This window comes from Serratia sp. CY44782, from assembly GCF_052168715.1.
GTDB classification, from domain to species: domain Bacteria; phylum Pseudomonadota; class Gammaproteobacteria; order Enterobacterales; family Enterobacteriaceae; genus Serratia; species Serratia nevei.
The window spans coordinates 456293-510945 of the sequence record NZ_JBJNME010000002.1 but is presented as its reverse complement, the minus strand read 5'-3'; the positions used below and the strand labels follow the sequence as shown (position 1 = coordinate 510945).

Genomic DNA, 54653 nt, shown 5'->3' with positions numbered 1-54653 from the left:
TCAGCAGTTGGATGGATTTCTATGCATGCAAGTGGCCCGATAATTGGGATTTACGGCACGCGACGGATTTTTTCCTTGATAAAAACATCCCGCGACTCAATACGAAAAATGATGTTATCATTTCTTTTTCGCATTTCTTGCCGTCTGCAAAACTGTTGCCAAATTTTGTTCCCGAGGCGTTTAAATATCTCTTCCCGGTGTTAGGTTCTGAAAAACTGTCGGAGCAGATTTCTATTCTTCAGCCAGATATGCATGTTTATGGCCATAGTCATATCGCCAGAAGTCTCAGAGTCGATGATATCGACTATGTAAATAACGCATTGGGATATCCAAGAGAAAGGGGTCTTGGAGGTAATGGACTGTATTGCCTATATAATTCTACGGAGATTGACCGTAAGGAGGCCGGTTGATATCGGGGGAATGATTTGAAAAGGACAGTGAGGTTGCATGCTCTTGTGGTAGTGTTACGAGCAGATTTGTATTCTGCGCGAGTCTTCCTGATCAAGCATGACAATATAATATTGTTAATGAAAGAGTCACTGATAAGAAAGAAGGAAATAGAGTATGTTAGGAAGTAATAAAGACGTTGAGGGAGCTTGGTTTGCCGATCCGGCGCAAGGGAGAATTCCGGTTCAACTTTCTGATATAATAAACGATGTGTTATTGCCTGCCGGAATCCGCATATCGGAACCTCAACGAGAAGCTGAGAGCGGCGAGTATGGCGCCTGTCAGCTTGACGTGGAAGGCAAGCGAGCATTATTCCGCGTCGCCAACACGACTCCAACTAAACTCGGCCAGTTTGTGACTATATGGAAAAGACCGCATGTGCAGGATGAGATTATGCCCATCGATTTTGACGATGGCATCGAGTTCGTATTGGTGAGCGTTTTTGACCATACTCATAGAGGATTCTTTATATTCAACAGACATGTGCTGGCGAAAAAAGGGGTCATGTCAGTTAAGGGCAAAGAAGGGAAAAGGGCCATTCGTGTTTATGCTCCTTGGGTTAAGCCCATTGTGAAGCAAGCTATTACAACGCAGAAATGGCAGTTGCAGCACTTCGTTTCAGCAACGTGCGGTGACGTGAATGCCAACAAACTCAAGGCGCTGCTGACCATCGATAGCCTTTTCTAAAAAGACATGCGTATTTTGGCTGTTGAAAGCAGCCACATGTCGCGCAAGGGAAATTATCGGCGCCGCGTTGAACAGCGCTTCAGCGTTGGCCTGCAGGGTGAGGCCTTTGGCCGAATAATCGAACGCAGTTCGATGAAGAGTCCTGTCCCTGAAAAGCAAAAAACCACTTTTTGGGGAGCTCTGAATAGGGCGACCGGACTCGGACAACCGGCGCCTGCGCCGCGTTGAACAGCGCTTCAGCGCTGGCCCGCAGGGTGAGGCCTTAAGGCCGAATAATCGAACGTAGTTCGATGGAGAATCCGTACCCCGGAAAGCGAAAAACCCGCCATAGGCGGGTTCTTCTGAATATGGTGCCCGGACTCGGAATCGAACCAAGGACACGGGGATTTTCAATCCCCTGCTCTACCGACTGAGCTATCCGGGCAACGGGCAGCATTAAACCGTATTGGCCGATGGCCGTCAACGGCTTTATGCATGAAAGGCGTTAAAACGCGTCCGGTTGCTGGCTTTTCAGGCAAAGGGCGCAAAAATTGCGCCTGTTCAGGCTATCACCTTGGGCTGGCGGCGCCGTAAGCGCGGCTCGCTCAGCTCAGCGCCCCGTTGCGGCGGCACTGCGCCACCTGCAAGATGTCTTCCGCCAGCCGTTTGGCGACCGATACGTCCTGGAGCTGGCGTTTTACCAGCAGTTTGCTCAGGCAGCCTTCCTGAATCAATTCCATTTGCTGCGCCACCATGTCGGCGTCGTCGGCGTCCATGTCGCGCAGCAGTTCGCGGGTCAGCTCCAGCGAGGTTAGCTTTTGCTGCTCCGCCAGCTGGTGGATCGGGTGATCCGTTTCCGGGAAGAAGCTGCAGGCGGCGATAAACAGGCAGCCGGGGTAGCGGTCTTGCTGCACGTATTCCGCCAGCACATCATAGCGCGCCAGCAGCTTTTGCTGCGGGCTCAGGTTTTCGTCCAGCAACAGCTGACGGCGCCAGGTGTCGATCTGTTGGCCGTGGTAGCGCAGGCAGTCGTACAGCAGCGCTTCGCGATCCGGCCAGAACCGTTTGAGATCGCCGGGCTGAACGTCGAGTTTTTCCGCCAGCATCTCTAATGTGGCGGTCGCCAGGCCCTGTTGTTCCAACAGGCCCAGCGCGGTATCAAGGACGTGTTCACGTTGCACTTGTGCTTCCTCCTCTTCGGTTCAGAACCTCAGTGTTATTTATCGCATCACTTTCTGCAAATGCGCGTTGAAGGCTTCTGCCTTCATGAAACCGGTGACCCGCTGGACCGTCAGCTCCTGGCCCGCCGGATCGAAGAACAGGATCGTGGGTAACCCCAGTACCTGCAAATGCTTCAGCAGCGCCGCCTGTTCCGCGCCGTTGGCGGTGACGTCCGCCTGCAGCAGCACCGCGTTGGCCAGGCTCGCCTGCACCGCCGCATCGCTGAAGGTGTATTTCTCGAACTCTTTACAGGCCACGCACCAGTCGGCGTACAGATCCAGCATCACCGGCTTGCCGCGCGCCTGTTGCAGCGCGAGATCGAGCTGTTCGACGTTGTTGATGCGGGTAAAAGTCAGGTGCGGCTGAGCCGCCTGCTGCGCCTGATCGGCGCCGAAGGCCCAGTCCTGCAGCGGCCGCGCGGCGATCACCGCCGCCGCGAGCAACAGCAGTTGCAGGGCGCGCGCGCAGCCGCGCGCGCTTCTCAGGCTCAGGGCGAAGGCCCAGCCGAAGAACGCCAGGCCGAGCAGGCTCCACAGGCGCAGGCCCCACAGATCGCCGATCACCCGCTCCAGCAGGAACACCGGCAGCGCCAGAATGACGAAGCCGAAGGCCTCTTTCACGTACTGCATCCACGGGCCGCTGCGCGGCAGCAGGCGGTTGCCGAACAGGGTGACGATCACCAGCGGAATGCCCATCCCCAGCGCGTACAGGTACAGCGTGCCGCCGCCGGCCCACAGGTTACCGCTCTGGGCGATATACAGCAGGATGGCGCTGAGCGGCGCGGTGGTGCAGGGCGAGCAAATCAGCCCGGCCAGGGCGCCCATCAGGAACACGCCGGCCAGCGAGCCGCCGCGTTGGGTGTTGCTCCAGCTCGCCAGCCGGGTTTGCAGCGCCGAGGGCAGCTGCAGGGAATAGAGGCCGAACATCGACAGCGCCAGCGCGATGAACAACACCGACAGGCCGATCAGCACGTAAGGGTGCTGCAGCGCCGCCTGGAACTGCAGGCCGGCGGCGGCCACCACCAGCCCCAGCAGGGTGTAGGTGAGCGCCATGCCCTGCACGTAAACCACCGCCAGCGCCAGAATGCGGCCGCTGCTTTGTGGCCGGTCGCGGCCGAGGATGATGCCGGAGATCAGCGGGTACATCGGCAGCACGCACGGCGTGAAGGCGATGCCGATGCCGATCAGCAGCGCCCACAGCGGCGAGAACGGCAGGCTGGCCGGCGTAGCGGGCTGTTCGGTTGGTGCGGTGTCAACCGCCGGGAGCGGGGCGGCCGCGCCGGCGCTGACGGCATCCAGCGGGATGGTTCGGGTTTCCGGCGGGTAGCAGAAGCCGGCTTCGGCGCAGCCCTGATAGGTGACGCTGAGGCTGGCGTTGGCCGCCGCCTGTTGCAGCGGCACCTGCAGATTCAGCTGCTGTTTGAAAATCGCCACTTCGCCGAAGAACTCGTCCTTGTGGCTCAACCCTTCGGGCAGGGTAAAGGCGCCGAGCGTTGCCTGCTGCGGCACCAGTTTGATCTGCTGGCGATACAGGTAGTAGCCGGGGCGGATCTGCCAATTCAGCGTTACCTGGCTGCCTTGCTGTTTGAAATCGAAGGCGAAGGCCTGATCGACAGGCACGAACTGGCTGCCGCCCTTCGGCGTGAACAGCGAAGCCTGCGCCGCCTGCGGCAGGAAGAACAGGCTGCAGAGCAGCAAAATCAGTTTAATGAAGCGTTGATCCATAACAGGTAGTCTTTATCTCCGGCCATCACCGGTAGCACCAGCAGCTCGGGCGTCTGGTAAGGGTGATGTTGTTTCAGGGTGTCGAGCAGGGCCTGCTGACGGCGGCGATCGCTTTTGAACAGCATCTGCACTTCGTATTCCTGTTCCAGTTTCCCTTCCCAGTAATACAGCGAGGTAGCGCCGGGCAGCAGCGTGGCGCAGGCCGCCAGCTTATCGCCCAAAACTCGCGCCGCCAGTTCCTGGGCGCTGGCTTCATCGGGTGCGGTACAGAGTATGACGACAGCTTCGCAATCAGACATCTTCAGCCCTCTCATCGGTTCGAATGGGCACTATACCCTGAAGGCGGATTGGCTAGAAGGCGAGTTTATCGCCAGAAGGAAAACCGGGGCCGCAGCCCCGGTTGGAGCGTTACAGCATGATGCTGCCGAGCAGGAAGCCGAATACCACGGCGAAGATCACGCCCATGGTGCCGGGAATGAAGAACGGATGGTTGAACACGAAGCGGCCGATGCGCGTGGTGCCGGTATCGTCCATCTGCACCGCAGCGACCAGCGTCGGGTAGGTCGGCAGGATGAACAGGCCGGAGACGGCGGCGAAGGAGGCGACGGCGGTCAGCGGCGATACGTTCAGCGCCAGCGCCATTGGCATCAGCGCCTTGGCGGTAGCGGCCTGCGAGTACAGCAGCGCCGAGCAGAAGAAGAAGATCACCGCCAGCAGCCACGGGTGCGCCTGAATGACGCTGCCGGCCGTCTCTTTGATCCAGTCGATGTTGGCCTGCACGAAGGTATCGCCCAGCCAGGCGACGCCGAGGATACAAATACAGGCGCTCATGCCGGCCTTGAAGGTGCTGGAGTTCAGCACCATGTCGGTGTCGACGCGGCACAGCAGGGTGGTCAGCGTGGCGACGCTCAGCATGATGATCAGGATGGCGTTGGTGGTGTTCATCAGCGGCTTGGCCACCAGGCCCAGGCCCGGGCTGTTGATGATGGCGTAAGCCACTACGCACAGCACGCCCAGCAGGAACAGCAGCACCGAGGCTTTGGCGCGCGGTTTGATCTCCAGCGCGTTGTTGCCACGCAGGGTGATCAGGCCTTCTTCCAGGCGTTTCAGGTACACCGGATCGTTAGACAGTTTGGAGTCGAACAGCCAGGTCACCAGCAGCGACATCACCAGCACGGCGCAGAAGGTGGACGGGATCACCACCATCAGCAGGTGCAGGTAGCTGACGCCGTGGCCTTCCATCACCGAAGACATGTACACCACCGCGGCGGAGATCGGCGAGGCGGTGATGGCGATCTGGGCGGACACCACGGCGGTGGACAGCGGCCGGCAAGGCTTGATGCCCTGTTCTTTCGCCACTTCGGCGATCACCGGCAGCGCCGAGAGCGAGATGTTGCCGGTGCCGGCGAAGATGGTCAGGAAGTAGGTGACGATAGGGGCGAGAATGGTGATGTGCTTGGGGTTCTTGCGCAGCAGCTTTTCGGTCTGCTGCACCAGATAGTCCATCCCCCCGGCGACCTGCATCGCGGAGATCGCCGCGATCACCGCCATGATGATGGAAATCACGTCGAAGGGAATGCTGCCCGGCTTGACGCCGATCAGCGCCAGGACCAGAACGCCCAATCCCCCCGCGAACCCGATACCGATACCGCCCAACCTGGCCCCTAAAAAGATGGCCAGCAGAACGATAACCAATTCCAAGGCTAGCATAGTGTTTACTCCTTAAAATGAGAGAAATTGAAAATCAAACGTTAAAATTTTGTGGGCGCCGGAAAGTAAAAAGGCACGCTATCCAGAGGATTTAGCGTGCCTTTCAGGGCTACCGGGTAGGTCTGTTATTGTTCATTTTCATCCGTATAGCGTTTGGCTTTATAGGCCGGGTGCATCAGGTTCTCCACGGAGAAGATGTCATCCAGCTCGGCTTCGGTCAGCAGGCCGCGTTCCAGCACCACTTCACGCACGCTCTTGCCGGTTTCGGCGCAGATCTTCCCGACGATGTCACCGTTATGGTGGCCGATGAACGGGTTCAGATAGGTGACGATACCGATCGAGTTGAAGACGTAGTGTTCGCAGACCTCTTTATTCGCGGTGATGCCGTTAATGCATTTTTCCAGCAGGTTGTAGCAGGCGTTGGTCAGGATGTGGATCGACTCGAACATCGCCTGGCCGATCACCGGCTCCATCACGTTCAGCTGCAGCTGGCCCGCTTCGGCCGCCATGGTAACGCAAGTGTCGTTGCCAATCACCTTGAAACACACCTGATTGACCACTTCCGGCACCACCGGGTTCACTTTGGCCGGCATGATGGACGATCCCGCCTGCAGCTCAGGCAGGTTGATTTCGTTCAGGCCGGCGCGCGGGCCGGAGGAGAGCAGGCGCAGGTCGTTGCAGATTTTGGACAGTTTCACCGCCAGGCGCTTCAGCGCGCTGTGCACCATCACGTAGGCGCCGCAGTCGGAGGTGGCCTCGATCAGGTCTTCCGCCGGCACCACTGGCAGGCCGCTGACTTCCGCCAGTTTTTGCACCGCCAGCGGCTGATAGCCTTCCGGGGTGTTGAGCGCGGTGCCGATGGCGGTGGCGCCCAGGTTCACTTCCAGCAGCAGCTCCGCGGTGCGGTGCAGGTTGCGGGTCTCTTCGTTCAGCAGCACGCTGAAGGCGTGGAATTCCTGGCCGAGGGTCATCGGTACTGCGTCCTGCAGCTGGGTGCGGCCCATTTTCAGGATGGTTTCGAACTCTTTCGCCTTGCGGTCGAAGCCTTCGCGCAGCTGGTTGATGGCGTCGATCAGTTTCTGGTTGGAGGCGTACACCGCGATGCGGAACCCGGTCGGATAGGCGTCGTTGGTGGACTGGCACTTATTGAGGTGATCGTTCGGGTTCAGGTACTGGTATTCGCCTTTTTGATGGCCCATCAGCTCCAGGCCGATGTTCGCCAGCACTTCGTTGGTGTTCATGTTCAGCGAGGTGCCTGCGCCGCCCTGGAACACGTCCACCGGGAACTGATCCATGCATTTGCCTTTATCCAGCACCTCGTCGCAGGCCTGGATGATCACGTCGGCGATTTTGCGCGGGATGGTTTTGAGTTCTTTGTTGGCCATCGCCGCGGCCTTTTTCACCATCACCATGCCGCGAACGAACTCGGGGACATCGCTGATTTTGCTGTTGCTGATGTAGAAGTTTTCAATCGCACGCAGAGTGTGAACTCCGTAGTAAGCGTCTGCGGGGACTTCACGTGTTCCTAACAGGTCTTCTTCGATACGAATGTTGTTTGACATGAGAACCTTCTCTATGTGTTGCTGCCGAATTAATAATTTGTCAGGTCAAGGCTAGTAAGGGCACAGCCTAAATTAATATTGCCGAAGGCTTGGGGCGTGAAACGATTAACCAAATCGCCCGTTGCTGCCCAGATCATATGCTGGTTGGTAAGAAATGACTGAACCCAGATCACCTTATGGTGTTTAAGGATATGCCCTTTTCCGGTTCTGTGACTTCTTTCACGTTTGTGAACTTTAGCAATAAAAACCGGCTCTCGGTTGAAATGGTGGGGTGATGCCCTCATTGTAATGGTGTCGGCCGTTTACGGCCTCTTTTTTCGCGCCGTCGCCCCGTGGCGGCCGCGCTTTATCTACCGATAGGAGAACCAGGTGCGCTGGTTACCGCTACTGCTGATATTTCTGCTGGCTTACATAGAAATATCCATCTTTATCAAAGTCGCCGCTGTGCTCGGCGTGGCTGTCACCCTGCTGCTGGTGGTGTTCAGCTCCTGCGTCGGCATTTCGCTGGTGCGCAATCAGGGCATGAAAACCTTCGTGCAGATGCAGCAAAAACTGGCGGCCGGCGAAAGCCCGGCGGCGGAAATGGTGAAAAGCGTTTCGTTGGTGCTGGCGGGCTTCCTGCTGCTGATCCCGGGCTTCTTCACCGACTTCCTCGGCCTGTTGCTGCTGCTGCCGCCGGTGCAAAAATCGTTAACGCTGAAGCTGATGCCGCATCTGTCGGTTTATCGCCCCGGCGGTTGGACGGGGGGCGACGCCGCCAACGGCAACACCTTCGACGGCGAATTCCAGCGCAAGGACGACGAACGCCCGGTGCTGGAACACCGCCCGGACGAGGAGCGCAAGCCTCACGATCGTTAAGCAAACGCGGCTCAGGCCGCGTTTTTCATCTCTGCAGCATCCGCCCGACCAAAAATGCGAAATTTTTTTCGTTAGCCCCCTTGAAGGGGGCTGGAACGCCCCCATCTCAAATGCCACGAGGCCGGTAATAACAACCATCCGGTGTACAACCCTAAATCTGATAGAGACCTTCTTACAGGAGAGCGTTCAATGAGTATTCGTCCATTGCATGACCGCGTTATCGTCAAGCGCAAAGAAGTTGAATCAAAATCTGCTGGCGGCATCGTCCTGACTGGCTCTGCGGCGGGTAAATCCACTCGCGGTGAAGTGGTTGCAGTGGGTAAAGGGCGTGTGCTGGAAAGCGGCAACATCCAACCGCTGGATGTGAAAGTTGGCGATATCGTGATTTTCAACGACGGCTACGGCGTGAAAGCAGAGAAGATCGACAATGAAGAAGTGTTGATCATGTCCGAAAGCGACATTCTGGCAATTGTTGAAGCGTAATTGCGCTTTATCTTCTGAACTGAACGAGTTGAAGGGAAATACCAATGGCAGCTAAAGACGTAAAATTCGGCAATGACGCTCGCGTGAAAATGCTCCGCGGCGTGAATGTTCTCGCTGATGCAGTAAAAGTGACCCTGGGCCCGAAAGGCCGTAACGTAGTGCTGGATAAATCTTTCGGCGCACCGACCATCACCAAAGACGGCGTTTCCGTTGCGCGTGAAATCGAACTGGAAGACAAGTTCGAGAACATGGGCGCACAGATGGTGAAAGAAGTGGCCTCTAAAGCGAACGACGCGGCGGGCGACGGCACCACCACGGCAACCGTACTGGCTCAATCCATCATCACCGAAGGTCTGAAAGCGGTTGCTGCAGGCATGAACCCGATGGATCTGAAGCGCGGCATCGACAAAGCGGTTGTCGCTGCAGTTGAAGAACTGAAAAAACTGTCCGTACCTTGCTCCGATTCCAAAGCTATCGCTCAGGTAGGCACCATCTCCGCCAACTCCGACGAAACCGTGGGTAAACTGATCGCGGAAGCGATGGAGAAAGTGGGCAAAGAAGGCGTTATCACCGTTGAAGAAGGCACCGGCCTGCAAGACGAGCTGGACGTGGTTGAAGGTATGCAGTTCGACCGCGGTTACCTGTCCCCATACTTCATCAACAAGCCGGAAACCGGTTCTGTTGAGCTGGAAAGCCCGTTCATCCTGCTGGCTGACAAAAAGATCTCCAACATCCGCGAAATGCTGCCGGTGCTGGAAGCCGTTGCCAAAGCAGGCAAACCGCTGCTGATCATCGCTGAAGACGTAGAAGGCGAAGCGCTGGCGACCCTGGTGGTCAACACCATGCGCGGCATCGTGAAAGTGGCTGCCGTTAAGGCGCCTGGCTTCGGCGACCGCCGTAAAGCCATGCTGCAGGACATCGCGACCCTGACTGCCGGTACCGTTATCTCTGAAGAGATCGGTCTGGAGCTGGAAAAAGCCACCCTGGAAGACCTGGGCCAGGCAAAACGCGTTGTGATCAACAAAGACACCACCATCATCATCGATGGCGTGGGCGACGAAGCGACCATCCAGGGCCGCGTTGCTCAAATTCGTCAGCAGATCGAAGAAGCGACCTCTGACTACGATCGTGAAAAACTGCAGGAGCGCGTAGCGAAACTGGCCGGCGGCGTTGCCGTTATTAAGGTTGGCGCAGCCACTGAAGTTGAAATGAAAGAGAAGAAAGCCCGCGTTGAAGACGCCCTGCACGCGACCCGCGCCGCAGTGGAAGAAGGCGTGGTGGCTGGCGGTGGCGTAGCGCTGATCCGCGTTGCAGGCAAAATCGCCGCGCTGAAAGGCGACAACGAAGACCAGAACGTGGGTATCAAAGTTGCGCTGCGCGCAATGGAAGCCCCTCTGCGTCAGATCGTGGTCAACGCCGGTGAAGAAGCTTCCGTTATCGCCAACCAGGTGAAAGCGGGCGAAGGCAGCTACGGTTACAACGCTTACTCTGAAGAATACGGCGACATGATCGCGATGGGTATCCTGGATCCAACCAAAGTGACCCGTTCTGCTCTGCAGTACGCGGCTTCTGTGGCTGGCCTGATGATCACCACCGAATGCATGGTCACCGACCTGCCGAAAGCTGACGCACCGGATCTGGGCGCAGCAGGCGGCATGGGTGGCATGGGCGGCATGGGCGGCATGATGTAATCATCCCCCACACGCTTGTGTGCTGAGAACCCCGGTCAAACGACCGGGGTTTTTTTATGCCTGAGCGCCGCCGCACTGTATTTGATGATATTTTTGCCGCCCGGGGCGATTTAGCTGGTAAACTGGTAAGTCATCAGCTGTCGCTCAAGACGTTGGCCCGCTCGCGTGGCAACGGATGCTTAAGAGATGGCATCGCTTTCTGATAAGCTTTTGCGTAATTCTCAACATCGAATGGGGAACAAGATGCGGATTAAAGCCTTACTGGGTCTCTCGGCAGCGATGCTGCTGGCGGGTTGCAGCACCACTCATGAACTGACCGCTGCGGGTCAGCAGATCAAGTTCACCGACAGCAAGCCGGCGGCGGAATGCCAGCTGCTGGGGGAAGTGACCGGCACCCAGAGCAACTGGCTGTCCGGCAACGGCGGTGAAGGCAGCTCCATGCGCGGTGCGGCCAACGATCTGCGCAACAAGGCAGCGGCCATGGGCGGCAACGTGATCTACGGCGCCAACAGCCCGAGCCAGAATCTGCTCTCCAGCTTCGCACCGCTGGACAGCAAAATGGTCGGCCAGGTTTACAAGTGCCCGTAAGGCGCTGAGGCCGCAGCCGCAAAGAGATAAAAAAAGAGGAATGCCATGGCATTCCTCTTTTCGTTGGGGGGGGCGCGCTACTCCTGCATCAGGCGCAGGTCGATCGGCGTTTTGCTCGGTTCGCCGCCTACTTCGCGCGTCAGGCGCGGCACCAGATAACCGGACACCTTGCTCAGCAGCGCCTGCATGATGGCGCGCGCTTCATCGTCGCTGACCATGAAGTGCGCCGCGCCCTGCACCTTGTCCAGCACGTGGATGTAGTAAGGCAGGATACCGGCGTCGAACAGCGCGTTGCTGAGCGCCGCCAGCGTGTCGGCATCGTCGTTGACGTCGCGCAGCAGCACGCTCTGGTTGAGCAGCGTGACGCCGGCGAGGCGCAGCTGCGCCATGGCGCTTTGCAGATCGCGGTCAATTTCGTTGGCGTGGTTGATGTGCGTGACCATCAGCACCTGCAGGCGCGAGGCCGACAGCAGGCGGCACAGCGCCGGCGTGATGCGCGCCGGGATCACCACCGGCAAACGGGTGTGGATGCGCAGGCGTTTCAGGTGCGGGATGGCCTCCAGTTCGCCAACCAGCCATTCCAGCTCGCTGTCTTTGGCCATCAGCGGATCGCCGCCGGAAAAAATGATCTCGTCCAGTTCCGGGTGTTGGCGGATATAATCCAGTGCCTGCCGCCAGTTGTTCTTATTGCCCTGATTATCCTGATAGGGGAAGTGGCGGCGGAAGCAGTAACGGCAGTTGACCGCACAGCCGCCCTTGACCAGCAGCAGTGCGCGATTGCGGTATTTGTGCAGCAGGCCCGGCACCACGCTGCGCTGCTCATCGAGCGGATCGGTGGTGAACCCTGGGGCGTTGATGAACTCCTCTCTGGCGGTCAGCACCTGGCGCAGCAGCGGGTCGTTGGCATCACCGGGGCGCATGCGTGCGGCGAAGGCGCGCGGCACGCGCAGGGCGAACAGCCGGCGGGCATCGCGCCCCTGCGGCAGTTCCGGGTGCGTATTCAGTGACAAAAGCTGCAGTAATTCATCAGGATCGGTAATAACATCGGCGAGTTGATGCAACCAATCTTCTCTATGTGCCGTACTTTGGGTTATAATGTGTGCCATTTTTTTGGCTAAGCTACCAGTTCAAATATTCAGAGGGCCATCATGGCGACTTATTCTAGCAACGATTTCCGTCCGGGTCTTAAAATCATGTTCGAGGGCGAACCTTACGCCGTCGAAGCCAGTGAGTTCGTTAAGCCGGGCAAAGGCCAGGCGTTTGCACGCGTGAAAATGCGTCGTCTGCTGACCGGCACCCGCGTGGAAAAAACCTTCAAGTCTACCGATTCTTGCGAAGGCGCAGACGTGATGGACACCAACATGAACTACCTGTACAGCGACGGTGAGTTCTACCACTTCATGCACCCTGAGTCTTTCGAACAGCATCAGGTTGACGGCAAAACCGTAGGCGATGCGGCCAAATGGCTGCAGGACAACGCAGAGTGCATCATCACCCTGTGGGATGGCCGTCCAATCGCCGTTCAGCCGCCGAACTTCATTGAAGCGGAAATCACCGATACCGATCCGGGCCTGAAAGGCGATACCGCAGGGACTGGCGGCAAGCCGGCTACCCTGAGCACCGGCGCCGTGGTTAAAGTGCCGTTGTTCGTCCAGATCGGCGAAGTGATCAAAGTTGACACTCGCTCTGGCGAATACGTCTCTCGCGTTAAATAAGTTTCAAAGCAGAGGAACCCCCGTGGTTCCTCTGTTTTATCCCATCCTCGTTCGTTGGCAGAAAACCCGCATGTTCAAGAAAACGTTGTTGGCCGTGCTCTCCCTGTTGTTCCTTTTCTCCCTTAGCGGTTGCAATACGTTTCGCGGTTTCGGCGAAGACGTTCAGCATCTCGGCGGCGCCATCTCCCGCACGGCCGGCTGATCCCGTCCTTTAACCCGATGTATTTGCGCCACAAAGCCGGTGGCGATCCCACTCTCTGCGCCAATTTTGACTAAGCTTAGAAAGCCGTACTTTTTCATCAACGACAAATAAGGACTTTCTTATGCTGAAGAAAAGTATTATCGCGATCTTCTCTTTGATGATTTTGACCTCGTTGACCGCCTGTAACACCACCCGCGGCGTGGGTGAGGACATTCAGGCCGGCGGCAAGGCCATTCAGCGCAGCGCGGAATAATCCGTTCTCCACCCGGCGGCGTTCCGCGCGCGGAGGGCCGCCGCATTTCCTCCTCTTGCCTGAGCGTTAACGCTGCTGCTATCCTGCCGCAGTGCAGGTGAGGTTACCCGCCGTTCATCACCCCGCTGAACGGGACGACCCGTTTACGCGTCATTATATCGGGGACGACCCCAGTGGTAGGGAGGCCGTCTCATGGCCTGGATTATTCTGCTTATCGCCGGTTTGCTCGAAGTGGTTTGGGCTATCGGTCTGAAATACACCCACGGTTTTACCCGGCTGACGCCGAGCATCATCACCATCGCCGCGATGGTGGTCAGCATGTTGCTGTTGGCCAATGCCATGAAAACGCTGCCCGCCGGCACCGCCTATGCGGTGTGGACCGGCATCGGCGCGGTGGGCGCGGCCATCATGGGCATGGTGCTGTTGGGCGAGTCGACCAATATCGCGCGTATCATCAGCCTGTGCCTGATCGTGGTCGGCATTCTCGGGCTGAAGTTCAGCAGTCACTGATCGGCGGACTGTTGCACCCAGATCAGTGCATCGGTGGCGAAACCGTAGCCCTTGGCCGTCTGCAATAAGCTGTCGCGTACGCCGGCGTCAAGCGTCGGGGTGCGCGACAGGATCCACAGATAGTCGCGGTTTGGGCCGCAAACCAGCGCGTAGCGGTAGTCCGGGTCCAGGGCAATCACGTTATAGCCGCCGTAGAAGGGGCCGAAGAACGACACTTTCAGCGCCGCGACCTGCGGTGAGCCGATAAAGTAGGCTTTGCCTTCGCTTTCTTGCCATTGCTGTTTCTGCGGATTGAAGCCGCGATTGATGACTTTCAGTCCGCCGTCGGCGCGTGGGCTGTAGTGGGCGGTCACCTGCTGCAAACCGCGTTCAAAACGATGATCCAGACGCGCGATTTCGTACCAGGTGCCGAGATAGCGCTGACTGTCGAAAGGGGTCACGACCTTGATGTCTTTGGGCGGGGAGACGCTGCAAGCGACGGAGAGTAGGGCGGAAAGCATGACGCTAAGCTTTGACCATAAACGCATCGGTGACTCCTGTTTACCGGGGGCGAGTAGACAGTGTAGCCGATGAGAAAAGGGCGGCCAACGGGCGTTGGCCGCCTGAGCGGTTTACAGGGTGACGACGCCGATAACGGTGACCACGCTGAGGATCGCCGCCAGACCGTAGAACACCCATTTGCCGGCCGGTACGTGGATCTTCAGATCGTGCATCGCATGGTGGATGCGGTGCAGGCCGCACCACAGCGGCAGAATGATCATCAGCAGCAGGAACAGGCGGCCGATCAGGCTCTGGCAGAACGCCAGCACGCGCTCGTAACCCAGTGCTTCACCGGGGAACAGCCCCAATGGCAGCAGAATGCCGACCAGCAGCACGATGGCCGGTGCGACGATCGCGCCCCACATGCCGCCGGCGCCGAACAATCCCCAGAAAACCGGCTCGTCGGAGCGTTTAGGTGCTTGATTTATCATGTTTCCTCCGGATTAGATCAGGGCCACGGCCAGGATGACCACGCTGACGACGACCGTGACGGCCCACAGCCCTTTCACGATGGGGCCCGGCCCCATTTTCTCGCTGTTGACCACGATATTGGCGGCCTTCGGCGCCAGATCGAACCAGGTTTTGGTGTGCAGCGCCGCCGCCAGCAGGGCGACGACGTTGATCAACAGCACCAGCGGGTTCTGCAAGAAGCCGACGAAGCCGGCCCAGCTCTCGGCGCCGCCCTTCAGCGCGAACACGCCGTAGAGCAGCACGATGCTGAACCACACCGCCAGCACTGAGGTGCCTTCGCGCAGCATGTAGAAACGGTAGAAGCCGAGCTTTTGCCACCAGGTGGGCGTCATGGTGCGCACATAGGGCTTACGTTGAGTTGTCATGGCGATTTTTCTCCCTTATTGCGGCTTCAGCATGGCGATCATGAAGTCTTTGGCGCTCTCCACCTTGCCCTGCTGGATGGCGGCGGCGGGATCGACGTGTTTCGGACAGACTTCGGAGCAATAGCCGACGAAGGTGCAGCTCCAGACGCCGTTTTGGCCGTTAAGCTGCGGCATGCGCTGTTTCTTGCCGTGGTCGCGGTTGTCCAGGTTGTAGCGGTGCGCCAGCGTGATCGCCGCCGGGCCGATAAACTCGGGGTTGAGGCCGAACTGCGGGCACGCGGCGTAGCACAGGCCGCAGTTGATGCAGCCGGAGAACTGGTGGTACTTGGCCATCTGCGCCGGGGTTTGCACGTTCGGGCCGTCTTCCGGTTTGCGATCGTTGCCGATGATGTACGGCTTGATCGCCTCCAGGCTTTCGATGAAGTGGGTCATGTCGACCACCAGATCGCGCTCGATCGGGAAGTTGCCCAGCGCTTCGACCTTCATGCCGCCGACGTAATCGCGCAGGAAGGTTTTGCACGCCAGCTTCGGCACGCGGTTGACCATCATGCCGCAAGAGCCGCAGATCGCCATGCGGCAGGACCAGCGGTAGGAGAGATCCGGCGCCAGGTTGTCCTTGATGTAGCCCAGCGCGTCGAGCAGCGAGGTCTGTTCGTCGTAAGGCACGGCGTAGGTGACGAAATGCGGCTCGGCGTCGCTTTCCGGGTTATAGCGCATGACTTCGATCTTCAGGGTTTGCATCTCAGCCATTTGCCTGCTCCTTATTCTTTTTCTCCTGCGCTTCGGCTTCTGCGCCGTAGACGCGTTTGGCCGGCGGCAGCTTGGTGATTTTCACGTCGCTGTATTCGAGGCGTGGTGCACCCTGCGGGTTATGGAACGCCAGCGTATGCTTGAGGAAGTTGACGTCGTCACGCTCGGTGCAGCCTTCGTCCAGGCGCTGGTGAGCGCCGCGCGACTCTTTGCGGTTAAACGCGGAGTGCGCCATGCATTCGGCGACGTCCAGGCCGTAACCCAGCTCGATGGTGTACAGCAGATCGGTGTTGAACACGCTGGAGTTGTCGGTGATGTTGACGCGCTTGAAGCGCTCTTTCAGCTCCGCCAGCTTATCGATGGTTTTTTGCATCAGCTCCGGCGTGCGGTAGATGCCGCAGCCTTCTTCCATCGACAGCCCCATTTCGTCGCGGATCTTCGCCCAGTTTTCGTTGCCTTCCTGCTTCATCAGGTTGCTCAGGCGGGTTTCGACGTCGCGGGTTTGCGCATCCAGCGCGCTGCCGTTGGCCGGCGCGGTTTCCAGCGCGCGGCGGGCCGCTTGCTCACCGGCGACGCGGCCGAACACCACCAGTTCTGCCAGCGAGTTGGAGCCGAGACGGTTGGCGCCGTGCAGGCCGACGGAGGAGCATTCGCCGACTGCGAACAGCCCCTTGATGCGGGTTTCGCAGTTCTGGTCGGTTTCAATGCCGCCCATGGTGTAGTGCGCGGTCGGGCGCACCGGGATCGGATCTTTCACCGGGTCGACGCCGACGTAGGCCTTGGCCAGTTCGCAGATGAACGGCAGCCGCTCCAGCAGCTTTTTCTCGCCCAGGTGGCGCAGATCGAGGTAGACCACGTCGCCGCGCGGGGTGGCGATGGTGCGGCCGGCGCGCCATTCGTGCCAGAAGGCTTGGGACACTTTGTCGCGCGGGCCCAGCTCCATGTATTTGTTCTTCGGCTCGCCCAGCGGGGTTTCCGGGCCCATGCCGTAATCTTGCAGGTAACGGTAGCCGTCCTTGTTCACCAGGATGCCGCCTTCGCCGCGGCAGCCCTCGGTCATCAGGATGCCGGAACCGGGCAGGCCGGTCGGGTGATACTGCACGAACTCCATGTCGCGCAGCGGCACGCCGTGGTGGAACGCCATGCCCATACCGTCGCCGGTAACGATGCCGCCGTTGGTGTTGTAGCGGTAGACGCGCCCGGCGCCGCCGGTGGCCATCACCACCGCGTTGGCGCGGATCTGCACGCGGGTGCCTTCCATCATGTTGAGCGCCACCAGGCCACGCGCCTGGCCGTCATCCACCAGGATATCCAGCACGAAGTGCTCGTCGAAGCGTTGGATCTGCGGGTATTTCAGCGAGGTCTGGAACAGGGTGTGCAGCATGTGGAAGCCGGTCTTGTCGGCGGCGAACCAGGTGCGTTCGATCTTCATGCCGCCGAAGCGCCGCACGTTGACCGAACCGTCCGGTTTGCGGCTCCACGGGCAGCCCCACTGCTCGAGCTGGGTCATCTCGCGCGGGCACTGATGCACGAAGTGATCGACCACGTCCTGTTCGCACAGCCAGTCGCCGCCGGCGACGGTGTCGTGGAAATGGTAGTCGAAGGTATCGTGATCCTGGGTGACGGCGGCGGAGCCCCCCTCGGCGGCGACCGTGTGGCTGCGCATCGGGTAGACCTTAGAAATCAGCGCGATTTTCAGTTGGGGATTGGCTTCCGCTGCGGCTATTGCTGCACGTAAACCAGCGCCCCCGGCCCCAATAATGGCAAGATCGGCGTTAAAGGTTTGCACTGCATTCCTCCAATGTTCTTATTAAGAACGGCAAGTTAAATATCTATGCTTAAAATTTAGCGAACTCTTCGGGTGCTAACTAATTGAACCAATTAATGTTGCTTAAAGGTTAAGGATAGATATCTCCCACCAATAATGGGGAATTAACTATACCTAAAGTTAAGTAGTCGAAATTTGATGTGATCGATTGTTTTGTCGATTAACGCTCGACCAACAGGCTTGCCTGCCTTTTCGCGTGTTCGGCGTGCTTTACCCTTTTTAACGCGCTTTTGCCGCCTATTTATCGGAAATTGGCGTTATGGCCGGTTGTGTATCGTGAAGAATTTGTTTGGCTGCAAGGATGCGAGTAGACTGCATCCCCTGTTTGATTTCGGAGTTAATTACCATGAGCGAAACGGCAAGCTGGCAGCCTAGTGCACCCATCGCCAATTTGTTGAAACGCGCAGCGATTCTGGCTGAGATCCGGCGTTTCTTCGCCGATCGTGGCGTGCTGGAAGTTGAGACGCCCACCATGAGCCAGGCGACGGTCACCGACGTTCACCTGTTCCCGTTCGAGACGCGTTTCGTCGGGCCGGGGGCGGCAGAGGGCCTGACGCTATACATGATGACCAGCCCGGAATATCACATGAAGCGCCTGCTGGCGGCGGGCAGCGGCCCGATCTACCAAATGGGGCGCAGCTTCCGCAATGAAGAAGCCGGGCGGCATCACAACCCGGAATTCACCATGCTGGAGTGGTACCGTCCGCACTACGACATGTACCGCCTGATGAACGAAGTGGACGATCTGCTGCAACAGGTGCTGGACTGCGAGAGCGCGGAGACCCTGTCTTATCAGCAGGCCTTCCTGCGCCATCTGGACATCGATCCGCTGTCGGCGGAGAAGGCGCAGCTGCGCGAAGCGGCGGCCAAACTCGACTTGAGCAACATCGCCGATACCGAAGAAGATCGCGATACGCTGCTGCAGCTGCTGTTCACCGTGGGCGTGGAGCCGCATATCGGCCGTGAAAAGCCGGCGTTCGTTTACCACTTCCCGGCCAGCCAGGCGGCGTTGGCGGAGATCAGCACCGAGGACCACCGCGTGGCGGAGCGTTTTGAGGTGTACTTCAAGGGCATCGAGCTGGCGAACGGTTTCCGCGAGCTGACCGACGGCCGTGAACAGCAGCAGCGCTTCGAGCAGGACAACCGCAAGCGCGCGGAGCGCGGCCTGCCGCAGCAGCCGATCGACTATAACCTGCTGGCGGCGTTGCAGCACGGCATGCCGGAGTGTTCCGGCGTGGCGCTGGGCGTGGATCGCCTGGTGATGCTGGCGCTGGGCGCCGAGAGCCTGAGCGACGTATTGGCCTTCCCGGTCGGGATCGCTTGACGTTTCAGGCGGTAAGAAAAGCAAAAAGGGCCGGCATTTGCCGGCCCTTTTTTATCGCGAGAACCGCTTACAGGCCCCCGGCGTCGCGCTTGGTGTTCGGCGCCGGCGTGGACGGCGGCGTACGGCCGTTGTTGGTCAGCCGCGACAGCGTCTCGGTGCGCACCTGGAACGGTGGGTACGGCAGCGTGATGCCGTGCTCGCGGTAGCCCGCCAGGATCAGCTGGTGGATCTCGTGGCGCAGCGGCATGCGGTGGCCCATCTCGGCGGCGTAAATACGCATCTCGAAGATCTGGATACCTTGCTGCAGATCGACCAGGTAAACCTCCGGCGCCGGGTTATCCAGCACCAGCGCGCAGCGCTCGGCGGCGTTCATCAGGATCTTGGTCACTTCTTCGCTGTTGGCTTCGCCCGGTGCCGGCACGGTCAGCACCACACGGGTCAGGTTATCCGACAGCGACCAGTTGACGAACTGTTCGGTGATGAAGGCTTTGTTCGGCACGATGATCTCTTTGCGGTCCCAGTCCGAAATGGTGGTAGCGCGGGTGTTGATCTTGGTGACGGTACCGGTCAGGTTGCGGATCGTCACGGTATCGCCGATGCGGATCGGTTTCTCGAACAGGATGATCAGGCCAGAGATGAAGTTGGAGAAGATCTCCTGCATGCCGAAGCCCAACCCCAGACTGAGCGCGGTAACCACCCACTGCAGTTTCGACCATTCGATGCCGATCCAGGCGAAGCTGAGCACTGCGCCGAACAGCAGCAGCAGGTACTTGGTGATGGTGGTGATGGCATAGCCGGTGCCCGGCGACAGATCCAGGTGCTGCAGCACCGCCAGCTCCAGCAGCGCCGGCAGGTTGCGCACCAGCTGCATGGTGATGATCAACACCAGAATGGCGATCAGGACCGCGCCAAGGGTGATCGGATGGGCGGTCTCCACGCCGTTGACCGTCGAGGTTACGTCCCAGAGAGAGATGTTTTCCAGGAAGGCGAACGCGGAGTGGATCTCCGACCACAGCACGATCACCGACACCAGTGCGATCAACGTCAGGATCGACCGCACCAGCCGCAGCGACTGGGCGCTGATGGTGTCCAGATCGAAGTCCGAATCGTCCGGATCGATGGATCCTTCGGTGCTGTTCGGGGTGTGCGAAGTTTCGTCTTCGCCGCGGGCGCGCTGGGCCAGGATGTCGGCACGGCGCTGTTTGGCGCGATCGAAGGCGATGCGCCGCCGCTGGATCAGCATCCAGCGGCGGATGATGTGGTAGACAACCAGCAGCAGGAACCAGATCGCCACCGAGGTTTCCAGGCGCGCCAACAGCGCCTGCGCGGTGGTGAGGTAACCGACGGTCGAGGCCAGCGCCGCCAGCAGCGGCGCCGACAGCAGCAGCCCCCAGAAGGCGCTGTTGAGCATGTTGTCGCCGGAGCCGTTTTTATCCAGATACAGCGGGATGCCGGCGCGCTTCAGGCTGTGGGTGACCAGCGCCAGCGCCAGACACAGCAGGATGAAGCACAGCCGCCCCAGGGTGTTGGCGAACTCGCGCTCTTTCAGGCTATCGAAGGTGATCAACGCCATGATCAGCGGCACGATCAGCCAAATCGACATCTTGTAGTAGCGCATGGCGCGCGAAACCTGCTTCGCCGGCCAGCGGAAGTGCACGATGAACAACCCCTGCGGGTGGGCGAAGGCGGCGCAGATCATGCAGATCCATAGGATCGGCAGCGTGGCGGTCACCCCTTTGCCGATCGCCTCCGCTACCGGGTAGTTCCAGGCGCTTTGCAGGCCGTAGCCGAGCGCGGCCCAAAGCACTGGCAGCGGCATCGCCACCAGAATCGACCAGAATACGGTGCGCACCGTCAGGAAGAATTCGTCCTGCGTCACCTTGCCGACGCGGCTGCTGGCGCGCTCGAGGAAGGCATGATAGTGCTTGCGCGAACTGATGCTGAAAATCACCAGCAGCAGGGCGCCGAAGATCGGGATCAGCGTTTCGCGGCTGGTCACCATCATCATGAAGGCGCCGCCGAGCTGCGACAGCGTGTCCAGCGACAGGACGCGCGTCAGATCGTGCGCTACGTTGAGCGGATAAGAGAAGTTGATCGGATTGACGTCCGGCACCCAGAACAGATAACGGTGGGTGGCGTCGCGAATTTCGTTCAACGCTTCGATCAGCTGGGTATTGGCCACCTTCAGCTTGGTCAGCTCGAGGATTTGGGTATCGCAACCGGACAGCAGCGAGTTCAGCAGCTCGCGCTGGGTGCGCAGCTGGGCATCGACGATGCGCTGCTCCTGGTTGGTCAGCGCGCTGCCGTCGTCGCGTTTGAATTCGCGCTGCGACAGTTTTTCCAGCTGGTTTTCAAACTGCAGGCGCTGCACGCGCAGCTGGGCCATGTCGCCGTCCAGCTGTTGCGGCTTGGGCATCTCCGGCAGCGTCGCCACCTGGGCGCGCAGGGTTTCCCCCAGCGCCGACGACGAGCCGAGCCACTGGGCCTGTTCGATGATGGTGCTCAGCGCCTGGCGCACCTGCAGCGTCTGCGCCGCCGCCTGCCGCTGCTGAGACGAAATCAGATCCATGCGCTGCGCCTGGCTGTTCAGCGCGGCGGACAGTTCGCGGTTGATCTGCAGCTGTTGGCTGATGCTTTTTGGCAAGTCGCCGTTCTGCTCGGCCAGCTGCTCGGTTTTTTCCAGCGCCAGTTCCGCTTCGCGTTGGCGCTGGGCGTTGAGGTTGTTGCGCAGCGCCTGCAGCTGAACGTCTATTTTCTCGTGGCGCTTTTTATAGACCTCGGCGCGCATGCGCGCCAGCTCCTGACGATTGTTGGCCGACAGCTGCGCCAGCTCCAGCTCGTCCACTTTGGCTTTGCGCGCCGCGGCTTCGGTCTGCAGCAGGGCCAGGGCGGCCTGCGCGTATGGGGTGGTCGGGTTGGCGGGCTGCGCCTGCAGACGGCGCTGCACTTCGGTCAGCGCGCGGCGGGCGTCGGTCTGCTGCTGCGGCAGCTGGCCGAGCGAATCGCTGATTTCCCGCGTGCGATCCTGCTCTTGTTGCAGCAGGCGCGCCTGTTCCAGCAGCAGGCTGCTTGTTTGCAGGATCTGCTGTTCCAGCTCGGCGGCCGGCAGATCGTCGCCGTTCGGCAGGATCTTGTTGCTTTCCAGCACCAGCTGACGGCGCAGCTCCTGCGTCATCTTCGGGAAATCGTCGATCACCTTCTGATACTGTTCGGAGCGAGTCTGCGACTCTTTACGCTCCGTCAGCCAGTTGAGGGCGCTTTGCAGCGCCTCGGTGGTCTCCGCCTGATTTGGCGCGTTTTTGCTGCTTTCCGCCTGCTTCAGCTCCTGTTTGAGCTGGTTCTCGGTCGGCACGGGGGCGGCCAGCGCCGGTTGCCACAGCAGGCAACCGAGCAAAAGCGTGATGATCAGGCGCACGGCGTCGATTCCTTTAGAGCGGGGTCTGTGGTGTTTCAGCGGCGGCCGGGATTTCGGCGAAGGCCTCACCCATGCGGGTGACGGTGCCGTTATGCAGCTGCGGCGCGAACTGCACGCTGCCTGCGGTAAACAGGTTGATCACCGTGGAGCCGAGTTTGAAGCGGCCCATCTCGGCGCCTTTTTCCAGCGCGATGGCGCCTTCTTCACCGGCGGCCGGGTAGGTCCAGCGTTTGATGATGCCTTCGCGCGGCGGCGTGACGGTGCCGGCCCAGACGGTCTCGATGCTGCCGACGATGGTGGCGCCGACCAGGATTTGCACCATCGGCCCGATGTCGGTGTCGAACACGCAGATCACGCGCTCGTTGCGCGCGAACAGGTTAGGCACGTTGGCGGCGGTGAGCGGGTTGACCGAGAACAGATCGCCCGGCACATAGATCATCTCGCGCAGCACACCGGCGCACGGCATGTGCACGCGGTGGTAGTCGCGCGGCGCCAGATAGGTGGTGGCGAACAGGCCGTTGCGGAACGGCTCGGCCAGCAGGTAGTTGCCGGCCAGCAGCGCTTCCAGGCTGTAGTGGTGGCCTTTGGCCTGGAAGATTTGATCGTCGCGGATCGGGCCGAGCTGGCTGATGGCGCCATCGGCAGGCAGCGCCAGCCAGTTGGCGTCGGCGATGATCGGGCGCGCGCCGTCGCGCAGCGGGCGCACGAAGAAGTCGTTGAAGGTGGCGTAAGACGCCAGGTCCGGATTTTGCGCTTCCTGCATGTCTACGCGGTAGAAGCGGGCGAAGGCCTTGACCACCAGTTGGGTCAGCCAGCCGGCCCGTTTGTCGGCGCCCCAGCCCGCCAGGCGGGTCAGCGCCAGCTTCGGCAGCCAATATTGCAATTTAATCTTGATGCTATCCAGCACGTTAACCTCGTGAATCAGGGTAAAGGGCGCGCATTGTAACGAGGGCTCCGCCGCCGTCAATGCCCGCCCGTCAGTGTCAGTCTGCGGCGTCCGTGAAGTTCTTGCGAACCTTCACCTGCGCCATGCTTTCCAGAATGCGGTGATAGTTGTCGAAACGCTCTTCCGCGATATCGCCTTTCTCCATCGCCGCGCGGATGGCGCAGCCGGGATCGGTATCGTGGCGGCAGTCGCGGAATTTGCAACCGCCTAAATAATCACGGAATTCGACAAATCCGCGGGTGATTTGTTCCGGCTCCAGATGCCACAGGCCAAACTCGCGCACCCCCGGGGAGTCGATCACGTCGCCGCCGTGCTGGAAATGGTACAACCGCGCGGCGGTGGTGGTATGTTGCCCGAGGCCCGATACGTCGGAAACCTGATTTACCAGAATTTGCTCTTCGGACGGCGGCAGCAGCGCATTCAGCAGGCTGGACTTGCCGACCCCCGACTGGCCGGCGAAGATGCTGATGCGCCCCGCCAGCGCCTGTTCGAATTCCGCCATGCCTTCCCGCGTCTGGCTGGAAACTTCCAGCACCCGGTAGCCAATCTTGCGATAGATATCCATCATGCCGTCGACCAGCTTGCGCGCTTCGGCGTCCAGCAGGTCAATTTTGTTGAGCACGATCAGCGGCTCGACTTCGAGCGTTTCGCAGGCCACCAGATAACGGTCGATGATGTTCAGCGACAGCTCGGGCAGGATCGCTGACACGATGACGATCTGATTGATATTGGCGGCGATCGGCTTCACGCCGTCGTAGAAGTCCGGGCGCGTCAGCACCGAGGTGCGCTCGTGCACCGCTTCCACGATGCCTTTTACCCCTTCATGGGTGCCCAGGCCGGGGCGCCACACCACGCGATCGCCGGTGACCAGCGAACGCAGCGTGCGGCGGATGTTGCAGCGGTGCTGAGTGCCATCCGGCGCCTCAACGTCGGCGTGCATGCCGAAACGGCTGATGACGACGCCTTCCTGCGGCTCGCCCAGCTGGGAATCATCCGGTTCCGGTTTGTTATCAGCGCGCTTCAGACGGCGCTGATGGTTCGCCTGCACGCGGCGTTGCTGGCCTTTGGACAGTTTGTTCTTACTCACTGCGCCTCACTTGAATCGGTTTTATACCTTTACGTATACGCACAGCTGCGGCGGGGGACGTGCCCTGGGCGCAGCCTTGAACCCGTCAGGGTATATGTCGCCCAGGGCGACCAAAAAGACTATGATACACGCTATTTTATATTAAATAACCGTTGTTAGCCGCCGGCTGCGGCGCGTCGCCACCGGCGGCGCCCGTCGTCTCGTCCGCACAGCGTTTTTCTCTCGGCTTTTAGGCAGGAAACATCATGACAGGAAACGAAAATAACCTGATTTGGATCGATTTGGAGATGACCGGGCTGGATCCCGAGCGTGACCGCATTATCGAGATCGCCACGCTAGTCACCGACGCCAACCTGAACATCCTGGCGGAAGGGCCGGTGATCGCCGTGCACCAGTCCGACGAGCAGCTGGCCTTGATGGACGAGTGGAACGTGCGCACCCATACCGGCAGCGGGCTGGTGGAGCGGGTGAAAGCCAGCCGCCAGGACGATCGCGCCGCCGAGCTGGAAACGATAGCCTTCCTGCAGCAGTGGGTGCCGGCCGGCAAATCGCCGATCTGCGGCAACAGCGTGGGCCAGGATCGCCGTTTCCTGTTCCGCTACATGCCGGAGCTGGAGGCTTACTTCCATTACCGCTATCTGGACGTCAGCACGCTGAAGGAACTGGCGCGCCGTTGGAAGCCGGAAATTCTCGCTGGCTTTAAGAAGCAGGGCACCCATCAGGCGCTGGACGACATCCGCGAATCGGTGGCCGAATTGGCTTATTACCGCGAACATTTCATTCAGCTTTAAGGCGATGGCGGCCCCTGCGGGGAAAAAACGCCGTTTTTAGCCGCTTAATTCGCCAATCTGGCGCTTTAATCGGCAATCAAACAAAAATCGCGTTTTTTTGCTTTCAGGGGCTTGCGGCAAAAAGGATTTCTCGTATAATGCGCACCCCGTACCGATGAAGAATTTCGTAACGTTCCACCATCGATACGCCGGGCGGGAATAGCTCAGTTGGTAGAGCACGACCTTGCCAAGGTCGGGGTCGCGAGTTCGAGTCTCGTTTCCCGCTCCAAATTCAACAATGTCGCGATGCGGCATGATGAATAAATAAAGCAGTATCAAGCAGTACCTATGCGACGCGGGAATAGCTCAGTTGGTAGAGCGCAACCTTGCCAAGGTTGAGGTCGCGAGTTCGAGCCTCGTTTCCCGCTCCAAAAATTCAAAGGTCACGCCAGTGTTTGGTGACCGGATGCCAAAAGCATCTCAATGCGGGAATAGCTCAGTTGGTAGAGCACGACCTTGCCAAGGTCGGGGTCGCGAGTTCGAGTCTCGTTTCCCGCTCCAATTTTCTCTTCGTTTCAAATTCAAATCCAACGCCTTATCCGGCGCGGGTTTTTGTCCCGTTTTACACGCCTGGTAAAAATGTTGTGAACAGAGTTATCCACAGCCTCTGTACATAAACCCGCCTGCCTGAAAAATCAACGTCATACAAATTAAATATTTATCTATTTGATTTATAAGTTTATTTATTTATCCCAAAACGTTATGCCGATCACTTGCTCTTTTTGTTGCAGTTGAAAGACAACGTGTTTTTATTTTTATGCACAAATCCACAGAGTGAGACATCCGGTGAAATAGCCGCATGGCGCACGCCGTCAGGCATCCCTCGGCAAACCTTTTTCCACAGCCCGTATCAGCCGTTTTTTCTGCGCCGTCTGCACCTCGATGCCCTGTGCCTCGCGGCGGGCAAGCTGCTGCGCCAGCGACCAGTGGATATGTTCGTCCAGCATGGCGTCCTGGCCCAGGCGCGTGCGCAGCGCGAGCACAATGCCGTCCTCGTAGGGCGCATTGCCCAGCGCCACGGCGATATTGCGCAGCCAGCGCAGGTGGCCGATGCGGCGTATTGCCGAGCCTTCGGTGATGCGCAGGAATTTTTCTTCCGTCCAGTTGAACAGATCGATCAGCTGCGGTGCATGCAGCGCGGCGCGTGGGCTGAAATCGTCTTCGTCGGTGAGCTGCGAAAAGCGGTTCCACGGGCAGATCAGCTGGCAGTCGTCGCAGCCGTAGATGCGGTTGCCGAGCAGCGGTCGGAATTCCTCCGGGATCGCGCCTTCCAACTCGATGGTCAGGTAGGAGATGCAGCGCCGGGCGTCTACGGTATAGGGGGCGACGATGGCGCCGGTTGGGCAGGTGGTGATGCAGGCGACGCACCGGCCGCACTGCTCTTCCTGCGGCTTATCCACCGGCAGCGGCAGATCGATCAGCAATTCGCCGAGGAAAAACCACGACCCGGCTTCGCGGTTGAGAATTAGTGAGTGTTTACCAACCCAGCCGATGCCCGCCTTGGCGGCCAGCGCGCGTTCCATCACCGGCGCGGAATCGACAAAGGGGCGGAAATTCAACTCGCCGCAGTATTCCTGGATCTGATCGCCCAGCTTTTTCAGGCGCTGGCGCAACAGTTTGTGATAGTCGCGCCCCAGCGCGTAGCGGCTGACGTAACCCAACTGCGGATTTTGCAAGGTGCTGGCAAACGCCGCCTTGGCCGGCAGGTAGTTCATGCGTACGCTGATCACCCGCAGCGTGCCCGGCAACAGTTCGTGAGGGCGCGCGCGCAGCATGCCGTGGCGCGCCATCCATTCCATCTCGCCGTGGTACTGCTTGTCGAGCCAGGTCTGCAGCTTCGGCTCTTCGAGGCTCAGGTCGGTATCGCAGATGCCAACCTGTTGGAATCCTAGCGATTGCCCCCATTGCTTGATATGTTGGGCGAGTTGATGGAGATCGAGGGGGTGCGTCATGACGGGCCACAGTGAAAAAGCATACGCTGACAGTTTACCACACTCTGTCTGGCCTGCGGATTGGATCCGTCGCTCGGAACCCGCGGCTGCGGCCTCGCTCGGTATTTCTCTTTACGAGTTGATGCAGCGCGCCGGTCAGGCGGCCTACGCATTGGCGCGCAACGCGTACCCCTCCCGCGACCACTGGCTGGTGCTGTGCGGCCACGGCAACAACGGCGGCGACGGCTATGTGGTGGCGCGCCTGGCGAAGGCGGCGGGCCTGCAGGTGACGTTGATCGCCTGCGAAGGCGCACGGCCTTTGCCGCCGGAAGCCGCAGCGGCCCGTCAGGCCTGGCTGGCCGCCGGCGGTGATATTCTGCCGGCGAACAGCCGCTGGCCGGCGTCTGTCTCTCTCATTATCGACGGCCTGTTAGGCACTGGCCTTGGCAGCGCGCCGCGTGCGCCTTACGACGCCCTGATCGAGGCCGCCAACCGCCATTCGGCGCCGGTGGTCGCGCTCGATATCCCGTCCGGCCTGCTGGCGGAAAGCGGCGCGGTGCCGGGCGCGGTCGTGCGTGCCGCGCACACCGTCACGTTCATCGGCCTCAAACCGGGATTGCTGACCGGCCAGGCGCGCGACTGGGTCGGGCAACTTCATCAGAATGCGCTAGGCTTATCGGGTTGGCTGGCGAAGCAACCGGAACAGATTCAGCGGCTTACCGCCGAGGCGTTGCCGCGCTGGCTGCATCCGCGCCGCCCTTGCGCCCATAAGGGCGAGCATGGCCGCCTGCTGTTGGTGGGTGGCGACCGCGGATTCGGCGGCGCCATTCGCATGGCGGCGGAAGCGGCGCTGCGCAGCGGGGCGGGATTGGTGCGAGTGCTTACTCACATTGAGCACGTCGCACCGCTGCTGGCGGCCCGGCCGGAGCTGATGGCGCAGGCGCTGGACGAGGCGACGCTGCGGCAGGCGATGCAATGGGCGGATGTGCTGGTGATTGGCCCGGGGCTGGGCCAGGCTGAATGGGGCAAAAACGCCTTGAACGTGCTGCAAACCAGCGATAAACCGGCCTTGTGGGACGCCGATGCGCTGAACTTGCTGGCATTAAATCCCGAGAAACGGCAGAATCGCGTGATGACTCCGCATCCTGGAGAGGCGGCGCGGCTGTTGAGCTGCAGCACTGCCGACATCGAGAGTGATCGCTTACTTGCCGTGCGCAACCTGGCGGCGCGCTACGGCGGCGTGGCGGTGCTGAAAGGCGCCGGTACGCTGATCGCCGATGAGCAGGGGCAGATGGCGATCGCCGACGTCGGCAACGCCGGCATGGCCTCCGGCGGCATGGGCGATGTGTTGTCGGGCATCATCGGCGGTTTGCTGGCGCAAAAGCTCCCGCTGTATGATGCCGCCTGTGCGGGCTGCGTCGTACATGGCGCGGCCGGCGATCGCGTAGCGGAAAGACAAGGAACAAGAGGCATGTTGGCGACCGATTTACTGCCGGACATCCTTCATTTCGTTAACCCTGAGTGGGCAAAATAGACTTTATCGAATGAAAGAACTCGTTTTACCTCTGCCGGACGAGGCAGCGACTGTCGCTTTGGGCACCACTTTGGCCAAGGCCTGCGATCGCGCCAGCGTCATCTATCTCTACGGCGACCTGGGCGCCGGTAAAACCACCTTCAGCCGTGGTTTCCTGCAGGCGTTAGGGCATCAGGGCAACGTCAAAAGCCCGACCTACACGCTGGTGGAACCCTATGCCTTGCAGCCGCTGGCGGTGTATCACTTCGATCTGTATCGCCTGGCCGATCCTGAAGAGCTTGAATTCATGGGCATTCGCGATTACTTCGCGCAAGACGCCATCTGCCTGGTCGAATGGCCGCAGCAGGGCACCGGCGTGCTGCCGGAGCCGGATCTGGCGCTGCATCTTTGCTATCAGGGCGAGGGGCGAGAGGCGAAGATCGAGGCGATTTCCACTTACGGCAGCCAGCTGTTAGACCGCATTCATGGATCACAGGGATGATGCTGCAATGACGCACGTGTTGAAAAAATTTGCGGTCATCATGCTGATCGCCGTGCTGGGGTCACTCGGCGCGCTGAACGCGCTGGCGGCGTCTTCGCTGTCCGATATCAAAGTGTCCAACGCCCAGCGTGAAGCGACGGTGTCGGTGAGCTTCAATGGCCCGCCGGACTACGCGTTTTTCCCGTTGCACGGCCCGGATCGCGTGGTGCTGGACGTTAACCAGAAGGGCAAGGTCGGCGGCCTGCCGCTCAATTTCAGCGGCCAAAACCTGGTGAAAAGCATTCGCTCCAGCGCGCCGAAAGACGCTCAGAGCGTGCGCCTGGTGTTTGATCTGACCCAGCGCGCCAAGACCCGCGTCTCCACCCGCCAGAACGGCAGCGTGCATACCGTAGTGTTCACCATTACGGCCGAAGGCAGTGCCAATACGGTGGTGCGCAAGGCGCCGGTGCAAACGTCTGCGCCGGTTGCGGTCACCCCACCGCCGCGTCAGGCGCCGGTCGCGGTGCGTGAAGTGCCGGAGCCGCCGCTGCGCAAAGCGCCGACGGGATCGAATCCCTTTACCAATAAACAGAGCGTCGTCGCAGGCACCGCCACAGAAGTCACGCCGCGCAGCAGCCGCGTTTCCGCCGGTTCCGGCGATCGGGTGGTGGTGGCGATCGACGCTGGCCACGGCGGCCAGGATCCGGGCGCCATTGGCCCGAGCGGGCTGAAAGAAAAGAATGTCACCATCGCCATCGCGCGCCGCCTGCAGGCGATGCTGGACGCCGATCCGCAGTTCAAACCGGTGCTGACGCGTAACGGCGATTACTTCATCTCGGTGATGGGGCGCTCCGACGTCGCGCGCAAACAGGGCGCTAACGTGCTGGTCTCTATCCACGCCGACGCCGCGCCAAACCGCAGCGCCAGCGGGGCCTCCGTTTGGGTGCTGTCCAACCGCCGCGCCAACAGCGAAATGGCCGGCTGGCTGGAACAGCATGAGAAGCAGTCCGAGCTGCTCGGCGGCGCCGGCGATCTGCTGGCCAACAGCCAGGCCGACCCTTACCTGAGCCAGGCGGTGCTGGATCTGCAGTTCGGCCACTCGCAGCGCGTCGGGTACGACGTGGCGGTGAAAGTGCTGCAGCAGCTGCAGAGCGTCGGATCGTTGCATAAACGCCGGCCGGAACACGCCAGCTTGGGCGTGCTGCGTTCGCCGGACATTCCATCGCTGCTGGTGGAAACCGGATTTATCAGTAATAGCACGGAGGAGCGGCTGCTGGGCAGTAGCGCGTATCAGGAGAAGATTGCCAAGGCCATTCATAACGGCCTGCGCAGCTACTTCCTGGCGCATCCGCTGCAAGCCGACCCAAAGGTGGAAAACCGACCGCTGGACGTCGCAGCGGCGGTTAACACCTCAACACCAGACGTGCGCCAGCCTGAGCCTATCGTCAGCTCGGCCGGCGCGAGCCGCAGCGTAAGCGGCAAGACCCAGATCCACGTGGTGAAGCGGGCGGAAACGCTGTCCGGCATCGCCGACAGCTACGGCACCACCATGGCGGCGCTGCGGGATCTGAACAAACTGAAGAAAGACGGCGTGTGGGTGGGCCAACGCCTGAAGGTGCCGGCGGGGAAAACTGCCGCCGTCACCACCGTCGCCAAGGCGAAAACGCCGGCCAAGAAGCCGTCTAAACATAAAGTGGCCCGCGGAGATACGCTCTCCTCCATCGCTTCTCGCTACGGGGTCAGCGTCGGCGATCTGAAACGGGTCAATAATCTGAAGTCGGACGTCGCGCCGCTGGATCGGACGCTGACCATTCCGCAGGCCTAGCGCCATCGCTACAGGAGTCAGCATGCCTATCCAGGTGTTACCGCCACAGCTCGCCAACCAGATAGCCGCCGGAGAGGTGGTTGAACGCCCCGCGTCGGTCGTCAAGGAGCTGGTGGAAAACAGCCTGGACGCCGGCGCGACGCGCATCGATATCGACATTGAACGCGGCGGCGCCAAGCTGATCCGCATTCGCGACAACGGTTGCGGCATCGGCAAGGACGATCTGGCACTGGCGCTGGCACGGCACGCCACCAGTAAAATCAGCACGCTCGACGACCTGGAGGCGATCGTCAGCCTCGGTTTTCGCGGCGAAGCCCTGGCCAGTATCAGCTCGGTTTCCCGTTTGACCCTGACGTCGCGCACCGCCGAGCAGAGCGAGGCGTGGCAAGCCTATGCCGAAGGGCGCGAGCAGGCGGTGACGGTCAAACCTGCCGCGCACCCGGTCGGCAGCACGCTGGAAGTGCTGGATCTGTTTTACAACACCCCGGCGCGCCGCAAGTTCATGCGCACCGAGAAAACCGAATTCGGCCATATCGACGAAGTGGTGAGGCGCATCGCGCTGGCGCGTTTCGATGTGGCGATCAACCTCAGCCACAACGGCAAACTGATCCGTCAATACCGGGCAGCGAAAGAAGAGAGCCAGCACGAGCGCCGTTTGGGCAGCATCTGCGGCCCGGCGTTTTTGCAGCATGCGCTGAATATCGACTGGCAACACGGCGATCTGAGCATCCGCGGCTGGGTGGCGGATCCGGCCGGGGCGCGCCAGTTGGGTGAAATGCAGTACTGCTACGTCAACTGCCGCATGATGCGAGATCGCTTGATCAATCACGCCATTCGTCAGGCCTATCAGGATCAGCTGAAGGACGATCAGCAGCCCGCTTACGTGCTGTATCTGGAGGTCGATCCGCACCAGGTGGACGTCAACGTTCATCCCGCCAAGCACGAGGTGCGTTTCCATCAGGCGCGGCTGGTGCACGATTTTATCTACCAGGCGGTAACCACCGTGCTGCAGCAGGCCGGTCAGACGCCGCCGCTGGCGCTGGCGGAAACGCCTGAAGAAGCGCCTGCGCCGGTCTGGCAGCCGGAAAACCGCGTCGCCGCCGGCGGCAACCATTTTTCTCAGCCTGCGCCGCGTCGCGAGACGCCGCCACCGGCCGGCACCGCCCGCGAGCGCGCACCGCAGCCGGGTTGGCAAACGACCGGCGGTTACCAGAAACGCGAATGCGAGCTGTACGGTAAACTGGTGCAGCCCGCCGCCGGGCCGCAGACCGATGCGGCACCGGAAGTTTCGAGCAAGCCGCCGCTGTTCCCGCCGGCGAAAGCCGCAGCGGAAACGCCGTTGGCGGGCGGCCAGCACAGTTTTGGCCGGGTGCTGATGATCCACCCGCCGTGCTACGCGTTGATTGAACAGCGCCAGCAGCCGGCGCTGCTCAATCTGACGGTGGCCGAGCGCTGGCTGCGCCAGGCGCAGCTCAACCCGCCGACGGAAGGGCTGCGGCCGCAGCCACTGCTGATCCCAGTCAAGCTGACGTTGGACAAGCGCGAAGTGGCGGCCATCGCGCGGCATCAGGCGCTGCTGGCGATGATGGGGCTGGATCTGCAGGCGGATCACGGCCGTGTGACGCTGCGCGCAGTGCCTTTACCATTACGCCAACAAAATTTACAAAAACTGATACCCGAACTGTTAGGCTATCTGGCCGAACATCAGGAGATGTCGCCCGCGGTGCTGGCCACCTGGCTCGCTCGCCGCCTTGGCAGCGAACATGAACAGTGGAACACCTCGCAAGCGATACAATTGCTGACCGACGTTGAACGACTTTGCCCGCAGCTGGTCAAATCGCCACCGAGCGGACTTTTACAACCCGTTGATTTACAGGCCGCACTGGCGGCCCTCAAGCATGACTGAAACTGAAATGACACCACGTCCCCCGGCTATTTTCATCATGGGGCCGACCGCCTCGGGCAAGACCGCGCTGGCGATCGCGCTGCGCGAACGCCTGCCGGTGGAACTGATCAGCGTCGATTCCGCGCTGATTTATCGCGGCATGGATATCGGCACCGCCAAGCCGAGCGCTGAAGAATTGGCGCAGGCGCCGCATCGGCTGATCGATATTCGCGATCCCGCCGAAGCTTACTCGGCCGCGGAGTTTCGCGCCGACGCGCTGAAGGAGATGGCCGACATCACCGCCGCCGGGCGCATTCCGCTGCTGGTCGGCGGCACCATGTTGTATTTCAAGGCGTTGTTGGAAGGATTGTCGCCGCTGCCGTCTGCCGATCCCGCGGTGCGCGAGCGCATCGAACGGCAAGCGGCTGAGCTGGGTTGGGAGGCGTTGCATCGGCAGTTGCAGGCGATCGATCCGGTCGCGGCATTGAGAATTCATCCGAATGATCCGCAGAGACTGTCCAGAGCACTGGAAGTTTTTTTTATTTCGGGTAAAACTTTAACGGAACTGACTAAAATTTCGGGTGAATCGTTACCGTATCAAGTTCACCAATTTGCGATAGCGCCGACCAGCCGTGAGTTGATCCATCAACGCATCGAGCTGCGGTACCATCAAATGTTGGCGGCGGGTTTTGAGACGGAAGCGCGTGCACTTTTCGCACGGGGTGATTTGCATACGGACTTGCCCTCCATTCGCTGTGTCGGTTACCGCCAGATGTGGTCATACTTGTCTGGTGAAATTAGTTACGATGAGATGGTTTATCGTGGTATTTGCGCAACACGTCAGTTGGCTAAACGCCAGATGACCTGGTTACGGGGTTGGGAGTCGGTCCATTGGTTGGACAGTGAAAAGCCGGGAGAGGCTTTGGACTCGGTGACACAGGTTGTTAGTGCATAGGTTGGGTGATTGTGTACAATTGCTGAGTATTCAGCGCGCAAATTTTTTTACGTCGTTTATTTTAGAGCCGACAGGTTCTTAGTTACAAACAACAAGCAAATAAGGAAAAGATAGAATGGCTAAGGGGCAATCTTTGCAAGATCCGTTCCTGAACGCATTGCGTCGTGAACGTGTTCCGGTTTCTATTTATTTGGTGAATGGTATTAAGCTGCAAGGCCAGATTGAGTCTTTTGACCAGTTTGTCATCCTGTTGAAGAACACGGTTAGCCAGATGGTGTACAAGCACGCTATCTCTACCGTTGTCCCGTCACGTCCGGTTTCGCATCACAGCAACAACCCGAGCGGCGGTTCAAGCAACTATCACCATGGCAACAATCCGTCTGCGCAGCAACAGCCGCAGCAGGAAAGCGATGACGCTGAATAAAGCGCGTTGCAAGTCAACCATGACGGGGAGCATAAGCAGCCGCGGGCTGTTTATGTCCCCCAAACTCACGGTGAGTGTCCGTTTGAGAGGTTGCACGCTTGTTTGACCGTTATGAAGCCGGTGAGCAGGCCGTACTGGTTCATATCTATTTCTCGCAAGACAAAGATACGGAAGACCTCAACGAGTTCGAATCGTTGGTTTCCTCAGCCGGTGTCGAAGCTTTGCAAGTGGTGACTGGTAGCCGCAAAGCCCCGCATCCGAAGTACTTTGTCGGCGAAGGAAAGGCCGAAGAAATTGCAGATGCGGTGAAAGCCAGCGGCGCGTCTGTTGTCCTGTTTGATCATTCCCTTTCCCCGGCGCAGGAAAGAAACCTCGAGCGCCTGTGCGAATGCCGGGTGATCGATCGCACCGGGCTGATTTTAGACATCTTCGCCCAGCGTGCCCGCACCCATGAAGGTAAGCTGCAGGTGGAGCTGGCGCAGTTGCGTCACATCGCCACGCGTCTGGTACGCGGCTGGACGCACCTGGAGCGGCAAAAAGGGGGGATTGGCCTGCGCGGGCCGGGGGAAACCCAGCTTGAGACCGACCGTCGCCTGTTACGCGATCGCATCAGCTTGATTCTGCGCCGCCTGGAGCGGGTAGAAAAGCAGCGTGAACAAGGCCGACGCGCGCGGACCCGCGCCGATGTGCCGACCGTATCGCTGGTGGGCTACACCAACGCCGGCAAATCCACCCTGTTTAACCGAATAACATCTGCCGAGGTGTATGCGGCGGACCAGCTATTTGCCACCCTGGATCCTACGTTGCGGCGCATTGACGTGCCGGACGTGGGGGATACCGTGTTGGCGGATACCGTAGGCTTTATCCGGCACCTGCCGCACGATCTGGTGGCCGCCTTCAAGGCGACGCTGCAGGAAACGCGCCAGGCATCTCTGCTGCTGCACGTCATCGATGCCGCAGATCCGCGCGTCGATGAGAACATCGAAGCGGTGAACACCGTGCTGGCGGAGATAGACTCGGATGAAATCCCTACACTGTTAGTGATGAACAAAATAGATATGCTGGACGATTTTGTGCCGCGTATCGACCGCAACGACGAAAACCTGCCGATCCGGGTGTGGCTGTCCGCCGCCAGCGGAGAGGGTATTCCGTTGCTGTATCAGGCGTTGACGGAGCGCTTATCGGGGGAGATCGCGCATTACGAATTGCGCTTACCGCCACGGGCAGGCCGTCTTCGCAGCCGTTTTTACCAGCTTCAGGCGATTGAAAAAGAGTGGAACGAAGAGGACGGCAGCATTGGCGTGGTGGTGCGAATGCCGATCGTCGAATGGCGTCGTCTCTGCAAGCAAGAACAGGACCTGATTGACTTTATCGTATGATCATATCCTGTTACATTTATGCTTCGCGAAAGCCTGAAGTACCCAATCACAGAATATGGAGCTAAAACATGGCGTGGAATCAGCCCGGTAATAACGGACAGGACCGCGACCCGTGGGGGAGCAGCAATAACAATGGCGGCAACTCTGGCGGTAACAACAAAGGCGGTCGTGATCAAGGGCCACCTGATTTGGACGATATCTTCCGTAAACTGAGCAAGAAATTGAGCGGTTTTGGCGGGGGCAAAGGCTCCAACAGCAATAGTGGCGGCACCGGCACCTCTGGTCCGGGCTTCAGCGGCCGCATTATCGGTATCGCGGCGGTGGCCGTGGTGGTGATCTGGGCCGCCAGCGGCTTCTACACCATCAAGGAAGCCGAGCGCGGCGTCGTGACGCGTTTCGGCAAGTTCAGCCACCTGGTTCAGCCGGGTCTGAACTGGAAGCCGACCTTCATCGACGACGTGCGTCCGGTGAACGTGGAATCCGTGCGCGAGCTGGCGGCGTCCGGCGTGATGCTGACCTCCGATGAAAACGTGGTGCGCGTGGAAATGAACGTGCAGTACCGCGTGACCAACCCGGAAGCGTACCTGTTCAGCGTCGTCAATGCCGACGACAGCCTGAGCCAGGCGACCGACAGCGCCCTGCGCGGCGTGATCGGCAAATACTCGATGGACCGCATCCTGACCGAAGGCCGTACCGTGGTGCGTAACGATACGCAGCGCATGCTGGAAGAGACCATTCGTCCTTACAACATGGGCATCACGCTGCTGGACGTCAACTTCCAGGCGGCGCGTCCGCCGGAAGAGGTGAAGGCGTCGTTCGACGATGCGATCGCCGCGCGTGAAAACGAGCAGCAATACATCCGTGAGGCGGAAGCTTACGCCAACGAAGTTCAGCCGCGTGCGAACGGCCAGGCGCAGCGTCTGCTGGAAGATTCCAAGGCTTATAAAGACCGTACCATCCTGGAAGCGCAGGGTGAGGTGGCGCGCTTTGCCAAGCTGTTGCCGGAATACAAGTCCGCTCCGCAGATCACCCGCGAGCGTCTGTATATCGAAACCATGGAAAAAGTGCTGGGCCATACCCGTAAGGTGTTGGTGAGCGACAAAGGCAACAACCTGATGGTGCTGCCGCTGGATCAGATGCTGCGCGGTCAAGGCGCGGCGCCGGAGAGCGGCAACAAGGATACCAGCCTGATTCGCCTCAATCCGAATCCTGCGCCGGCTGCCAACAGCAGCACTCCGCGTACCAGCGGCGGTTCGATTATGGATCAGCGCCGGGCGAATGCGCAGCGTGACGACACCACTCGCGTAGGGAGAGAGTAATCAATGCGTAAGTCTTTTGTAGTTATTGTCCTCGCGGTGCTGGTGGTGCTGTACGCTTCGCTGTTCGTGGTGCAGGAAGGCCAGCGCGGCATCGTGCTGCGCTTCGGCAAGGTTCTGCGCGACGGCGAAAACAAACCGCTGGTGTATGCGCCGGGTCTGCACCTCAAGATCCCGTTCATCGAGACCGTGAAGAACCTGGATGCGCGCATCCAGACCATGGACAACCAGGCCGATCGCTTCGTGACCAGCGAGAAGAAAGACCTGATCGTCGACTCCTATCTGAAGTGGCGTATCAGCGACTTCAGCCGTTACTATCTGGCGACCGGCGGCGGCGACGTCTCTCAGGCCGAAGTGCTGCTGAAACGCAAGTTCAGCGACCGTCTGCGTTCCGAAATCGGCCGCCTGGACGTGAAAGACATCGTGACCGACTCGCGCGGCAAGCTGATGTCCGACGTGCGTGACGCGCTGAACACCGGCACCGTGGGTGACGGCGAAGAAGTGGCGACCACCGAAGCCGATGACGCTATCGCCTCTGCGGCGGCGCGCGTTGAGCGGGAAACCACCGGCAAACAGCCGCAGGTGAACCCGAACAGCATGGCGGCGCTGGGCATCGAAGTGATCGACGTGCGTATCAAGCAGATCAACCTGCCGGCCGAAGTGTCCGACGCCATCTACCAGCGTATGCGCGCCGAGCGTGAAGCGGTAGCCCGTCGTCTGCGCTCGCAGGGCCAGGAAGAAGCCGAGAAGCTGCGCGCCAGCGCGGACTACGAAGTGACCCGTACCCTGGCGGAAGCCGAGCGTCAGGCGCGCATCACCCGCGGTGAAGGCGATGCCGAAGCGGCCAAGCTGTTTGCCAACGCGTTCAGCCAGGATCCGGACTTCTATGCCTTTATCCGCAGCCTGCGTGCCTATGAAGCCAGCTTCAAGGACAACCAGGACGTGCTGGTACTGAGCCCGGACAGCGATTTCTTCCGCTACATGAAGTCGCCTGATACCCTGCGCAAGTAAGCGCGGCAGGCAATCTGATCGAGGGCCCGTTTACGCGGGCCCTTTCTCGTTTTTGGGGGATGCATGAACTCAACGATTTGGCTGGCGCTCGGGCTGGTTCTGGTGCTGGAAGGATTAGGGCCGATGCTGTTTCCGCAGGCCTGGCGCAAAATGATTGTGGCGATGTCGCAACTGCCGGACGCGACGCTGCGGCGATTTGGCGGAGGAATAGTGGTTGCGGGCTGCGTGATCTACTACATGTTGAGCGGCCGCACGGGTCTTTAAAGTCTAGCCCAAAATTTATGCAATCGTATGCTAAAAGTGCTGAAAATCGAAAATTACGGTGGTAGAATCCATTTTTAAGCAATCGGTGATTTTGAAAAATGGGTAAGAACGTCGTCGTACTGGGCACCCAATGGGGTGACGAAGGTAAAGGCAAGGTTGTAGACCTGCTGACTGAACGGGCTCAATATGTTGTGCGCTACCAAGGTGGCCATAACGCTGGCCACACTCTGGTAATCAACGGTGAAAAAACCGTCCTTCATTTAATTCCTTCAGGTATTCTGCGTGAAAACGTCACCAGCATCATCGGCAACGGTGTTGTTCTGGCGCCGGACGCATTGATGAAAGAAATGGGTGAACTCGAAGCGCGTGGCATCCCGGTACGCGAACGTCTGTTACTCTCTGAAGCTTGCCCGCTGATCCTGCCTTACCACGTCGCGTTGGACAACGCGCGTGAGAAAGCGCGCGGCGCCAAAGCGATCGGCACCACCGGTCGCGGTATCGGCCCGGCTTACGAAGATAAAGTGGCTCGTCGCGGCCTGCGCGTCAGCGACCTGTTCAACAAAGAAACCTTCGCCGTTAAGCTCAAAGAGATCGTCGATTACCACAACTTCCAACTGGTCAACTACTACAAAGTTGAAGCCGTCGATTATCAGGCGACGCTGGACTACGTGCTGTCTATCGCCGACATCCTGACCGCCATGGTGGTTGACGTTTCCGAACTGCTGGACGGCGCGCGCAAGCGTGGCGACCTGATCATGTTCGAAGGCGCTCAGGGCACTCTGCTGGATATCGACCACGGTACTTACCCGTACGTCACCTCTTCCAACACCACCGCCGGCGGCGTGGCTACCGGTTCCGGCATCGGCCCGCGTTATGTGGACTACGTGCTGGGCATCGTGAAAGCCTACTCCACTCGCGTGGGTGCAGGCCCGTTCCCAACCGAACTGTTCGATGAAACCGGCGAGTACCTGTGCAAGCAGGGTAACGAGTTCGGCGCCACCACCGGCCGTCGTCGTCGTACCGGCTGGCTGGACGCGGTAGCGGTGCGTCGCGCCGTGCAGATCAACTCCCTGTCTGGCTTCTGCCTGACCAAGCTGGACGTCCTGGACGGCCTGAAAGAAGTGAAGATCTGCGTGGGTTACCGCATGCCGGACGGCCGCGAAGTGGATACCACTCCGCTGGCGGCTGAAGGCTGGGAAGGTATCGAGCCTATCTACGAAACCATGCCGGGCTGGAGCGAAACCACCTTTGGCGTGAAAGAGCACAGCAAGCTGCCTCAGGCTGCGCTGAACTACATCAAGCGCATCGAAGAAGTGACCGGCGTACCGGTAGACATCATCTCTACCGGCCCGGATCGCAGCGAAACCATGATCCTGCGCGACCCGTTCGACGCATAATCAGGCTTTGCGGCATTAAACAAACCGGGCGCGTCCCGGTTTGTTTTTATCCTGACTCCCTCCGATTGCGGTTTCACGTCAAAAAATCCTTTCATAAACCCGCCTTAGGGCGCGGGATTCGCTAAATAATTAGCGACGAACTCTCCGGCTGGTTTATTATCCAATGAGTAATCTTTTGAATAGCGCCGAAAAGCGGCGTATCAGACGGGTAAAACGATACCCAGAGGTAAGATGTGCAGTTAACAAGTTTTACTGATTATGGCCTGCGGGCGTTGATCTACATGGCCTCGTTGCCGCAGGACAAGATGACCAGTATCTCGGAAGTGACCGAGGTTTACGGCGTGTCTCGCAACCATATGGTGAAGATCATCAATCAGTTGAGCCGGGTCGGTTTTGTCACGGCGGTGCGCGGCAAGCATGGCGGCATCCGTTTGGGCAAACCGGCCGAGAGCATTCGCCTCGGCGACGTGGTGCGGGCGCTGGAGCCGCTTGCGCTGGTTAACTGCAGCAGCGAGTTTTGCCACATCACCCCTGCCTGCCGACTGAAGCAGGTGCTCCAACAGGGCGTACAGAATTTCCTTGAAGAGCTGGATAAGCATACGTTGGCCGACATGGTCGAAGACAATCCGCCGCTCTACAAGCTATTGCTTGTCGAATAAAACGACGTTGAGAAGACAAGGCTCAACGTCATCCTGCTGATGACAACGGAGGAACCGCAATGTCACAAGATCCATTCCTGGAACGAGAAGCAGAAAAATACGAATCCCCTATCCCCAGTCGTGAATATATCCTGGCCCATTTGGCGAAAAGAGAAACCCCGGCCAGCCGCGAAGAACTGGGCAACGAACTGGGCCTCAGCGGTGAAGAGCAGCTGGAAGCGCTGCGCCGCCGCCTGCGCGCCATGGAGCGCGATGGCCAGCTGGTGTTTACCCGCCGCCAGTGCTACGCGCTGCCGGAACGTCTGGATCTGCTGCGCGGCACGGTGATCGGCCACCGCGACGGCTACGGCTTCCTGCGCGTGGAAGGCAGCAAAGACGATCTGTACCTGTCTGCTGAACAGATGAAAATGGCGATCCACGGTGACGTGGTGCTGGCGCAGGCCTTGGGCGCGGATCGCAGAGGGCGCCGCGAAGCGCGCATCGTGCGCGTGCTGGTGCCGAAAACCAGCCAGATCGTCGGCCGCTTCTTCATGGATGCCGGCACCGGCTTCGTGGTGCCGGACGACAGCCGTCTGAGCTTCGATATTCTGATCCCGGCGGACAGCGTCAGCGGCGCGCGCATGGGCTTTATGGTGGTGGTGGAGCTGACGCAGCGTCCGACCCGCCGCACCAAGGCGGTCGGCAAGATCGTCGAGATCCTCGGCGACAAGATGGGCACCAGCATGGCGGTGGACATCGCGCTGCGCACCCATGAGATCCCGCATACCTGGCCGCCGCAGGTGGAAAAGCAGGTGGCCGATCTCAGTGAGCAGGTGCCGGAAGCGGCCAAGAAGGGCCGCGTCGATCTGCGCAAGCTGCCGTTGGTCACCATCGACGGTGAAGACGCACGCGACTTCGATGACGCCGTGTACTGCGAGAAAAAACGCGGCGGCGGCTGGCGCCTGTGGGTCGCGATCGCCGACGTCAGCTACTACGTGCGCCCGCGCACCGCGCTGGACGATGAAGCGCGCAGCCGCGGTAACTCGGTGTACTTCCCGTCGCAGGTGATCCCGATGCTGCCGGAAGTGCTGTCCAACGGGCTGTGCTCCCTGAACCCACAGGTCGATCGCCTGTGCATGGTGTGCGAGATGACCATCTCCGCCCAGGGGCGCCTGTCCACGGCCAAGTTCTACGAAGCGGTGATGAGCTCGCACGCTCGCCTGACCTATAACAAGGTGTGGCACATTCTGCAGGGCGATCAGGAGCTGCGCGAGCACTATCATCCGCTGGTCAAGCACCTGGAAGAGCTGCACGCGATGTATAAGGTGCTGGATAAGGCGCGCGCCGAGCGCGGCGGCATCGCGTTTGAAACCGAAGAAGCCAAGTTCATCTTCAACGCCGAACGCCGCATCGAGCGCGTGGAGCCGACGGTGCGCAACGACGCCCACAAGCTGATCGAAGAGTGCATGATCATGGCCAACGTGGCGGCCGCGCGCTTCGTCGAGAAACGCAACGAGCCGGCGCTGTACCGCGTGCACGATCGTCCGAGCGACGACCACATCTCCGCGCTGCGCAGCGTGCTGAGCGAGCTGGGGCTGACGCTGGGCGGCGGCAACAAGCCGCAGCCGAAGGACTATGCGGTGCTGATGGATGAAGTGTCCGAGCGCCCTGACCACGAAATGCTGCAAACCATGTTGCTGCGTTCGATGAAGCAGGCGATTTACGATCCGGAAAACCGCGGCCACTTCGGCCTGGCGCTGGCGTCTTACGGCCACTTCACCTCGCCGATCCGCCGTTATCCGGATCTGGCGCTGCACCGCGCGATCAAATATCAGCTGGCCAAAGAACACGGCGAGCCGAAAGAGCGCTGGACGCCGACCGGCGGCTGGCACAGCGAATTCGAAGAGATGCTGCAGCTGGGCGAACATTGCTCGATGACCGAGCGCCGCGCGGACGAAGCGACGCGCAACGTCGCCGACTGGCTGAAGTGCGACTTCATGCAGGATCACGTCGGTGAAGTGTTCAGCGGCATCATCTCCAGCGTGACCGGCTTCGGCTTCTTCGTGCGCCTGAACGATCTGTTCATCGACGGGCTGGTGCACGTATCAACGCTGGATAATGATTACTATCGCTACGATAATATCGGCCAGCGCCTGATCGGCGAGTCTTCCGGCACGGTCTATCGCCTGGGGGATACGGTGGAGATCCGCGTGGACGCGGTGCATATGGACGAGCGCAAGATCGACTTCGCGCTGGTGTCCAGCACCCGCAAAGCGCGCGGTGAAGGCAAAACCGAGCGCGATCGCGCCAAGAAGGGCGGCCAGCGCACGCTGCGCGACAGCGGTAGCGCGGGGCGCGGCAAGCGCCGCGGCGGCAAACCGCCGGCCAACTTCGAGCCGGACAGCGCCTTCCGCAAGCAGGATGACGCCAAGCCCGCGGACAACGTGAAGAAGGCGAAGAAGAAAGCCAAGAAAGCGTCCGACAAAACGCGGAAAATCGCGGCGGCGACCAAAGCCAAACGCGCAGCCAAGAAGAAAGGTGCCGAGCAGGCTTAACCTGCCGCACATCGTTACCATCGGCCGGTTATCGCCGGCCGCACGAATTTAAAAGAGCATCATGAGCGAAATTATTTACGGCATTCACGCCGTCAAAGCCCTGTTAGAGCGCGATCCGCAACGCTTCCTGGAAGTGTTTATCCTGAAAGGCCGCGAAGATCGCCGCCTGCAACCGCTGATCGCCGAGCTGGAAGCGACCGGCATCGTGATCCAGGTGGCGAGCCGCCAGTGGCTGGATGACAAGGTTGAAGGCGCGGTGCACCAGGGGATCATCGCCCGGGTGCGCGAAGGGCGTCAGTATCAGGAGAACGATCTGCCGGGCCTGTTGGAGAGCGTGGAAACGCCATTCCTGCTGGTGCTGGACGGCGTGACCGACCCGCATAACCTCGGCGCCTGCCTGCGCAGCGCCGACGCTGCCGGCGTGCACGCGGTGATCGTGCCGCGCGACCGTTCTGCCCAACTGAACGCCACCGCCAAGAAAGTGGCCTGCGGCGCCGCCGAGAGCGTACCGCTGATCCGCGTGACCAACCTGGCGCGCACGCTGCGCCTGCTGCAGGAAATGAACGTCTGGGTGGTGGGTACCGCCGGCGAAGCCGACCATACGCTGTATCAGAGCAAAATGACCGGCCCGATGGCGCTGGTGATGGGCGCGGAAGGCGAAGGCATGCGTCGTCTGACCCGCGAACACTGCGACGAGCTGATCAGCATCCCGATGGCCGGTACCGTCTCTTCGCTGAACGTGTCGGTCGCCACCGGCATTTGCCTGTTCGAAGCGGTGCGTCAGCGCGGCTGATCCTCCTGACGGGGGCCCTGAGCCCCCGTTAATTCCCCCCTCTTGTGATCCCGCCTTCGGCAGAAATCTCTGCGCCGACCATACTTACTCCTGACGCTTTTCTCAGGGAGCACTCTCATGGTCTGGACTACGCACACCGTTTTTAACCAACCCAAGCCGCTGGGCAACAGCAACCTGTTTCTCTCCGATACGCCGCTGCGCGAAGCGTTGCAGCGCGAGCAGGGCGGCTGGGACGCCGAGGTATTGGCTTCGCTGGGCCAGCAGCTTGGCACCCAGGAGTCGCTGGAGCTGGGCCGCCTGGCCAACGCCAACCCGCCGGAGCTGCTGCGCTACGACGCCACCGGCCAGCGGCTGGACGACGTTCGCTTTCATCCCGCCTGGCATATCCTGATGCAGGGGCTGATCGCCAACCGGGTGCACAACCTGCCCTGGCAGGAGGATGCGCGCATCGGTTCCTTCGTGGCGCGCGCCGCGCGCTTTATGCTGCATGCGCAGGTTGAGGCCGGTACGCTGTGCCCGGTGACCATGACCTTCGGCGCTACGCCGCTGTTGCTGCAGGCGTTGCCGGTCGAGTTTCGCTCCTGGCTGACGCCGCTGCTGTCGGATCGTTATGACGCTCACCTGCTGCCGGGCGGGCAAAAGCGCGGCCTGCTGATCGGCATGGGCATGACGGAGAAGCAGGGCGGTTCCGACGTTTTGAGCAATACCACTACCGCCGCGCCGCTCGGCGCGCGCGGGCCGGGTGAAGCCTACCGGCTGGTGGGGCACAAGTGGTTCTTCTCGGTGCCGCAGAGCGATGCGCACCTGGTGCTGGCGCAGGCCGAAGGCGGGTTGTCCTGTTTCTTCCTGCCGCGCATTTTGCCGGACGGCAGCCGCAACGCCATTCGCCTGGAGCGGTTGAAAGACAAACTGGGCAACCGCTCCAACGCCAGCAGCGAAGTGGAGTTTCAGGACGCCACCGCCTGGCTGTTGGGGGATGAGGGTGACGGCGTGCGGCATATCCTGAAGATGGGCGGCCTGACCCGTTTCGACTGCTCGCTCGGCAGCCACGGCCTGATGCGCCGCGGGCTGTCGGTGGCGCTGTATCATGCGCTGCAACGGCAGGCGTTCGGCAAGCTCCTGATCGAACAACCGCTGATGCGCCAGGTTCTGGCGCGCATGGCGCTGCGGCTGGAAGGGCATACCGCGTTGCTGTTCCGGCTGGCCCGCGCCTGGGAAAGCCGCAGCAATGAGGGCGAACTGATCTACAGCCGCCTGCTGACCCCGGCGGCCAAATGCAGCATCTGTCGCCAGGGCATGCCGTTCATCGCCGAGGCGATGGAGGTGCTGGGCGGTATCGGCTACTGCGAAGAGAGCGAGCTGCCACGCTTGTATCGCGAGATGCCGGTCAACAGCATCTGGGAAGGTTCCGGCAACATCATGTGTCTGGACGTGTTGCGCAGCCTGCACAAGCTGCCGGGCGCGCTCGAAATGCTGCAGTTCGAGCTGCAGCCGGTGCGCGGCCAGAATCGCTTGTTCGATCACGCCTGGCGGCAGTGGCAGCAGCGTGCCCGGCAACCGCGTGAAGAGATGGGGCGGCTGCTGACCCAGCAGCTGTTCGACCTGTGCTGTGCCGCGCAGCTGCTGCAGCATGCCAGCCCGCAGATAGCCGACGCCTGGTGCCACCTGACGCTGGATCACCGCGGCGAGAGCCTGCTGTCGGCTGAGGTGTGCGAACTGCTGCTCAACCGCGCTATCGGCGGTTAGGGAAAAGGGTGGCGCGCGGCGGCGAAAACCTTTTTAATTCAGCCTCACTCTGACAGGAAAATGCACATGGATATTCTCAGCGCGTTGGCGGCGTTCGCCTCTTATTTCTTCAGCGGTTTCGCCATGATTTTGGTGTTTCTGTTCGTCTATACCCGCATCACTCCGCACGACGAATGGGCGCTGATCAAGGCCGATAATCAATCCGCCGCCTTTGCTTTCATCGGCGCTTGCCTGGGGTATGTGATCCCGTTGGCCAGCGCGGCGATCAACTCGATCAGCCTGCTGGATTACCTGCTGTGGGGCGTAGTGGCGCTGGTGGTGCAACTGCTGCTGTTCGCGGCCGTGAAGATCTACATGCCGCGCATCAGCGACAAGATCGAAGCGAACCACCTGGCCGCCGGGATTTTCCTGGGGGGCGTCTCCGTCAGCGGCGGCGTGTTGAATGCGGCCTGCATGAGCTACTAAAGGTATAAGATGGCCGAGGCGCGCCAGCCAAGCGGGTGCGCCTGTTCTTCCATCCGCAGGATGCGGTAATAGCTGGCGCCGTGTTGGCCGGCGGTGCGGGCGATGGCCTGCTCCGCCTCCTGCGGTGAACCGGGCAGATCGTTAAAGGTGATCTCGGCGATTTCACTGAGCGGCGTCACGCGATCGGCGGGCGCCAGCTCGGCGGACTGTGCGCCGGTGCTGAGCAGCCCTACTGAAAGCAGGAGGGAGGTGAGTGCGGTGGAGCGTTTCATGGCGTTCCCCTTCGTCAGATCCTGAATCGCACCCGCAACATGCGGCATGCTGTCTGACAGTGTGCAACACCCTACTTCAGCCTGTGCAAAGCCAGTGTAAATCTGCTTAAAAAATCCCCGCCTTACCGATACAGGATCGCCTGGGAATACCATTGGCCCGGCACGATGGTTTCGCTGTTCATGATGATCACGTAATACCGGGCGCCGGCGGCGGTGGCCTTGCGCTGGATCTCCGCTTCCACGTCCATCGGGCTGCCGTGCACCACGGCGGTGACGGTACCTATCTTCACCAGCTCGGCGGTCTGTGCGCGGACGATCTCCTGCGCCTGTGCGGTGGGCGGCGGCGGTGGTTTCGGCGTGGTGGTCATGATGCCGCAGGCGGAAAGCTGTGCGGCCAGCGTCAAGGCAATGAGTGTGCGGACAAGCGTCATGGTGACCTCGAAAGAGCCGGTACGATGGCTTCAGTGTAACGCAATATAAGCTGGAACAGATTGAGCTAACGCTGGCTGGCGCAAGTTTGTCATGATGAATGCCAACAGGTGCGTTGAGGATGAACGGATGATCGAAATTCATGACGAGCGGGCGGGCGATATTGCGGTGATCCATGCCGTCCCCGCAGGGCACTATCACCGGCCATTGCCGACGGTGTTCTTCTGTCATGGCTATACCTCGTCGAAAGAGGTGTACGCCTACTTCGCCTATGCGCTGGCGCGCGCCGGTTTTCGGGCGATATTGCCGGATGCCGATCGGCACGGCGAGCGGTTCGACGGCGATGAGGCGCGGCGTCTGGCCACGTTTTGGGAGATCCTGCGCAGCAATATCGACGAGCTGCCGCAGATCAAGGCGCATTTTGAGCGGCTCGGCCTGATTGTCGACGGGCGTATCGGCGTCGCCGGCGCCTCAATGGGCGGCATGACCGCGCTTGGCGCTTTCGCGCGCTTCCCGTGGATCCGGGCGGCCGCCAGCCTGATGGGTTCCGGCTATTACCGTTCGCTGGCGCAAACGCTGTTCCCGCCGTTGGACGAAGAGGGCGAGGCGCTCTCGCCGGCGGCGTTTGCGGCGCGAACGGCCGTGTTGGCGGAGTATGAGCTGGAAGGGCGTTTGGAGACGATCGCCGGGCGGCCGCTGCTACTGTGGCACGGGGAGACGGACGACGTGGTGCCGGCGGCGGACAGCCTGCGTTTGGCGGCTGAACTGCGGTTGCATGGCTCGGACGGCCGTTTGACCTCGCTCATCGAACCGGGGGTGAAGCATCGTATCACGCCGCTGGCGCTGTCCGCCACGGCCGACTTCTTCCGCCGCGAACTGTAATGCTCCGCCGGGCATGATGCAGGGAATTGCGCCGCTCTGTGCGGGCTGTTTCGGCCATCGTTTGGCCGAATGAAGGGGAAAATGTCTGCGTGAATTCTTTCAGGGCAGCAAGGAGCAGAGGGCATGATAAAAAGCATCGGCAGTACGGCCGGTTTAATGGGAACGATGAAAGCGCGCGCCGAGCTTAATTCAGCGGCCTTCAGCGAGATGTTGGGGGCCGCCGACGGCAAGGCGCGGCAAAACAAGGCGAATCCGCTGTCGCGCATCACCGCGCAGACGGTGCAAAACATGACGGCGCTGTTCGCCTCCGCGCCGAAAGCGGCAACCACTCACGCCGCAGCGGCCGATACGCTCTCGTTCGAACAGCGGGCGACCCTGACGGGCAGCGCCGAGCTGTTGCAAACGCGGACAAATTATCTGCAGATGGCGCTGCAATTACATAATCCGGGCAAGGCGTTCAGCATGCCGACGCTGCTCAAGCTGTGATGAGGGAAGCGGAGCGCCCAACGGGCGGCGCTCCGGTGCGGACTGAACGGGCTTTCTGATGAAGCCCTGGGGATTTCCCTGGCGTGGCGTGCGTTTTTAGCGGTACAGCTCGGCGCTGACGTGCATCGTGCTGTTGTCTCCCGGTTCGTGCAGGGCGATGATGCGATAAGAGCTTGCGCCGCGTTGATCGGCGATTTTGCTGACCTGGCTGCTGGCGTCATCCGGCGAAACCACGTTCTGGTTCAGGGTGACGAAGCCGACGCTCTGGCGTTGATCGGCCTGGTGCGAGGTGATCTCCGTTGCGGCCATTAGGTTGGCGGAAAACAGGGCGGCCAGCGCCGTTGCGAGAATGATGCGTTTCATAGTGCCTCTCTTAACCCTTTGCCGTTACGGCCTGACAGCGAATGTCGCTGCGGCAAAAAGTCATTTATCTGCATTGAATAACCTGAAATCTTTTTCGTCGCGCTGTCTGCGGCGGATATGGTTAATTTTAGTCCGTTGCGGCGGATTAAAAAGCGGGGGCTTTTGATGGCCTCTTTCAAAAAAAGTGAAATAGATTTGTGACTCAGCGCTGATTTCATTGAAAGATTTTTGAAACCGATGGATCGGCGTACATAGGTTCTCCCACGAGCAAATCGTGCTATTTCCCATAGCGCCTTGCATTAACGCGAATAAAACCCACGCAGTCCTTGAGTTTCCCGCCCTGCGTCAGTATGATTACGCGTCATTTTTCAGCCGCACACTAAACACGTTCCTTGCTTCCATGGGCCGCGGTTGACCCTGACAGGAGGCTGAATAATCCGTAAGGAGCAATTCGATGCGTCATTACGAAATCGTTTTTATGGTCCATCCTGACCAAAGCGAACAGGTTCCGGGCATGATCGAGCGTTACAGTGCTACCATCACTAACGCGCAAGGTCAGATTCACCGTCTGGAAGACTGGGGCCGCCGTCAGCTGGCTTATCCGATCAACAAACTGCACAAAGCTCACTACGTTCTGCTGAACGTTGAAGCGCCGCAGGAAGCGATCGATGAGCTGGAAACTAACTTCCGCTTCAACGACGCCGTTATCCGCAGCATGGTTATGCGCGTTAAGCACGCGGTAACTGAAGCATCTCCGATGGTTAAAGCGAAAGACGAACGTCGTGGCGATCGCCGCGAAGACTTCGCTAACGAAACCGCAGATGATGCAGATGCTGGGGATTCTGAAGAGTAATTGCCGCCGTGACGGCTAATCGTCTGGTTTTGTCGGGCACTGTGTGCAAGGCGCCGGTTCGAAAAGTGAGTCCTTCCGGGATACCGCACTGCCAATTTGTGCTAGAGCACCGTTCGCAGCAGACGGAAGCCGGATTCAGCAGACAAGCATGGTGCCGAATGCCCGTGGTTGTCAGCGGACAACAGTCACAAGCACTAACTCAAAGATTAACGGTCGGCAGTCAGATTACCGTGCAAGGCTTTGTAAGCTGCCATCAAGGGCGCAACGGGCTGAGCAAATTGGTTCTGCATGCCGAGCAGATTGAATTGATAGATTCTGGAGACTAGCCAAATGGCACGTTATTTCCGTCGTCGCAAGTTCTGCCGTTTCACCGCGGAAGGCGTTCAAGAGATTGACTATAAAGACATCGCTACGCTGAAAAACTACATCACCGAAAGTGGTAAAATTGTACCGAGCCGTATCACCGGTACTCGTGCAAAATATCAGCGCCAGCTGGCCCGTGCTATCAAGCGCGCGCGCTACCTGTCTTTGTTGCCGTACACTGATCGTCATCAGTAATCGGCCACTGTCCATTAACGACTTTGAGAGGATAAGGTAATGCAAGTTATTCTGCTTGATAAAGTAGCAAACCTGGGCAGCCTGGGTGATCAAGTTAACGTTAAAGCGGGCTACGCTCGTAACTTCCTGGTACCACAGGGCAAAGCTGTTCCTGCTACCAAGAAAAACGTTGAGTTCTTCGAAGCACGCCGTGCTGAACTGGAAGCCAAACTGGCTGACGTTCTGGCTGCTGCTGAAGCTCGCGCAACCAAGATCAACGAACTGGGTTCAGTCACCATCGCTTCCAAATCTGGCGACGAAGGTAAACTGTTCGGCTCTATCGGCACCCGCGACATCGCTGACGCAGTGACTGCGGCAGGCGTTGAAGTTGCCAAGAGCGAAGTTCGTCTGCCGAACGGCGTTCTGCGTACTACTGGCGAGCACGAAGTGCACTTCCAGGTACACAGCGACGTGTTCGCACAGCTGAATGTAGTTGTGGTTGCAGAAGCGTAATTTACGCTGCTGTTAACCCGGTTAAAACGCCAGCCTCGCGCTGGCGTTTTGCTTTTCTGCGCCCGGCAAAACGCGCTACGCTTGAAGACGGGATAAAAAGGAGAGCGTGCGATGGCAAAGATTACGCTACAGCGGGTTTACGATTTCAGCGCGCCGGCGCCGGAACACTGTTATCTGATAGACAGGCTATGGCCGCGCGGCATCAGCAAGGCGCGGCTGACGGGCGTGCAGTGGCTGAAACAGGTGGCGCCGGATGATGAGCTGCGCAAGTGGTTCCATCAGCATACCGACCAGTGGGCGGTCTTCGAGGAGCGTTATCGCCAACAGCTGGCGGCCAACGATGCCTGGCAGCCGCTGGTGGCGCTGTTACGGCAGGGGCAAGCGCTGACGCTGCTGTATGGCAGCAAAGATACCGAGCACAACCAGGGCGTGGTGCTGCGCGAGTTTTTGCTGGCGCAGCTGTAGGGATTAGCGTTCCCGGCGGTAGCTGCCGTCGGCCTGGCGGCGGAACAGCGCCTGGCTGTTGTCCACCGTGGTGACCGACAGCGCGTTAATCACGCCGTTGGCGTCGCGTTCGATGCGCACTTCCTGGCCGGCTTTCATGTTGCTCAGCGGCTTGTCGCCGCCTTCCACCTGCGCCATGGCGAACACTTCATTCACCGGCAGATTGTTGTCGCGAAACAGCTGGGCCAGGGTCTGGCCGGGCTGGATCTGATAACGCTGCCAGTTGCCCGCCGGCGTTGGTTCGTTGGCAGACGTGGTGCCGCCGTTTTGCAGATCGGCCTGCAGCGGCACGCTGGTTTCCTGCTGGGAAACCGGGAACGGCTGTCTTTCGGGCGAGTACGGCCACAGCAGGGCCAGCAGCAGGATGATGCCGAAGATCAGCACCCAGCGGCGGTGGAAGTAGGGCAGCGGCTCCATCCAATGGAAACCGTCCGGCAGATGCCAGACTTTGGCCAGCAGCGCTTTGACCTGCTGCATTTTGTCGTTGGCCGGCGGTGGCTCCGATGGCGGTTCCGCGCCTTCAGACGTGGGTGCGGCGCCCGGTTTCAGGCGCTGGCTGACATTCAGCCAGGTGCGCAGCAGCGGCTGGTAGATGCGGGTGGTTTTCCTTCTCCTGGGCGCGATTCTGCCCATGGTGACCTCTCTTCGACGGCGTAGTAATTAGCGCGGCGCGGCAAGCGCCTCGCCTGCCCGATATCCTGCTTTCAGTATAGTCCGCTAACTGATTGAAGCGAAAGGCAGCTGAGCGGCAGAACCGCGGTTTGCGGCTGCGGGCGTTAACAGAAGGTTATTGTTTCTTTTTCTACGACAAAAGTCATCATTCTCCACACAAGATTTTACCCGGCATTGACGCGCTGTTATGCTGCGCTTTCGACTTTTTACAGACTTAAGGAAAACCCCATGACAACCCCTTCTTTTGACAGCGTTGAAGCGCAAGCAAGTTACGGGATTGGTTTACAGGTCGGCCAGCAGCTGCAAGAGTCCGGGCTGGAAGGTTTGCAACCGGAAGCTTTGCTGGCGGGCCTGCGTGACGCGCTGGAAGGGAATGCCCCGGCGGTTCCGGTAGACGTGGTGCACCGTGCGCTGCGTGAAATCCACGAGCGTGCGGACGCGGTGCGCCGTGAGCGCCAGCAGGCGATGGCCGTTGAAGGCCAGAAATTCCTGGACGACAACGCCAAGCGCGACGACGTGACGTTGACCGAGTCCGGCCTGCAGTTCTCCGTGCTGGAGCAGGGCAACGGCCCAATCCCGTCCCGTCAGGATCGCGTGCGTGTGCACTACACCGGTCGTCTGATCAACGGTGATGTGTTCGACAGCTCGGTCGAGCGCGGTCAGCCGGCAGAATTCCCGGTCAGCGGCGTGATCCCAGGCTGGATCGAAGCGCTGACCCTGATGCCGGTCGGCTCCAAATGGCAGCTGTATATCCCGCACAACCTGGCCTACGGCGAGCGTGGCGCAGGCGCGTCCATCCCGCCGTTCAGCGCGCTGGTGTTCGACGTCGAACTGCTGGAAATCCTGTAATCCCACCGAGGATTGCTCCGGGCGCCTTCGTGGCGCCCTTATTTTATGCGCCGCGCAGCGCGCGCGGGAACAGCAGATTGTTTTCCAGGCTGATGTGCTCCATCAGATCGCCGATGAACTCGTCGATGCCGGTGTACAGCGCTCGCCAGGTGGTGCAGGCACCCTCCGGCGGCGTGACGTTATCGGTGAGGAACTTCACCACTTCCAGCTGTTCGCCCGCCTCGTCATGTTCATGCTCCATCACCGAGATCGGTCCGGCGGCCTGCGGCCCCATGCCCTGTTTGATCAGCGGGAACAGGATCTGCTCCTCTTTCATCATGTGATTCTCCAGATCCAGGCGGATCAGGTTCAGCTGCTTCGCCAGTCCGCGCGGACAGGTGGGCTTGTCGCCGTGCACGCGTTCGACCTTTTCCGCCATCAGCACCAGTTCTGCCAGCTGCTCGCGGTGCCGCTGATGAAAGCGCGGAAGGATGTAATCGATCACCTCACCGAGCGGCGCCGTGCGCCAGTCCCGGCTTGGCTCCGGCGTGGCGGCGAGTGCAGCCAGCGCGTTCTCCAACTGGTCGATGTCCAGCCCTTTGCGCTCGGCGGCGCGTGCCAGCGATTGCCGGCCGCCGCAGCAGAAATCCAGCTGATGCTGGCGAAACAGACGGGATGCCCGGGGAATGGCGATCGCGAGCGCGCCAAGGGATTGATTGCGGTAATCCATGGTAGTGCCTCTTTAAACGAAGGAATTTTATAACATGCATTTTAAATGCAATTTAAAGGGCGCGCCAGCGGGAAAATCGAAGAGGAGGTGGCCGGGGTGAGGCTCCGGCCGGGTGATTATTTCGCGCTGAGATCGATGCGATACACCGCGAAGCCGATGCGGTCATTGCCCTCGGCGGTCATCGGATATTGAGCGTGCTCCTTGATAAACGCCGTCGCTTTGTCCGACGGCGAGGTCTCGAAGCGGATATCCAGCGGCTGCTGGCTGCTGAAGGTTGCCAAACGCCAGTTGTTGTCCGCCTGCGGATGCACCGCACCGTGCCGCTGGGTTTCGGCGCTGATGTAGGCCGCCAGCACTGAACGGTTCTCATCCGGCGAAGCGAAGGCGATGTGTTTGTCGCCGGTGCCGGCAAATTTGCCGCCGTAAGCGCGGTAGTTGTTGGTGGCGACCAGGAAGGTGGCGTTCGGATCGATCGGCTTGCCGTTGAAGGTCAACTGCTTGATGCGCTCCGCCTTATCGTTGATCAGCTGGCATTCACCGTCGTAGCGCGCCGGCTGGCTGACGTCGATCTGGTAGTTGACGCCGTCGATCACGTCGAAGTTATAGGTGCGGAAGCCGTCCCAGTTGATCAAGCCCTGCGGCTTGGCGCTGTTGACGTCGATCTGGTTGAACTGGCCAGCGGAACACTCCAGCCACTCTTTCACCTCTTTGCCGCTGGCCTTCACCACTACCAGGGTATTGGGGTAGAGATAGAGATCGGCGGCGTTGCGGAAGGTGAGCTGGCCTTTTTCCACTTCGACGAAGCTGGCCGGATCGTTCTTGCGGCCGCCGACCTTGAACGGCGCCGCCGCCGACAGCACCGGCAGATCGGCTAGATCCGGATCGCCCTGAATATAATGTTCGACGTAGGCCTTTTGCGCATTGTTGACGATCTGCACCGTCGGATCATCCTGCACCAGCGCCAGGTAGCTGTACATGTTGCCGTCGGATTTGCCGATCGGCTGGCTGACGAACTCGCGCGTGCCCTTGTGATCGTCCGCCAACACTTTCACCAGCGCGGCGTCTTCCGCCGCCAGCGATTTCTTGTTCTCTTTGTCGTAGATCGGCCGTGCTTCCGCTTTGGCGGCGGTCACTTTCCAGCTACCGCTATCGTTGTTGAGCTGCAGGTCGACCACGCCGAGATGATCGCCCCATTGGCCCGGCATCACCGCCGGTACGCCGTTCAGCAGGCCCTTATCGATATCCGCGCCTTTGATGTTGGCGAAGTCTTTGCTCGGGAACACCGCATGGGCGTGGCCGAACATGATGGCGTCGATGCCCGGTACCTGGCTGAGGTAGTAGACCGAGTTTTCCGCCATGGCCTTGTAAGGTTCGCTGGACAGCCCGGAATGCGGGATCGCCACCACCAGATCGGCGCCCTGTTTACGCATTTCCGGCACGTAGCGTTTGGCGGTGGCGGTGATGTCGTCCACCGTCACCTTGCCCTGCAGGTTAGCCTTGTCCCACACCAGGATCTGCGGCGGCACGAAGCCGATGTAGCCGATGCGCAGCGTATGCGCCTTGCCGTCGCGGTCTTTCACCTGCGTATCGACGATGATGTACGGCGTGAACAGCGGTTTTTGCGTTTTGGCGTCGATGACGTTGGCGTTGATATACGGGAACTTGGCGCCGGCGATGGCGTTCTTCAGGTAGTCCAGCCCGTAGTTGAATTCATGGTTGCCGATGTTGCCGACCACATAGTCCAGCGTATTCATCGCCTTATAGACCGGATGCACGTCGCCCGGTTTCAGTCCCTTGGCCGCCATATAGTCGCCGAGCGG

General features: G+C 60.1%; 58 protein-coding genes and 4 tRNA genes (2 of these 62 running past the window's edge). 39 read left to right on the top strand and 23 right to left on the bottom strand.

Going from position 1 to position 54653, the window contains the following annotated elements; all coding sequences use genetic code 11:
- Nucleotides 1-410, top strand: partial view of a metallophosphoesterase family protein gene (locus ACJ8HT_RS05945; RefSeq protein WP_194572405.1) — the 3' portion only. It extends 376 nt beyond the left edge of the window; the window shows 410 of its 786 coding nt (coding positions 377-786); the start codon falls outside the window, past its left edge; its stop codon occupies nucleotides 408-410.
- A gap of 154 nt (nucleotides 411-564) precedes the next feature.
- Nucleotides 565-1134: a MepB family protein gene (locus tag ACJ8HT_RS05940; RefSeq protein WP_197652825.1), complete on the top strand. Its 570-nt coding sequence runs from the start codon at nucleotides 565-567 to the stop codon at nucleotides 1132-1134.
- 348 nt (nucleotides 1135-1482) lie between these two features.
- On the opposite strand, the gene ACJ8HT_RS05935 is transcribed toward ACJ8HT_RS05940, so the two are convergent.
- The 6 genes from ACJ8HT_RS05935 to aspA all read right to left on the bottom strand — a co-directional run bounded on the left by ACJ8HT_RS05935 (nucleotide 1483) and on the right by aspA (nucleotide 7330).
- Nucleotides 1483-1558: transfer RNA gene (locus ACJ8HT_RS05935), tRNA-Phe, on the bottom strand.
- A 160-nt stretch (nucleotides 1559-1718) separates the two neighbouring features.
- Nucleotides 1719-2294, bottom strand: coding sequence for a division control transcriptional repressor DicD (gene dicD / locus ACJ8HT_RS05930; RefSeq protein WP_015376374.1), 576 nt, complete (start codon nucleotides 2292-2294; stop codon nucleotides 1719-1721).
- Nucleotides 2295-2333: 39 nt separating this feature from the next.
- Nucleotides 2334-4058 carry a protein-disulfide reductase DsbD gene (locus ACJ8HT_RS05925; protein WP_197652824.1) on the bottom strand — a complete coding sequence of 575 codons (1725 nt, stop codon included), beginning with the start codon at nucleotides 4056-4058 and terminating at the stop codon, nucleotides 2334-2336.
- Nucleotides 4034-4357 carry a divalent cation tolerance protein CutA gene (gene cutA / locus ACJ8HT_RS05920; protein ID WP_004929657.1) on the bottom strand — a complete coding sequence of 108 codons (324 nt, stop codon included), beginning with the start codon at nucleotides 4355-4357 and terminating at the stop codon, nucleotides 4034-4036. Before cutA ends, ACJ8HT_RS05925 begins: the two co-directional genes overlap by 25 nt.
- A gap of 109 nt (nucleotides 4358-4466) precedes the next feature.
- On the bottom strand, nucleotides 4467-5768 hold the full coding sequence (locus tag ACJ8HT_RS05915) for an anaerobic C4-dicarboxylate transporter (protein WP_033654882.1): 1302 nt from the start codon (nucleotides 5766-5768) through the stop codon (nucleotides 4467-4469).
- A gap of 125 nt (nucleotides 5769-5893) precedes the next feature.
- A complete protein-coding gene (gene aspA / locus ACJ8HT_RS05910) occupies nucleotides 5894-7330 on the bottom strand; it encodes an aspartate ammonia-lyase (RefSeq protein ID WP_004929659.1) in 1437 nt (478 codons plus the stop codon).
- A gap of 369 nt (nucleotides 7331-7699) precedes the next feature.
- Between aspA and ACJ8HT_RS05905 the strand changes: the two genes are divergently transcribed.
- From ACJ8HT_RS05905 to ACJ8HT_RS05890, 4 genes are all read left to right on the top strand, one after another.
- On the top strand, nucleotides 7700-8188 hold the full coding sequence (locus ACJ8HT_RS05905; RefSeq protein ID WP_019453406.1) for an FxsA family protein: 489 nt from the start codon (nucleotides 7700-7702) through the stop codon (nucleotides 8186-8188).
- Nucleotides 8189-8377: 189 nt separating this feature from the next.
- Nucleotides 8378-8671, top strand: coding sequence for a co-chaperone GroES (locus tag ACJ8HT_RS05900; RefSeq protein WP_004952634.1), 294 nt, complete (start codon nucleotides 8378-8380; stop codon nucleotides 8669-8671).
- Nucleotides 8672-8715: 44 nt separating this feature from the next.
- Nucleotides 8716-10362 (top strand): chaperonin GroEL, encoded by a 1647-nt coding sequence (gene groL / locus ACJ8HT_RS05895; protein ID WP_004929662.1) that lies wholly within the window; start codon nucleotides 8716-8718, stop codon nucleotides 10360-10362.
- 243 nt (nucleotides 10363-10605) lie between these two features.
- Nucleotides 10606-10950: a DUF4156 domain-containing protein gene (locus tag ACJ8HT_RS05890; RefSeq protein WP_025305007.1), complete on the top strand. Its 345-nt coding sequence runs from the start codon at nucleotides 10606-10608 to the stop codon at nucleotides 10948-10950.
- 77 nt (nucleotides 10951-11027) lie between these two features.
- On the opposite strand, the gene epmB is transcribed toward ACJ8HT_RS05890, so the two are convergent.
- A complete protein-coding gene (gene epmB, locus ACJ8HT_RS05885; RefSeq protein WP_033636765.1) occupies nucleotides 11028-12056 on the bottom strand; it encodes an EF-P beta-lysylation protein EpmB in 1029 nt (342 codons plus the stop codon).
- A 42-nt stretch (nucleotides 12057-12098) separates the two neighbouring features.
- On the opposite strand from epmB, the gene efp reads away from it, so the two are divergent.
- From efp to sugE, 4 genes are all read left to right on the top strand, one after another.
- Nucleotides 12099-12665: an elongation factor P gene (efp, locus tag ACJ8HT_RS05880; RefSeq protein WP_004929666.1), complete on the top strand. Its 567-nt coding sequence runs from the start codon at nucleotides 12099-12101 to the stop codon at nucleotides 12663-12665.
- A gap of 70 nt (nucleotides 12666-12735) precedes the next feature.
- Nucleotides 12736-12867, top strand: coding sequence for an entericidin A/B family lipoprotein (locus tag ACJ8HT_RS05875; RefSeq protein ID WP_049202118.1), 132 nt, complete (start codon nucleotides 12736-12738; stop codon nucleotides 12865-12867).
- Between the two features lie 121 nt (nucleotides 12868-12988).
- Nucleotides 12989-13120: an entericidin A/B family lipoprotein gene (locus ACJ8HT_RS05870; RefSeq protein WP_033636766.1), complete on the top strand. Its 132-nt coding sequence runs from the start codon at nucleotides 12989-12991 to the stop codon at nucleotides 13118-13120.
- A 192-nt stretch (nucleotides 13121-13312) separates the two neighbouring features.
- A complete protein-coding gene (gene sugE, locus ACJ8HT_RS05865; RefSeq protein WP_004929669.1) occupies nucleotides 13313-13630 on the top strand; it encodes a quaternary ammonium compound efflux SMR transporter SugE in 318 nt (105 codons plus the stop codon).
- Here the strand turns inward: sugE and blc are convergent.
- The 5 genes from blc to frdA all read right to left on the bottom strand — a co-directional run bounded on the left by blc (nucleotide 13624) and on the right by frdA (nucleotide 17545).
- Entirely contained in the window at nucleotides 13624-14157 is a 534-nt protein-coding gene (blc, locus tag ACJ8HT_RS05860; RefSeq protein WP_038879243.1) for an outer membrane lipoprotein Blc, read from the bottom strand. The genes sugE and blc overlap by 7 nt on opposite strands.
- Before the next feature lie 84 nt (nucleotides 14158-14241).
- Nucleotides 14242-14601: a fumarate reductase subunit FrdD gene (gene frdD / locus ACJ8HT_RS05855; protein WP_004929672.1), complete on the bottom strand. Its 360-nt coding sequence runs from the start codon at nucleotides 14599-14601 to the stop codon at nucleotides 14242-14244.
- 12 nt (nucleotides 14602-14613) lie between these two features.
- A complete protein-coding gene (gene frdC / locus ACJ8HT_RS05850) occupies nucleotides 14614-15006 on the bottom strand; it encodes a fumarate reductase subunit FrdC (protein ID WP_038879241.1) in 393 nt (130 codons plus the stop codon).
- Nucleotides 15007-15021: 15 nt separating this feature from the next.
- The gene (locus ACJ8HT_RS05845; protein WP_033648713.1) at nucleotides 15022-15756 is read right to left on the bottom strand and encodes a succinate dehydrogenase/fumarate reductase iron-sulfur subunit; all 735 of its coding nucleotides are present in this window, start codon (nucleotides 15754-15756) and stop codon (nucleotides 15022-15024) included.
- The gene (frdA, locus tag ACJ8HT_RS05840; RefSeq protein WP_038879239.1) at nucleotides 15749-17545 is read right to left on the bottom strand and encodes a fumarate reductase (quinol) flavoprotein subunit; all 1797 of its coding nucleotides are present in this window, start codon (nucleotides 17543-17545) and stop codon (nucleotides 15749-15751) included. Before frdA ends, ACJ8HT_RS05845 begins: the two co-directional genes overlap by 8 nt.
- 385 nt (nucleotides 17546-17930) lie before the next feature.
- On the opposite strand from frdA, the gene epmA reads away from it, so the two are divergent.
- A complete protein-coding gene (gene epmA, locus ACJ8HT_RS05835; protein ID WP_004929681.1) occupies nucleotides 17931-18908 on the top strand; it encodes an elongation factor P--(R)-beta-lysine ligase in 978 nt (325 codons plus the stop codon).
- A gap of 67 nt (nucleotides 18909-18975) precedes the next feature.
- On the opposite strand, the gene mscM is transcribed toward epmA, so the two are convergent.
- The 3 genes from mscM to rsgA form a co-directional block, all read right to left on the bottom strand.
- Nucleotides 18976-22323 (bottom strand): miniconductance mechanosensitive channel MscM, encoded by a 3348-nt coding sequence (mscM, locus tag ACJ8HT_RS05830; RefSeq protein WP_197652823.1) that lies wholly within the window; start codon nucleotides 22321-22323, stop codon nucleotides 18976-18978.
- Between the two features lie 13 nt (nucleotides 22324-22336).
- Nucleotides 22337-23230 (bottom strand): archaetidylserine decarboxylase, encoded by an 894-nt coding sequence (gene asd / locus ACJ8HT_RS05825; protein ID WP_197652822.1) that lies wholly within the window; start codon nucleotides 23228-23230, stop codon nucleotides 22337-22339.
- A gap of 76 nt (nucleotides 23231-23306) precedes the next feature.
- Nucleotides 23307-24356 (bottom strand): small ribosomal subunit biogenesis GTPase RsgA, encoded by a 1050-nt coding sequence (gene rsgA / locus ACJ8HT_RS05820; RefSeq protein WP_004929686.1) that lies wholly within the window; start codon nucleotides 24354-24356, stop codon nucleotides 23307-23309.
- Between the two features lie 245 nt (nucleotides 24357-24601).
- On the opposite strand from rsgA, the gene orn reads away from it, so the two are divergent.
- The 4 genes from orn to ACJ8HT_RS05800 all read left to right on the top strand — a co-directional run bounded on the left by orn (nucleotide 24602) and on the right by ACJ8HT_RS05800 (nucleotide 25687).
- A complete protein-coding gene (gene orn, locus ACJ8HT_RS05815; protein ID WP_033636776.1) occupies nucleotides 24602-25147 on the top strand; it encodes an oligoribonuclease in 546 nt (181 codons plus the stop codon).
- A gap of 192 nt (nucleotides 25148-25339) precedes the next feature.
- A tRNA-Gly gene (locus tag ACJ8HT_RS05810) sits at nucleotides 25340-25415 on the top strand.
- A 66-nt stretch (nucleotides 25416-25481) separates the two neighbouring features.
- Nucleotides 25482-25557, top strand: a tRNA-Gly gene (locus tag ACJ8HT_RS05805).
- A 54-nt stretch (nucleotides 25558-25611) separates the two neighbouring features.
- Nucleotides 25612-25687: transfer RNA gene (locus ACJ8HT_RS05800), tRNA-Gly, on the top strand.
- A 311-nt stretch (nucleotides 25688-25998) separates the two neighbouring features.
- Here ACJ8HT_RS05800 and queG read toward each other — a convergent pair.
- Nucleotides 25999-27138 carry a tRNA epoxyqueuosine(34) reductase QueG gene (gene queG, locus ACJ8HT_RS05795; RefSeq protein WP_194573014.1) on the bottom strand — a complete coding sequence of 380 codons (1140 nt, stop codon included), beginning with the start codon at nucleotides 27136-27138 and terminating at the stop codon, nucleotides 25999-26001.
- On the opposite strand from queG, the gene nnr reads away from it, so the two are divergent.
- The 16 genes from nnr to ACJ8HT_RS05715 all read left to right on the top strand — a co-directional run bounded on the left by nnr (nucleotide 27137) and on the right by ACJ8HT_RS05715 (nucleotide 45764).
- Nucleotides 27137-28651: a bifunctional ADP-dependent NAD(P)H-hydrate dehydratase/NAD(P)H-hydrate epimerase gene (gene nnr / locus ACJ8HT_RS05790; protein ID WP_197652821.1), complete on the top strand. Its 1515-nt coding sequence runs from the start codon at nucleotides 27137-27139 to the stop codon at nucleotides 28649-28651. The two genes, queG and nnr, sit on opposite strands and share 2 nt — an antisense overlap.
- A gap of 10 nt (nucleotides 28652-28661) precedes the next feature.
- Entirely contained in the window at nucleotides 28662-29132 is a 471-nt protein-coding gene (gene tsaE / locus ACJ8HT_RS05785) for a tRNA (adenosine(37)-N6)-threonylcarbamoyltransferase complex ATPase subunit type 1 TsaE (RefSeq protein ID WP_038879220.1), read from the top strand.
- Between the two features lie 7 nt (nucleotides 29133-29139).
- Complete coding sequence (gene amiB, locus ACJ8HT_RS05780; protein WP_197652820.1) at nucleotides 29140-30936, top strand: N-acetylmuramoyl-L-alanine amidase AmiB; 1797 nt, start codon at nucleotides 29140-29142, stop codon at nucleotides 30934-30936.
- 22 nt (nucleotides 30937-30958) lie between these two features.
- A complete protein-coding gene (gene mutL, locus ACJ8HT_RS05775; protein ID WP_197652819.1) occupies nucleotides 30959-32842 on the top strand; it encodes a DNA mismatch repair endonuclease MutL in 1884 nt (627 codons plus the stop codon).
- Complete coding sequence (gene miaA / locus ACJ8HT_RS05770; RefSeq protein ID WP_197652818.1) at nucleotides 32835-33776, top strand: tRNA (adenosine(37)-N6)-dimethylallyltransferase MiaA; 942 nt, start codon at nucleotides 32835-32837, stop codon at nucleotides 33774-33776. Before mutL ends, miaA begins: the two co-directional genes overlap by 8 nt.
- A gap of 115 nt (nucleotides 33777-33891) precedes the next feature.
- Nucleotides 33892-34200, top strand: coding sequence for an RNA chaperone Hfq (gene hfq / locus ACJ8HT_RS05765; RefSeq protein ID WP_004933678.1), 309 nt, complete (start codon nucleotides 33892-33894; stop codon nucleotides 34198-34200).
- A gap of 98 nt (nucleotides 34201-34298) precedes the next feature.
- The gene (hflX, locus tag ACJ8HT_RS05760) at nucleotides 34299-35579 is read left to right on the top strand and encodes a ribosome rescue GTPase HflX (protein ID WP_004933675.1); all 1281 of its coding nucleotides are present in this window, start codon (nucleotides 34299-34301) and stop codon (nucleotides 35577-35579) included.
- Nucleotides 35580-35647: 68 nt separating this feature from the next.
- Entirely contained in the window at nucleotides 35648-36898 is a 1251-nt protein-coding gene (hflK, locus tag ACJ8HT_RS05755) for an FtsH protease activity modulator HflK (protein ID WP_038879209.1), read from the top strand.
- A 3-nt stretch (nucleotides 36899-36901) separates the two neighbouring features.
- On the top strand, nucleotides 36902-37906 hold the full coding sequence (gene hflC / locus ACJ8HT_RS05750; protein ID WP_004933669.1) for a protease modulator HflC: 1005 nt from the start codon (nucleotides 36902-36904) through the stop codon (nucleotides 37904-37906).
- Between the two features lie 63 nt (nucleotides 37907-37969).
- Nucleotides 37970-38170 (top strand): DUF2065 domain-containing protein, encoded by a 201-nt coding sequence (locus ACJ8HT_RS05745; protein ID WP_004933666.1) that lies wholly within the window; start codon nucleotides 37970-37972, stop codon nucleotides 38168-38170.
- A 98-nt stretch (nucleotides 38171-38268) separates the two neighbouring features.
- A complete protein-coding gene (locus ACJ8HT_RS05740; protein WP_033648701.1) occupies nucleotides 38269-39567 on the top strand; it encodes an adenylosuccinate synthase in 1299 nt (432 codons plus the stop codon).
- Between the two features lie 233 nt (nucleotides 39568-39800).
- Nucleotides 39801-40226 carry a nitric oxide-sensing transcriptional repressor NsrR gene (nsrR, locus tag ACJ8HT_RS05735; RefSeq protein ID WP_015376391.1) on the top strand — a complete coding sequence of 142 codons (426 nt, stop codon included), beginning with the start codon at nucleotides 39801-39803 and terminating at the stop codon, nucleotides 40224-40226.
- Between the two features lie 59 nt (nucleotides 40227-40285).
- The gene (gene rnr, locus ACJ8HT_RS05730; RefSeq protein WP_197652817.1) at nucleotides 40286-42760 is read left to right on the top strand and encodes a ribonuclease R; all 2475 of its coding nucleotides are present in this window, start codon (nucleotides 40286-40288) and stop codon (nucleotides 42758-42760) included.
- Nucleotides 42761-42821: 61 nt separating this feature from the next.
- Complete coding sequence (rlmB, locus tag ACJ8HT_RS05725) at nucleotides 42822-43553, top strand: 23S rRNA (guanosine(2251)-2'-O)-methyltransferase RlmB (protein ID WP_038879203.1); 732 nt, start codon at nucleotides 42822-42824, stop codon at nucleotides 43551-43553.
- Nucleotides 43554-43670: 117 nt separating this feature from the next.
- Nucleotides 43671-45299: an isovaleryl-CoA dehydrogenase gene (locus tag ACJ8HT_RS05720; RefSeq protein ID WP_197652816.1), complete on the top strand. Its 1629-nt coding sequence runs from the start codon at nucleotides 43671-43673 to the stop codon at nucleotides 45297-45299.
- Nucleotides 45300-45365: 66 nt separating this feature from the next.
- Entirely contained in the window at nucleotides 45366-45764 is a 399-nt protein-coding gene (locus ACJ8HT_RS05715) for a DUF350 domain-containing protein (RefSeq protein ID WP_015376394.1), read from the top strand.
- Here ACJ8HT_RS05715 and ACJ8HT_RS05710 read toward each other — a convergent pair.
- Both ACJ8HT_RS05710 and bsmA read right to left on the bottom strand, forming a co-directional pair.
- The gene (locus ACJ8HT_RS05710; RefSeq protein ID WP_033638652.1) at nucleotides 45761-46036 is read right to left on the bottom strand and encodes a DUF1471 domain-containing protein; all 276 of its coding nucleotides are present in this window, start codon (nucleotides 46034-46036) and stop codon (nucleotides 45761-45763) included. The genes ACJ8HT_RS05715 and ACJ8HT_RS05710 overlap by 4 nt on opposite strands.
- Nucleotides 46037-46158: 122 nt before the next feature.
- Nucleotides 46159-46467 (bottom strand): biofilm peroxide resistance protein BsmA, encoded by a 309-nt coding sequence (bsmA, locus tag ACJ8HT_RS05705; protein WP_197652815.1) that lies wholly within the window; start codon nucleotides 46465-46467, stop codon nucleotides 46159-46161.
- A 127-nt stretch (nucleotides 46468-46594) separates the two neighbouring features.
- Between bsmA and yjfP the strand changes: the two genes are divergently transcribed.
- Both yjfP and ACJ8HT_RS05695 read left to right on the top strand, forming a co-directional pair.
- Nucleotides 46595-47347, top strand: coding sequence for an esterase (gene yjfP / locus ACJ8HT_RS05700; RefSeq protein ID WP_197652814.1), 753 nt, complete (start codon nucleotides 46595-46597; stop codon nucleotides 47345-47347).
- 123 nt (nucleotides 47348-47470) lie between these two features.
- Entirely contained in the window at nucleotides 47471-47833 is a 363-nt protein-coding gene (locus ACJ8HT_RS05695; RefSeq protein ID WP_197652813.1) for a hypothetical protein, read from the top strand.
- Nucleotides 47834-47929: 96 nt separating this feature from the next.
- Here the strand turns inward: ACJ8HT_RS05695 and ACJ8HT_RS05690 are convergent, their stop codons facing one another.
- Entirely contained in the window at nucleotides 47930-48196 is a 267-nt protein-coding gene (locus ACJ8HT_RS05690; RefSeq protein WP_038879189.1) for a DUF1471 domain-containing protein, read from the bottom strand.
- Nucleotides 48193-48414: a hypothetical protein gene (locus tag ACJ8HT_RS05685; RefSeq protein WP_194573022.1), complete on the bottom strand. Its 222-nt coding sequence runs from the start codon at nucleotides 48412-48414 to the stop codon at nucleotides 48193-48195. The genes ACJ8HT_RS05690 and ACJ8HT_RS05685 overlap by 4 nt, the downstream gene beginning before the upstream one ends.
- A 236-nt stretch (nucleotides 48415-48650) precedes the next feature.
- Between ACJ8HT_RS05685 and rpsF the strand changes: the two genes are divergently transcribed.
- The 5 genes from rpsF (at nucleotide 48651) to ACJ8HT_RS05660 (ending at nucleotide 50564) form a co-directional block, all read left to right on the top strand.
- Nucleotides 48651-49049, top strand: coding sequence for a 30S ribosomal protein S6 (gene rpsF, locus ACJ8HT_RS05680; RefSeq protein WP_004933634.1), 399 nt, complete (start codon nucleotides 48651-48653; stop codon nucleotides 49047-49049).
- Nucleotides 49050-49057: 8 nt separating this feature from the next.
- Nucleotides 49058-49375 (top strand): primosomal replication protein N, encoded by a 318-nt coding sequence (gene priB / locus ACJ8HT_RS05675; RefSeq protein ID WP_004933632.1) that lies wholly within the window; start codon nucleotides 49058-49060, stop codon nucleotides 49373-49375.
- A gap of 4 nt (nucleotides 49376-49379) precedes the next feature.
- Complete coding sequence (gene rpsR / locus ACJ8HT_RS05670; RefSeq protein WP_000135199.1) at nucleotides 49380-49607, top strand: 30S ribosomal protein S18; 228 nt, start codon at nucleotides 49380-49382, stop codon at nucleotides 49605-49607.
- Nucleotides 49608-49646: 39 nt separating this feature from the next.
- Nucleotides 49647-50099 (top strand): 50S ribosomal protein L9, encoded by a 453-nt coding sequence (gene rplI / locus ACJ8HT_RS05665; protein WP_004933629.1) that lies wholly within the window; start codon nucleotides 49647-49649, stop codon nucleotides 50097-50099.
- Nucleotides 50100-50210: 111 nt separating this feature from the next.
- Nucleotides 50211-50564, top strand: a complete 354-nt coding sequence (locus ACJ8HT_RS05660; RefSeq protein ID WP_197652812.1) for a DUF488 domain-containing protein — start codon at nucleotides 50211-50213, stop codon at nucleotides 50562-50564.
- 3 nt (nucleotides 50565-50567) lie between these two features.
- Here ACJ8HT_RS05660 and ACJ8HT_RS05655 read toward each other — a convergent pair whose 3' ends face one another.
- Nucleotides 50568-51236: an OapA family protein gene (locus tag ACJ8HT_RS05655; RefSeq protein ID WP_047729278.1), complete on the bottom strand. Its 669-nt coding sequence runs from the start codon at nucleotides 51234-51236 to the stop codon at nucleotides 50568-50570.
- 267 nt (nucleotides 51237-51503) lie between these two features.
- Here ACJ8HT_RS05655 and fklB point away from each other — a divergent pair, with 267 nt between their 5' ends.
- Nucleotides 51504-52124 (top strand): FKBP-type peptidyl-prolyl cis-trans isomerase, encoded by a 621-nt coding sequence (fklB, locus tag ACJ8HT_RS05650; protein ID WP_004933618.1) that lies wholly within the window; start codon nucleotides 51504-51506, stop codon nucleotides 52122-52124.
- 43 nt (nucleotides 52125-52167) lie between these two features.
- On the opposite strand, the gene ytfE is transcribed toward fklB, so the two are convergent.
- Both ytfE and ACJ8HT_RS05640 read right to left on the bottom strand, forming a co-directional pair.
- Nucleotides 52168-52833 (bottom strand): iron-sulfur cluster repair protein YtfE, encoded by a 666-nt coding sequence (ytfE, locus tag ACJ8HT_RS05645; RefSeq protein WP_194573023.1) that lies wholly within the window; start codon nucleotides 52831-52833, stop codon nucleotides 52168-52170.
- A gap of 116 nt (nucleotides 52834-52949) precedes the next feature.
- Nucleotides 52950-54653, bottom strand: the 3' portion of a protein-coding gene (locus ACJ8HT_RS05640) for a bifunctional 2',3'-cyclic-nucleotide 2'-phosphodiesterase/3'-nucleotidase (RefSeq protein ID WP_197652811.1). Its footprint extends 249 nt past the window's final position; only the last 1704 of its 1953 coding nucleotides appear in the window; its start codon lies off the right edge, out of view; it ends in the stop codon at nucleotides 52950-52952.

What these genes read in the sequence shown, in the direction of transcription:
- orn (WP_033636776.1), top strand. Translation starts at nt 24,602, where the DNA reads ATGACAGGAAACGAAAATAACCTGATTTGGATCGATTTGGAGATGACC.
- mutL (WP_197652819.1), top strand. Translation starts at nt 30,959, where the DNA reads ATGCCTATCCAGGTGTTACCGCCACAGCTCGCCAACCAGATAGCCGCC.
- ACJ8HT_RS05875 (WP_049202118.1), top strand. Translation starts at nt 12,736, where the DNA reads ATGTTCAAGAAAACGTTGTTGGCCGTGCTCTCCCTGTTGTTCCTTTTC.
- blc (WP_038879243.1), bottom strand. Translation starts at nt 14,157, where the DNA reads ATGCGTTTATGGTCAAAGCTTAGCGTCATGCTTTCCGCCCTACTCTCC.
- rpsF (WP_004933634.1), top strand. Translation starts at nt 48,651, where the DNA reads ATGCGTCATTACGAAATCGTTTTTATGGTCCATCCTGACCAAAGCGAA.
- ACJ8HT_RS05890 (WP_025305007.1), top strand. Translation starts at nt 10,606, where the DNA reads ATGCGGATTAAAGCCTTACTGGGTCTCTCGGCAGCGATGCTGCTGGCG.
- ACJ8HT_RS05870 (WP_033636766.1), top strand. Translation starts at nt 12,989, where the DNA reads ATGCTGAAGAAAAGTATTATCGCGATCTTCTCTTTGATGATTTTGACC.
- ACJ8HT_RS05710 (WP_033638652.1), bottom strand. Translation starts at nt 46,036, where the DNA reads ATGAAACGCTCCACCGCACTCACCTCCCTCCTGCTTTCAGTAGGGCTG.
- miaA (WP_197652818.1), top strand. Translation starts at nt 32,835, where the DNA reads ATGACTGAAACTGAAATGACACCACGTCCCCCGGCTATTTTCATCATG.
- ACJ8HT_RS05940 (WP_197652825.1), top strand. Translation starts at nt 565, where the DNA reads ATGTTAGGAAGTAATAAAGACGTTGAGGGAGCTTGGTTTGCCGATCCG.
- ACJ8HT_RS05745 (WP_004933666.1), top strand. Translation starts at nt 37,970, where the DNA reads ATGAACTCAACGATTTGGCTGGCGCTCGGGCTGGTTCTGGTGCTGGAA.
- hflK (WP_038879209.1), top strand. Translation starts at nt 35,648, where the DNA reads ATGGCGTGGAATCAGCCCGGTAATAACGGACAGGACCGCGACCCGTGG.
- yjfP (WP_197652814.1), top strand. Translation starts at nt 46,595, where the DNA reads ATGATCGAAATTCATGACGAGCGGGCGGGCGATATTGCGGTGATCCAT.
- ACJ8HT_RS05715 (WP_015376394.1), top strand. Translation starts at nt 45,366, where the DNA reads ATGGATATTCTCAGCGCGTTGGCGGCGTTCGCCTCTTATTTCTTCAGC.
- rpsR (WP_000135199.1), top strand. Translation starts at nt 49,380, where the DNA reads ATGGCACGTTATTTCCGTCGTCGCAAGTTCTGCCGTTTCACCGCGGAA.
- ACJ8HT_RS05685 (WP_194573022.1), bottom strand. Translation starts at nt 48,414, where the DNA reads ATGAAATCAGCGCTGAGTCACAAATCTATTTCACTTTTTTTGAAAGAG.
- ACJ8HT_RS05655 (WP_047729278.1), bottom strand. Translation starts at nt 51,236, where the DNA reads ATGGGCAGAATCGCGCCCAGGAGAAGGAAAACCACCCGCATCTACCAG.
- ACJ8HT_RS05720 (WP_197652816.1), top strand. Translation starts at nt 43,671, where the DNA reads ATGGTCTGGACTACGCACACCGTTTTTAACCAACCCAAGCCGCTGGGC.
- groL (WP_004929662.1), top strand. Translation starts at nt 8,716, where the DNA reads ATGGCAGCTAAAGACGTAAAATTCGGCAATGACGCTCGCGTGAAAATG.
- epmA (WP_004929681.1), top strand. Translation starts at nt 17,931, where the DNA reads ATGAGCGAAACGGCAAGCTGGCAGCCTAGTGCACCCATCGCCAATTTG.
- bsmA (WP_197652815.1), bottom strand. Translation starts at nt 46,467, where the DNA reads ATGACGCTTGTCCGCACACTCATTGCCTTGACGCTGGCCGCACAGCTT.
- epmB (WP_033636765.1), bottom strand. Translation starts at nt 12,056, where the DNA reads ATGGCACACATTATAACCCAAAGTACGGCACATAGAGAAGATTGGTTG.
- hflC (WP_004933669.1), top strand. Translation starts at nt 36,902, where the DNA reads ATGCGTAAGTCTTTTGTAGTTATTGTCCTCGCGGTGCTGGTGGTGCTG.
- frdC (WP_038879241.1), bottom strand. Translation starts at nt 15,006, where the DNA reads ATGACAACTCAACGTAAGCCCTATGTGCGCACCATGACGCCCACCTGG.
- aspA (WP_004929659.1), bottom strand. Translation starts at nt 7,330, where the DNA reads ATGTCAAACAACATTCGTATCGAAGAAGACCTGTTAGGAACACGTGAA.
- ACJ8HT_RS05915 (WP_033654882.1), bottom strand. Translation starts at nt 5,768, where the DNA reads ATGCTAGCCTTGGAATTGGTTATCGTTCTGCTGGCCATCTTTTTAGGG.
- ACJ8HT_RS05845 (WP_033648713.1), bottom strand. Translation starts at nt 15,756, where the DNA reads ATGGCTGAGATGCAAACCCTGAAGATCGAAGTCATGCGCTATAACCCG.
- efp (WP_004929666.1), top strand. Translation starts at nt 12,099, where the DNA reads ATGGCGACTTATTCTAGCAACGATTTCCGTCCGGGTCTTAAAATCATG.
- sugE (WP_004929669.1), top strand. Translation starts at nt 13,313, where the DNA reads ATGGCCTGGATTATTCTGCTTATCGCCGGTTTGCTCGAAGTGGTTTGG.
- nnr (WP_197652821.1), top strand. Translation starts at nt 27,137, where the DNA reads ATGACGGGCCACAGTGAAAAAGCATACGCTGACAGTTTACCACACTCT.
- ACJ8HT_RS05925 (WP_197652824.1), bottom strand. Translation starts at nt 4,058, where the DNA reads ATGGATCAACGCTTCATTAAACTGATTTTGCTGCTCTGCAGCCTGTTC.
- ACJ8HT_RS05900 (WP_004952634.1), top strand. Translation starts at nt 8,378, where the DNA reads ATGAGTATTCGTCCATTGCATGACCGCGTTATCGTCAAGCGCAAAGAA.
- queG (WP_194573014.1), bottom strand. Translation starts at nt 27,138, where the DNA reads ATGACGCACCCCCTCGATCTCCATCAACTCGCCCAACATATCAAGCAA.
- cutA (WP_004929657.1), bottom strand. Translation starts at nt 4,357, where the DNA reads ATGTCTGATTGCGAAGCTGTCGTCATACTCTGTACCGCACCCGATGAA.
- fklB (WP_004933618.1), top strand. Translation starts at nt 51,504, where the DNA reads ATGACAACCCCTTCTTTTGACAGCGTTGAAGCGCAAGCAAGTTACGGG.
- frdD (WP_004929672.1), bottom strand. Translation starts at nt 14,601, where the DNA reads ATGATAAATCAAGCACCTAAACGCTCCGACGAGCCGGTTTTCTGGGGA.
- tsaE (WP_038879220.1), top strand. Translation starts at nt 28,662, where the DNA reads ATGAAAGAACTCGTTTTACCTCTGCCGGACGAGGCAGCGACTGTCGCT.
- rnr (WP_197652817.1), top strand. Translation starts at nt 40,286, where the DNA reads ATGTCACAAGATCCATTCCTGGAACGAGAAGCAGAAAAATACGAATCC.
- ACJ8HT_RS05690 (WP_038879189.1), bottom strand. Translation starts at nt 48,196, where the DNA reads ATGAAACGCATCATTCTCGCAACGGCGCTGGCCGCCCTGTTTTCCGCC.
- hfq (WP_004933678.1), top strand. Translation starts at nt 33,892, where the DNA reads ATGGCTAAGGGGCAATCTTTGCAAGATCCGTTCCTGAACGCATTGCGT.
- ACJ8HT_RS05740 (WP_033648701.1), top strand. Translation starts at nt 38,269, where the DNA reads ATGGGTAAGAACGTCGTCGTACTGGGCACCCAATGGGGTGACGAAGGT.
- rlmB (WP_038879203.1), top strand. Translation starts at nt 42,822, where the DNA reads ATGAGCGAAATTATTTACGGCATTCACGCCGTCAAAGCCCTGTTAGAG.
- ACJ8HT_RS05695 (WP_197652813.1), top strand. Translation starts at nt 47,471, where the DNA reads ATGATAAAAAGCATCGGCAGTACGGCCGGTTTAATGGGAACGATGAAA.
- ACJ8HT_RS05660 (WP_197652812.1), top strand. Translation starts at nt 50,211, where the DNA reads ATGGCAAAGATTACGCTACAGCGGGTTTACGATTTCAGCGCGCCGGCG.
- amiB (WP_197652820.1), top strand. Translation starts at nt 29,140, where the DNA reads ATGACGCACGTGTTGAAAAAATTTGCGGTCATCATGCTGATCGCCGTG.
- rplI (WP_004933629.1), top strand. Translation starts at nt 49,647, where the DNA reads ATGCAAGTTATTCTGCTTGATAAAGTAGCAAACCTGGGCAGCCTGGGT.
- ytfE (WP_194573023.1), bottom strand. Translation starts at nt 52,833, where the DNA reads ATGGATTACCGCAATCAATCCCTTGGCGCGCTCGCGATCGCCATTCCC.